General features: G+C 64.4%; 57 protein-coding genes (2 of these 57 running past the window's edge). 25 read left to right on the forward strand and 32 right to left on the reverse strand.

What is annotated here, in order from left to right; all coding sequences use genetic code 11:
* The 8 genes from SZ64_RS12965 to SZ64_RS13000 form a co-directional block, all read left to right on the forward strand.
* On the forward strand, window positions 1-128 hold the 3' portion of the coding sequence (locus tag SZ64_RS12965; RefSeq protein WP_054531213.1) for a phage tail assembly chaperone. It extends 70 nt beyond the left edge of the window; only the last 128 of its 198 coding nucleotides appear in the window; the start codon falls outside the window, past its left edge; the stop codon is at window positions 126-128.
* Entirely contained in the window at window positions 121-696 is a 576-nt protein-coding gene (locus SZ64_RS12970) for a hypothetical protein (RefSeq protein WP_054532246.1), read from the forward strand. Before SZ64_RS12965 ends, SZ64_RS12970 begins: the two co-directional genes overlap by 8 nt.
* A gap of 163 nt (window positions 697-859) precedes the next feature.
* Window positions 860-3,190: a DUF2460 domain-containing protein gene (locus SZ64_RS12975; RefSeq protein WP_054531214.1), complete on the forward strand. Its 2,331-nt coding sequence runs from the start codon at window positions 860-862 to the stop codon at window positions 3,188-3,190.
* Complete coding sequence (locus tag SZ64_RS12980) at window positions 3,187-4,008, forward strand: DUF2163 domain-containing protein (protein ID WP_054531215.1); 822 nt, start codon at window positions 3,187-3,189, stop codon at window positions 4,006-4,008. The genes SZ64_RS12975 and SZ64_RS12980 overlap by 4 nt, the downstream gene beginning before the upstream one ends.
* Complete coding sequence (locus SZ64_RS12985; RefSeq protein WP_054531216.1) at window positions 4,005-4,418, forward strand: NlpC/P60 family protein; 414 nt, start codon at window positions 4,005-4,007, stop codon at window positions 4,416-4,418. The genes SZ64_RS12980 and SZ64_RS12985 overlap by 4 nt, the downstream gene beginning before the upstream one ends.
* Before the next feature lie 10 nt (window positions 4,419-4,428).
* The gene (locus SZ64_RS12990; RefSeq protein ID WP_054531217.1) at window positions 4,429-6,615 is read left to right on the forward strand and encodes a phage tail protein; all 2,187 of its coding nucleotides are present in this window, start codon (window positions 4,429-4,431) and stop codon (window positions 6,613-6,615) included.
* A gap of 15 nt (window positions 6,616-6,630) precedes the next feature.
* A complete protein-coding gene (locus SZ64_RS12995; RefSeq protein ID WP_054531218.1) occupies window positions 6,631-7,089 on the forward strand; it encodes a DUF2793 domain-containing protein in 459 nt (152 codons plus the stop codon).
* 65 nt (window positions 7,090-7,154) lie between these two features.
* Window positions 7,155-7,706, forward strand: a complete 552-nt coding sequence (locus tag SZ64_RS13000) for a superoxide dismutase family protein (RefSeq protein ID WP_054531219.1) — start codon at window positions 7,155-7,157, stop codon at window positions 7,704-7,706.
* Between the two features lie 7 nt (window positions 7,707-7,713).
* On the opposite strand, the gene SZ64_RS13005 is transcribed toward SZ64_RS13000, so the two are convergent.
* The 7 genes from SZ64_RS13005 to SZ64_RS19030 form a co-directional block, all read right to left on the reverse strand.
* Window positions 7,714-9,264 carry an MFS transporter gene (locus tag SZ64_RS13005; protein WP_054531220.1) on the reverse strand — a complete coding sequence of 517 codons (1,551 nt, stop codon included), beginning with the start codon at window positions 9,262-9,264 and terminating at the stop codon, window positions 7,714-7,716.
* A 29-nt stretch (window positions 9,265-9,293) separates the two neighbouring features.
* On the reverse strand, window positions 9,294-10,007 hold the full coding sequence (gene queC, locus SZ64_RS13010; RefSeq protein WP_054531221.1) for a 7-cyano-7-deazaguanine synthase QueC: 714 nt from the start codon (window positions 10,005-10,007) through the stop codon (window positions 9,294-9,296).
* 55 nt (window positions 10,008-10,062) lie between these two features.
* On the reverse strand, window positions 10,063-10,476 hold the full coding sequence (locus SZ64_RS13015; protein WP_054531222.1) for a hypothetical protein: 414 nt from the start codon (window positions 10,474-10,476) through the stop codon (window positions 10,063-10,065).
* An 89-nt stretch (window positions 10,477-10,565) separates the two neighbouring features.
* On the reverse strand, window positions 10,566-11,474 hold the full coding sequence (locus SZ64_RS13020) for an Hsp33 family molecular chaperone HslO (RefSeq protein WP_082384583.1): 909 nt from the start codon (window positions 11,472-11,474) through the stop codon (window positions 10,566-10,568).
* A gap of 10 nt (window positions 11,475-11,484) precedes the next feature.
* Entirely contained in the window at window positions 11,485-12,411 is a 927-nt protein-coding gene (gene argF, locus SZ64_RS13025; RefSeq protein ID WP_054532248.1) for an ornithine carbamoyltransferase, read from the reverse strand.
* 4 nt (window positions 12,412-12,415) lie between these two features.
* A complete protein-coding gene (locus tag SZ64_RS13030; RefSeq protein WP_054531223.1) occupies window positions 12,416-13,612 on the reverse strand; it encodes an aspartate aminotransferase family protein in 1,197 nt (398 codons plus the stop codon).
* Window positions 13,613-13,754: 142 nt separating this feature from the next.
* Window positions 13,755-14,525 (reverse strand): cold-shock protein, encoded by a 771-nt coding sequence (locus SZ64_RS19030; protein ID WP_082384584.1) that lies wholly within the window; start codon window positions 14,523-14,525, stop codon window positions 13,755-13,757.
* A 263-nt stretch (window positions 14,526-14,788) separates the two neighbouring features.
* On the opposite strand from SZ64_RS19030, the gene SZ64_RS13040 reads away from it, so the two are divergent.
* From SZ64_RS13040 to SZ64_RS13055, 4 genes are read left to right on the forward strand one after another with little or no spacing between them, the layout of a single operon-like run.
* Entirely contained in the window at window positions 14,789-15,595 is an 807-nt protein-coding gene (locus SZ64_RS13040; RefSeq protein ID WP_054531225.1) for a TerC family protein, read from the forward strand.
* Window positions 15,592-16,029, forward strand: coding sequence for a TIGR01244 family sulfur transferase (locus tag SZ64_RS13045; protein WP_054531226.1), 438 nt, complete (start codon window positions 15,592-15,594; stop codon window positions 16,027-16,029). The genes SZ64_RS13040 and SZ64_RS13045 overlap by 4 nt, the downstream gene beginning before the upstream one ends.
* Complete coding sequence (locus tag SZ64_RS13050) at window positions 16,026-16,427, forward strand: hypothetical protein (RefSeq protein WP_054531227.1); 402 nt, start codon at window positions 16,026-16,028, stop codon at window positions 16,425-16,427. Before SZ64_RS13045 ends, SZ64_RS13050 begins: the two co-directional genes overlap by 4 nt.
* 3 nt (window positions 16,428-16,430) lie before the next feature.
* Window positions 16,431-17,336, forward strand: coding sequence for a sterol desaturase family protein (locus SZ64_RS13055; RefSeq protein WP_054531228.1), 906 nt, complete (start codon window positions 16,431-16,433; stop codon window positions 17,334-17,336).
* Window positions 17,337-17,437: 101 nt separating this feature from the next.
* Here SZ64_RS13055 and SZ64_RS13060 read toward each other — a convergent pair whose 3' ends face one another.
* The 7 genes from SZ64_RS13060 to SZ64_RS13090 form a co-directional block, all read right to left on the reverse strand.
* Entirely contained in the window at window positions 17,438-19,567 is a 2,130-nt protein-coding gene (locus SZ64_RS13060; RefSeq protein ID WP_162225118.1) for a tetratricopeptide repeat-containing sulfotransferase family protein, read from the reverse strand.
* Between the two features lie 215 nt (window positions 19,568-19,782).
* The gene (locus SZ64_RS13065; protein WP_054531230.1) at window positions 19,783-20,121 is read right to left on the reverse strand and encodes a P-II family nitrogen regulator; all 339 of its coding nucleotides are present in this window, start codon (window positions 20,119-20,121) and stop codon (window positions 19,783-19,785) included.
* Window positions 20,122-20,376: 255 nt separating this feature from the next.
* Complete coding sequence (locus tag SZ64_RS13070; protein ID WP_054531231.1) at window positions 20,377-21,795, reverse strand: ammonium transporter; 1,419 nt, start codon at window positions 21,793-21,795, stop codon at window positions 20,377-20,379.
* 29 nt (window positions 21,796-21,824) lie between these two features.
* Window positions 21,825-22,163 (reverse strand): P-II family nitrogen regulator, encoded by a 339-nt coding sequence (locus tag SZ64_RS13075; RefSeq protein WP_054531232.1) that lies wholly within the window; start codon window positions 22,161-22,163, stop codon window positions 21,825-21,827.
* Between the two features lie 266 nt (window positions 22,164-22,429).
* Complete coding sequence (locus SZ64_RS13080; RefSeq protein ID WP_054531233.1) at window positions 22,430-23,137, reverse strand: endonuclease/exonuclease/phosphatase family protein; 708 nt, start codon at window positions 23,135-23,137, stop codon at window positions 22,430-22,432.
* 5 nt (window positions 23,138-23,142) lie between these two features.
* Window positions 23,143-23,721 carry a pyridoxamine 5'-phosphate oxidase family protein gene (locus SZ64_RS13085; protein ID WP_054531234.1) on the reverse strand — a complete coding sequence of 193 codons (579 nt, stop codon included), beginning with the start codon at window positions 23,719-23,721 and terminating at the stop codon, window positions 23,143-23,145.
* Window positions 23,722-23,828: 107 nt separating this feature from the next.
* Window positions 23,829-25,364 (reverse strand): peptide chain release factor 3, encoded by a 1,536-nt coding sequence (locus SZ64_RS13090; protein WP_054531235.1) that lies wholly within the window; start codon window positions 25,362-25,364, stop codon window positions 23,829-23,831.
* A 109-nt stretch (window positions 25,365-25,473) separates the two neighbouring features.
* Here SZ64_RS13090 and SZ64_RS13095 point away from each other — a divergent pair, with 109 nt between their 5' ends.
* Window positions 25,474-26,121 carry a hypothetical protein gene (locus SZ64_RS13095; RefSeq protein WP_156313642.1) on the forward strand — a complete coding sequence of 216 codons (648 nt, stop codon included), beginning with the start codon at window positions 25,474-25,476 and terminating at the stop codon, window positions 26,119-26,121.
* 1 nt (window position 26,122) lies between these two features.
* Window positions 26,123-26,776 carry a hypothetical protein gene (locus SZ64_RS13100; RefSeq protein WP_054531237.1) on the forward strand — a complete coding sequence of 218 codons (654 nt, stop codon included), beginning with the start codon at window positions 26,123-26,125 and terminating at the stop codon, window positions 26,774-26,776.
* A gap of 48 nt (window positions 26,777-26,824) precedes the next feature.
* Here SZ64_RS13100 and pheT read toward each other — a convergent pair whose 3' ends face one another.
* The 10 genes from pheT to glpX all read right to left on the reverse strand — a co-directional run bounded on the left by pheT (window position 26,825) and on the right by glpX (window position 36,349).
* The gene (gene pheT / locus SZ64_RS13105; RefSeq protein ID WP_054531238.1) at window positions 26,825-29,230 is read right to left on the reverse strand and encodes a phenylalanine--tRNA ligase subunit beta; all 2,406 of its coding nucleotides are present in this window, start codon (window positions 29,228-29,230) and stop codon (window positions 26,825-26,827) included.
* Complete coding sequence (gene pheS, locus SZ64_RS13110; RefSeq protein ID WP_054531239.1) at window positions 29,227-30,327, reverse strand: phenylalanine--tRNA ligase subunit alpha; 1,101 nt, start codon at window positions 30,325-30,327, stop codon at window positions 29,227-29,229. Before pheS ends, pheT begins: the two co-directional genes overlap by 4 nt.
* A 101-nt stretch (window positions 30,328-30,428) precedes the next feature.
* Window positions 30,429-31,343, reverse strand: coding sequence for a helix-turn-helix domain-containing protein (locus tag SZ64_RS13115; RefSeq protein ID WP_054531240.1), 915 nt, complete (start codon window positions 31,341-31,343; stop codon window positions 30,429-30,431).
* Window positions 31,344-31,524: 181 nt separating this feature from the next.
* Window positions 31,525-31,884 carry a 50S ribosomal protein L20 gene (gene rplT / locus SZ64_RS13120; RefSeq protein ID WP_054531241.1) on the reverse strand — a complete coding sequence of 120 codons (360 nt, stop codon included), beginning with the start codon at window positions 31,882-31,884 and terminating at the stop codon, window positions 31,525-31,527.
* A 13-nt stretch (window positions 31,885-31,897) separates the two neighbouring features.
* Entirely contained in the window at window positions 31,898-32,101 is a 204-nt protein-coding gene (rpmI, locus tag SZ64_RS13125) for a 50S ribosomal protein L35 (RefSeq protein WP_054531242.1), read from the reverse strand.
* 234 nt (window positions 32,102-32,335) lie between these two features.
* Window positions 32,336-32,920, reverse strand: a complete 585-nt coding sequence (locus tag SZ64_RS13130; protein WP_054531243.1) for an outer membrane beta-barrel protein — start codon at window positions 32,918-32,920, stop codon at window positions 32,336-32,338.
* A gap of 143 nt (window positions 32,921-33,063) precedes the next feature.
* Window positions 33,064-33,846, reverse strand: a complete 783-nt coding sequence (locus SZ64_RS13135; RefSeq protein WP_054531244.1) for an inositol monophosphatase family protein — start codon at window positions 33,844-33,846, stop codon at window positions 33,064-33,066.
* Window positions 33,843-34,253 (reverse strand): cupin domain-containing protein, encoded by a 411-nt coding sequence (locus tag SZ64_RS13140; protein WP_162225119.1) that lies wholly within the window; start codon window positions 34,251-34,253, stop codon window positions 33,843-33,845. The genes SZ64_RS13135 and SZ64_RS13140 overlap by 4 nt, the downstream gene beginning before the upstream one ends.
* A 25-nt stretch (window positions 34,254-34,278) precedes the next feature.
* Window positions 34,279-35,214, reverse strand: coding sequence for a ribose-phosphate pyrophosphokinase (locus tag SZ64_RS13145; RefSeq protein WP_054531246.1), 936 nt, complete (start codon window positions 35,212-35,214; stop codon window positions 34,279-34,281).
* A 163-nt stretch (window positions 35,215-35,377) separates the two neighbouring features.
* On the reverse strand, window positions 35,378-36,349 hold the full coding sequence (glpX, locus tag SZ64_RS13150; protein WP_054531247.1) for a class II fructose-bisphosphatase: 972 nt from the start codon (window positions 36,347-36,349) through the stop codon (window positions 35,378-35,380).
* Window positions 36,350-36,608: 259 nt separating this feature from the next.
* Here glpX and SZ64_RS13155 point away from each other — a divergent pair, with 259 nt between their 5' ends.
* Window positions 36,609-37,019 carry a hypothetical protein gene (locus SZ64_RS13155; protein WP_241773037.1) on the forward strand — a complete coding sequence of 137 codons (411 nt, stop codon included), beginning with the start codon at window positions 36,609-36,611 and terminating at the stop codon, window positions 37,017-37,019.
* Between the two features lie 55 nt (window positions 37,020-37,074).
* On the opposite strand, the gene SZ64_RS13160 is transcribed toward SZ64_RS13155, so the two are convergent.
* A complete protein-coding gene (locus SZ64_RS13160; protein WP_054531248.1) occupies window positions 37,075-38,385 on the reverse strand; it encodes a homoserine dehydrogenase in 1,311 nt (436 codons plus the stop codon).
* 124 nt (window positions 38,386-38,509) lie between these two features.
* Window positions 38,510-39,289 carry a hypothetical protein gene (locus SZ64_RS13165; RefSeq protein WP_241773038.1) on the reverse strand — a complete coding sequence of 260 codons (780 nt, stop codon included), beginning with the start codon at window positions 39,287-39,289 and terminating at the stop codon, window positions 38,510-38,512.
* 463 nt (window positions 39,290-39,752) lie between these two features.
* On the opposite strand from SZ64_RS13165, the gene SZ64_RS13170 reads away from it, so the two are divergent.
* The 5 genes from SZ64_RS13170 (at window position 39,753) to SZ64_RS13190 (ending at window position 43,041) form a co-directional block, all read left to right on the forward strand.
* Window positions 39,753-40,394, forward strand: coding sequence for an energy transducer TonB (locus SZ64_RS13170; RefSeq protein ID WP_241773039.1), 642 nt, complete (start codon window positions 39,753-39,755; stop codon window positions 40,392-40,394).
* Window positions 40,395-40,484: 90 nt separating this feature from the next.
* The gene (locus tag SZ64_RS13175) at window positions 40,485-41,252 is read left to right on the forward strand and encodes a MotA/TolQ/ExbB proton channel family protein (protein ID WP_054531251.1); all 768 of its coding nucleotides are present in this window, start codon (window positions 40,485-40,487) and stop codon (window positions 41,250-41,252) included.
* 91 nt (window positions 41,253-41,343) lie between these two features.
* Window positions 41,344-41,880 (forward strand): biopolymer transporter ExbD, encoded by a 537-nt coding sequence (locus SZ64_RS13180; protein ID WP_193391525.1) that lies wholly within the window; start codon window positions 41,344-41,346, stop codon window positions 41,878-41,880.
* A gap of 24 nt (window positions 41,881-41,904) precedes the next feature.
* A complete protein-coding gene (locus SZ64_RS13185) occupies window positions 41,905-42,366 on the forward strand; it encodes a biopolymer transporter ExbD (RefSeq protein ID WP_054531252.1) in 462 nt (153 codons plus the stop codon).
* Window positions 42,367-42,603: 237 nt separating this feature from the next.
* On the forward strand, window positions 42,604-43,041 hold the full coding sequence (locus tag SZ64_RS13190) for a biopolymer transporter ExbD (protein ID WP_054531253.1): 438 nt from the start codon (window positions 42,604-42,606) through the stop codon (window positions 43,039-43,041).
* Here the strand turns inward: SZ64_RS13190 and SZ64_RS13195 are convergent.
* Window positions 43,038-45,518 carry a ligase-associated DNA damage response DEXH box helicase gene (locus SZ64_RS13195; protein WP_054531254.1) on the reverse strand — a complete coding sequence of 827 codons (2,481 nt, stop codon included), beginning with the start codon at window positions 45,516-45,518 and terminating at the stop codon, window positions 43,038-43,040. The genes SZ64_RS13190 and SZ64_RS13195 overlap by 4 nt on opposite strands.
* 268 nt (window positions 45,519-45,786) lie before the next feature.
* On the opposite strand from SZ64_RS13195, the gene SZ64_RS13200 reads away from it, so the two are divergent.
* Window positions 45,787-47,052 carry a DUF4010 domain-containing protein gene (locus tag SZ64_RS13200; protein WP_054531255.1) on the forward strand — a complete coding sequence of 422 codons (1,266 nt, stop codon included), beginning with the start codon at window positions 45,787-45,789 and terminating at the stop codon, window positions 47,050-47,052.
* On the opposite strand, the gene SZ64_RS13205 is transcribed toward SZ64_RS13200, so the two are convergent.
* From SZ64_RS13205 to SZ64_RS13225, 5 genes are all read right to left on the reverse strand, one after another.
* Complete coding sequence (locus tag SZ64_RS13205) at window positions 47,049-48,653, reverse strand: hypothetical protein (RefSeq protein WP_054531256.1); 1,605 nt, start codon at window positions 48,651-48,653, stop codon at window positions 47,049-47,051. The genes SZ64_RS13200 and SZ64_RS13205 overlap by 4 nt on opposite strands.
* Window positions 48,650-50,359 (reverse strand): molecular chaperone HscC, encoded by a 1,710-nt coding sequence (locus tag SZ64_RS13210; protein ID WP_054531257.1) that lies wholly within the window; start codon window positions 50,357-50,359, stop codon window positions 48,650-48,652. Before SZ64_RS13210 ends, SZ64_RS13205 begins: the two co-directional genes overlap by 4 nt.
* Window positions 50,360-50,468: 109 nt before the next feature.
* The gene (locus tag SZ64_RS13215) at window positions 50,469-51,872 is read right to left on the reverse strand and encodes a phosphomannomutase/phosphoglucomutase (RefSeq protein ID WP_054531258.1); all 1,404 of its coding nucleotides are present in this window, start codon (window positions 51,870-51,872) and stop codon (window positions 50,469-50,471) included.
* Window positions 51,873-51,881: 9 nt separating this feature from the next.
* Window positions 51,882-52,169 (reverse strand): molecular chaperone DnaJ, encoded by a 288-nt coding sequence (locus tag SZ64_RS13220; RefSeq protein ID WP_054531259.1) that lies wholly within the window; start codon window positions 52,167-52,169, stop codon window positions 51,882-51,884.
* Between the two features lie 4 nt (window positions 52,170-52,173).
* A complete protein-coding gene (locus SZ64_RS13225; RefSeq protein WP_054531260.1) occupies window positions 52,174-52,986 on the reverse strand; it encodes a division plane positioning ATPase MipZ in 813 nt (270 codons plus the stop codon).
* A 307-nt stretch (window positions 52,987-53,293) separates the two neighbouring features.
* On the opposite strand from SZ64_RS13225, the gene SZ64_RS13230 reads away from it, so the two are divergent.
* From SZ64_RS13230 to SZ64_RS13245, 4 genes are all read left to right on the forward strand, one after another.
* Window positions 53,294-54,067, forward strand: coding sequence for a CsgG/HfaB family protein (locus SZ64_RS13230; protein ID WP_054531261.1), 774 nt, complete (start codon window positions 53,294-53,296; stop codon window positions 54,065-54,067).
* Window positions 54,068-54,169: 102 nt separating this feature from the next.
* A complete protein-coding gene (gene panC, locus SZ64_RS13235; RefSeq protein ID WP_054531262.1) occupies window positions 54,170-55,030 on the forward strand; it encodes a pantoate--beta-alanine ligase in 861 nt (286 codons plus the stop codon).
* Window positions 55,027-55,404, forward strand: a complete 378-nt coding sequence (locus SZ64_RS13240; protein WP_054531263.1) for a nuclear transport factor 2 family protein — start codon at window positions 55,027-55,029, stop codon at window positions 55,402-55,404. Before panC ends, SZ64_RS13240 begins: the two co-directional genes overlap by 4 nt.
* A gap of 15 nt (window positions 55,405-55,419) precedes the next feature.
* Window positions 55,420-55,519: the beginning of a DUF3817 domain-containing protein gene (locus SZ64_RS13245; protein ID WP_241773040.1), read on the forward strand. 182 nt of this gene lie beyond the right edge of the window; 100 of the gene's 282 nt are visible here — the first part of the coding sequence; its start codon is at window positions 55,420-55,422; its stop codon lies off the right edge, out of view.

Here is a 55,519-nt window from a genome sequence, read left to right on the forward strand (position 1 = left end):
CGGACACCTTCTGGGCCGCCACGCCCGCCGAACTCGCCGCAATCCTTATGCCCGATGCCGGGGGCGATCCCGCGCCCCTCTCCCGCGCAGACCTCAACCGATTGATGGAGCAAGATGGCCATGGATGATGGAATCGAGAGCCTGCTGGTGGATGTGCGCGCCAATACGCAGGGCTTCGCGCAGGACATGGAGGCGATGCGCTCCACCTTGGACGGCACGCTGGTCGGCGGGTTCGAGCGGGCGGGCAGCGTGCTGGAAAGCGGCCTGACTTCCGCGATCAGGCGAGGCGGGCTGGGCTTCGACGATCTGAAACGCGGGGCCCTGCGCACCATGGACGAGATCGCCGCGCAGGCAGTGCAGAGCGGGCTTGGCTCGATTTTCGGCACAGGAGGAGGCGCCGGGAACGGTGGACTGGGCGGACTGGCAGGAAGCCTTGTCGGCGCGCTCTTCGGCCTGCCGGGAAGGGCGACTGGCGGCCCGGTCAGCCCCGGCAGCGCCTATGTGGTGGGGGAGCGGGGGCCGGAACTTTTCGTCCCCACCAGCGCGGGCCGCGTGGAGGCCCAGCCTGGTGGAAGCCCGCGCGATGTGCGCGTGGCGATCCGGCTCACCACCCCGCGCGGCAGCGACACACCCACGGCCCTGCGCCGTTCTTCCCGTCAGCTGGCCAGCGCCGTCCGGCGGGCGGTGGAGGGGTGAAATCTCCTCCCTGTCCTGCACAGCAGGATGGGGAGGTGGCGCGCGCCGCAGGCGCGTGACGGAGGGGCAATAGCGCAACGCCCCCTCCACCATCGCCTTCGGCGGCGGTCCCCCTCCCCATTCGCCCGAGACGAACGGGGAGGATCTTTAGAAAGGACATGTCATGGCATTCTGGCTCGCCGCCCGGCGAAACGGGCAACAGACGGACTGGCTCCAGCGGTTCGATCCGCGTTTCTGGACCGTCGATTTTCCCCGCCCGATGATGGCCAGCGTCACCACCACGGCGCCCGACGCGCTGCGGATCGACGCCGAATTCTTCCGCAAATCGGACCTTGCCGGGCTGATCTGGGACAGCACGGACCGGATTGACCACCCCTTGCTCGCCTATGAGACGGACGGCGATTATTCGCGCACCACCTTGCGTTTCCGCTGGCGGTCCGGCGGCATCCAGCCGCTCGACGCCGCCAATGGCCCGACCCTGACCATCGAGGGACGCGATACAACGGGCACTCCGCGCGCCTGGTATGTCCGCCTGTGGAACTATGCCAGCGGCACGCCGGAAGATGCGCTGGTGGAACTGCCCTTCTCCGCGCTCGACAGCGGGTGGAGCGTTTCGGCAGGGGCCGATCCGGTCAATCCGGCGGCGATCGACCGCATGTTCATCTCACTCGCCCCGCCCGGCTATGCGCCCGGTTCGGATGATCCGCTACCTGCCCGCGTCGATGGCTGGGCCGAAATGAGCGACATCGCCTGCGAGGGCCATCGCCCCATGCTGCGCATCGGCGATGTGCTGCTGCCCCCGCATGGCACAGGCATCGCGACTGGCTATGACGATTGCTACAACCAGACGCCCGCCCGCGTGCTGCGTTCCGTGCGCGGCCTCGGCTATCGCGGGCGGATCGTCCATTATCTGGGCATGAGCCATCTGTTCCGGCTGGTGCCGGATGGCGCGGCCCTGCTGGCCGATCCAGCGGGCACTCTCTCCGGCCCCGCCGCTGCATGGCATGCGGATTTCTTCCGCCTCTGCGCGGCACAAGGCTATGAGGCGATTGCATCGCTCTCCTACGAAATGCTGGCCCAGCATTGCCCGCCCGCCTGGCAGCAGCGCACCTTCGACGGCATGCCTGCCCGCACGGCATGGAGCCCGCCATCCGCCCTGCTTTCCCCCGCCCATCCCGGCGCGAATGGCTGGTTGCAGGCTGTGGCCGCGCAAGTGGTGGCGTTACAGAAGGTGGCGGGCCTGAAGGTGCTCTTCCAGATCGGGGAGCCGTGGTGGTGGGTCACGCCGGATGGCCGCATCTGCCTCTATGACGATGCGGCCAAAGCGGCATTGGGCGGCCATCCGCCCAATATCCCGGACATGCGCCTGCCGCTGGGCGAGGCGCAAAAGGCCCTGCTGGATGATGCGGGCGCCCTGCTGGCTGCCTCCACCGCTGCCCTGGCCGATTCCGTGCGCGAGGCTGCGGGCGAGGCGGGGGCCGAAGTGCTGTTGCTGGCCTTCACTCCCACCATTCTCGATCCCGCCATGCCGGAACTCTACCGCGCCAATCTGCCCGAGGGCTGGGCCTTCCCGGCCTTCGACCGCTTGCAGGTGGAGGATTACGACTGGCTGACCGCCGGGGCCGATGGCCTGCGCCGCGCGGCCTATGCCCTGCTGGACGAGCGGCTGGGCTATCCGGCTGACCGGCAGGATTATCTCGCGGGCTTCGTCCCCTCGGCGGAGAATTCCGAAGCACAATGGCGGCGGATCGACGTCGGTCTTTCGCAAGCCGCCGCGCGCGGCATTGCCCGCCGCTTCGTCTGGGCGCTGCCGCAGGTCGCGCGCGACGGTTTCACTCTGCTTGCCCCACCGGAAGGAGACGCCATGCAGGCCTTCGACGATGTCCATTATCCGCTGGCCCTTGGCCGCGACGCCGGGGTCAGCCCGGAATTTTCCACCAGCATCACTGTCACCGCATCGGGGCATGAGTGCCGCGCCAGCCATTGGGCCGATGCGCGGCTGCGCTTCGATGTCGGGCCGGGCATTCGTTCCGAAGAGGAACTCGGCACGCTGATCGCCTTTTTTCGCGCCCGGCGCGGCGCGGCGCGCGGCTTCCTGCTGGCCGATCCCTTCGATTGCAGCTCCAACGGGATGACAGGCACGCCCACCATGCTCGACCAGAAGCTCGGCACGGGGGATGGCACCACGGCCAGCTTCCGGCTGGTAAAGCATTATGGCGGGTCGGACGATCCGCAGACCCGCCCGATCACCCGGCCCCGGCCCGAAAGCGTGACCGTCAGCGTAGGCGGCATGCCCGCCAGCGGCTGGACACTGGGCGAAAAGGGCCTGCTCACTTTCGCCGCCGCCCCGCCCGCAGGTGCGGAAATCCGCGCCGGCTTCCTGTTCGATGTGCCGGTGCGCTTCGCGGAAGACCGGCTGGACGTGACCGGCGCCAGCTTTGCCGCAGGCGAAGCCCCCAGCGTGCCACTGATCGAAGTGAGGGAAGCAGCATGAGCCGCGTATTCTTCGCCAGCGAGCTGGAAGGCACCGCGCTTTACTGGCGGATCGAGCGGCGGGATGGGGTGGCGCTGGGCTTCACCGGGCATGACCGCGATCTGTGGTTCGACGGGCTGCTGCACCGCGCCGCGCCCGGAATGCTGCCTTCCGCCATCCGCCGCAATGCCGGGCTGGAAGCGGATAGCGCCGAAGTGGAAGGCGCCCTGTCTCACGATGCCATTTCCGCTGCCGACCTTGCCGCCGGGCGGTTCGACGGGGCGCGCATCATCGTGGGAGTGGTGGATTGGGAAACGCTGGAACGCGCGCTGCTCTATTCCGGCGAACTGGGCACTATCGCGCAGGAGGCGGCGGGCTTCTCCGCCGATCTGCAATCCGCCAAGGCGGCACTGAACATCGACCCGGTGCCCCGCACAAGCCCGACCTGTCGCGCTGTTTTCTGCGGGCCGGGCTGCACGCTGTCATCCGCGCGTTTCACACACGAAGGCGTGCTGGCCGCCATCGATCCCGAAACCAACCGGGTGGCCTTCACCGGTGCCCCCGCGCCGGAAGCCTTGGCAGGCGGCAGCCTGCGCTGGATCGACGGGCCGCAGGTGGGGCTGGCGATGGAGGTGATCGAGGCAGGCGTGGACGGGCTGCTGCTGGACCTCGCCATCGATCCCGCAACGCCCATCGGCTCGCGCGCGCTGCTGCGCGAAGGATGCGACCATACGCTTGCCACTTGCGCCGCGCGCTTCGGCAATGCCGCGAATTTTCAGGGCGAGCCGTTCCTGCCGGGCATGGATCTGCTCGCCCGTTATCCGCTGGCGCCGCAATGAATGCGCAAGGGAGCGCCCTCGCCCGCGCCGCCGCCGGTCTGGCAGGCGTGCCTTTCCGCCTCCACGGGCGCGATCCGGCAAGTGGGCTGGATTGCGTGGGGCTGGTCCATGCCGCGCTGGCCGCCATCGGCCGGGAAGCCCCCGCGCCTTGCCATTACGGCCTGCGCAATCGTGACATTGCCCACGCCCTTTCCTTCTTAACCCGCGCAGGTTTTGCCGAGACGACCACATCGCCGCTTCCCGGCGATCTGCTGCTCACCCAGCCCGGCCCGCTGCAGCACCATCTGCTGATCCACGGCGAAGGCGGCGCGGCAATCCATGCCCATGCCGGATTGCGCCGCGTGGTCATCACGCCGCCACCGCTGCCCTGGCCAGTCCTGCGCCGCTGGCGCCTTTCCCCTCCCGCCTGAGGAACCATCCATGGCTACACTGATCCTTTCCTCCATCGGCACCATGGCCGGTGGGCCGCTGCTCGGCGCATTCGGCGCGCTGGCCGGCCAGCAGATCGACCGCGCCCTGATCGGCAGCCCCCGCCGCGAGGGGCCGCGCCTGAAGGAACTGGCGGTCACCATGTCCACTTATGGCGCGCCCATTCCGCGCCAGCACGGCCGCGTGCGCAGTGCCGGAACGATCATCTGGGCCACCGAGCTTGCCGAGAGCAGCGAAACGAGCGGCGGCAAGGGCGGCCCTTCGCTCACCACCTATTCCTATTCCGCCTCCTTCGCGGTCGCACTGTCCAGCCGCCCGATCAGGGACATCGGCCGCATCTGGGCGGATGGCAATCTGCTGCGCGGCGCAGCGGGCGACCTCAAGGCAGGCGGGGCAATGCGGCTCTACCGCGGATATGGCGACCAGCCGCTCGATCCGCTGATCGCATCCGACATCGGTGCAGCCTGCCCCGCCTTCCGCCACACGGCCTATGTCGTATTCGAGGATTTGCAGCTGGCCGATTTCGGCAATCGCATTCCGGCCCTGACCTTCGAGATCCTCGCCGATGATGGCGAAGTGACACTGGCGCAATTGCTCAAACCGCTGGACGCGCCCTTCACCAGCCACCGCGACCTGACCGGGCTGCGGGGCTACACGCAGGAAGGCGGGCACCTTGCGGACATGCTGGCCATGCTCGACACCGCTTGGCCCATGGCGCTGGAAGTGACGGGCGATGCACTGGCGATCCGCCCGGCGGATGCCCAGCCCGAAGCGCCGCCCCTGCTCCCCCCACCCGCTGCCGCGCCCCATGGCGAGGGATTCGCAAGCGCGAGCGGCATCCGCCACACGCGCGGCGGGGCCGCAGGGCCTGTGCCCGATACCCTGCGCTATTACGATGCAGAGCGGGATTATCTGCCCGGCCTGCAGCGCGCCGATGGCCGCGCCCGGCCGGGGCAAGGGACCGCGATCGACTTGCCCGGCACGCTTTGCGCCAATGATGCCCGCGCGCTGGTGAACGCAGCCGCGCAAAGGCAGGCATGGGCGCGGGAAAGTCTCAACTGGCGGATGGCCCAGCTCGATCCGGCCCTGACGCCCGGCACAGTTGTGCGCGCGCCCGGATTTCCCGGCCACTGGCGGATCGAGAGCTGGGAATGGAGCGAGGAAGGCGTGGCGCTGGAACTGCGCCGCCTGCCGCGCGGTTCCGCCCGCCAGCAACCCGCGGACCCCGGCAAACACCTCTCCCCGCCCGATCTTGCCGTAAGCCCCACTCTGCTCGAATGTTTCGAATTGCCGTGGGACGGCATGGGCACGGGCGACAGGCCGATGATTTATGCCGCGCCCAGTTCCATCGGGGCGGGCTGGCGCGGCGCGGCGCTGCATGCGGAACGCGGCGGAGTGCTGACTTCGCTGGGCGGAAGTGGCGCCCGGCGCTGCATCATCGGCCATGCCATCGCCGCCACGCCGCCATCTGCCGCCGTGCTGCTGGAACGCGGGGCCACAATTGATGTGCTGCTCGCTTCGGAAGATTTCGCGCTCACTTCCGCCACGCCGGAAGCGCTCGCCAATGGGGCGAACCGGGCCTTGCTGGGCGGGGAAGTGATCCAGTTCGCCACGGCCACTGCACTGGGCGCGGGCCGGTGGCGCCTTGCGGGCCTGCTGCGCGGGCGGGGCGGGACGGAGGATGCGGCGCAGGCAGGCCACCCGGCAGGCGCGCCTTTCGTGCTGCTGGACGGCGCGCCGCGCCTGCTCGATCCGGCCAAGGTCGGCCCGTCGCAGGGAACCGCGATCCTCGCGGCAGGCCTTGCCGACCACGAACCGGTGAGTGCCCCCATCGCCAATCCGGGCCTGACCCTGCGCCCGCTCACGCCCGTCCATCCTCGTGCACAGCGACTCGCCGATGGCGGTATTGCCCTCGGCTGGACCCGCCGGGCGCGCGGGGCGTGGGATTGGGCCAATGAAGTCGATGTGCCGCTGGCCGAGCAGGTGGAGGCCTATCGCGTCGGGCTTGGTCCGCCCGATCTGCCTGCCGCCTTCTGGGATGTTTCCAGCCCTTCGCTCACTTTGCCTGCCGCGATCCTTACCCCGCTGGCCGCCGCCTATCCCGCCGCACCGCTCTGGGTGCGGCAGGTGGGCAGTTTCGCCCAGTCGCACCCGCTGCTGCTGACCAATCTTTCCTGACCTGAAGGAGCCACCATGCCCGATCCCATCAGCTTCACATCGACCAGCCCGCGCTTTGCCCTGCCGCTGCTTTTCGCCGGGCAGGCCCAGAAGGAATTTCACGTCAACGAAGCCCATGTGCTGATCGACGCCCTGCTGCACCCCGCCGTGGAGGGGGAGGCGGGCGCGCCGCCTGCCGCGCCCGATCCGGGCGAATGCTGGCTGATCGGCGCGGCCCCTTCCGGGGCATGGGCAGGCCATGCAGGCGAGCTTGCCTGCTGGAGCGCGGGCGCGTGGATCTTCGCCCCGCCTCGCGACGGGATGCGCCTGCTTGACCGCTCGACCGGCCAGACAATGCCCTATCTCGGCGGCTGGAACAGGCCCGCCGCGCCCGCTCTTCCCACTGGCGGGACCACAGTGGATACACAGGCGCGCACCGCCATTGCCGGGCTGATCGCGGCCCTGGTCGATGCGGGAATCTTGCCATCCGCCTGAAGTTTCGGGGGCACTTTACCCTGTTTCTGCGTTAGGAGAGCACAAGCAGCGCAAGGAGTTACGCCATGAACACACCCCGAATCATCGCCCCATTCGCTCTTCTCGCGGCCTTGGGTGCGTGCCAGTCGGCTGGCGAAGCCGGACCCGCCAGCGCCGCAAAGCCGCTCGCACCCATGGGTGCGGCCACGCTCCACCTCGCCGACGGCACGCCTGCGGGCAAGGCGCAGCTTTTCGCCAGCGGCGATCAGATGTCAGTGCAGATTACGCTGCAGGGCATTTCGCCGGGCATCCACGCCGTTCACCTGCACACCACCGGTTCGTGCGAAGCGCCCGGCTTCACTTCCGCCGGTGGCCACCTGAATCCCGGCATGCGTCAGCACGGCATGCAGAATCCGCAGGGCTCGCATCTTGGCGACCTGCCGAATGCAACCATCGCCGCAGATGGCACCGGCTCTATCTCCGCCACTCTGCGCGGCACGAAGGATGAAGTGCTGGCCGACATTTACGACGCGGACGGCACGGCCGTGGTGGTCCATGCCGGGCCGGACGACAATATGTCGGACCCGGCAGGCAATGCCGGCGGCCGCATCGCCTGCGGCGTGATCGCAGCACACTGATCGCCGCTTAGGCGGCCAGCTTTTCCCCTGCTGCCCGGGCCCGCTCCATGATTGTGGCGGCGGCCCGGGGGGCAGTGCGGATGGCAATGGCCAGCGCCACCAGCCCGAACGGGGCCGAGATCAGCGTGGATTTCACGCCAAAGGCCAGGTCGCCCGTCGTTTCCGAAACGAAGCCAGCCATGAACGGGCCAAGGCCGAGGCCGCATAGGGTGGTGCCGAGGAAGAATATCCCCGTCGCCGTGCCGCGCATGCGGGGCAGCACCAGCGACTGGCTGGCCGCACCCGCCGCCCCCAGCGCCGATGCAGTAACGAACTGCACTGCGAAGGCGAGGATGTAGAACAGTGTGGGATTGCCGGTGCTGTAGCCCACCAGCATGATCGGCACCGGCATGATCAGGGCGATTGCCAGCACCATGATTCGCCCTGCCGGGAAGCGTGCCTGCAGCATATCCGCCAGCCGCCCGCCGAACACTACGCCAAGGAACCCGCCCAGGGCCGCCGGGGCGCCGATCAGCAGGCCGAGCGATGCCTTGTCCACATCGAACACCCGTTCCGCATAGGGCGCTGCCCAATAGGACACAGTGTAGCCCACGAAACAGTCGGCACCATAGGCGATGACGATACCCATGAAAGCGGGCGATCCCCAGGTCAGCGCGAAGAGCGGCCGGTCCCGGTCATAGAGCGCACAGGCCCAGCTGAAGACGGCATAATAGCCAAGGCCGAGGAACAGGAACTGCGCCGGACTGGCGGTAAGGTACGCAAGCAGCCAGAAAATTCCGCCGATCACCGCTGCACCGGCAAGATTGATCGCCAGCGCCTTCGGACCGCGCCGCGTCGCGTCGATCAGGGTCAGCGGCGGAATGAGCTGGACGAGCTGTTCCATGAACACCCGCCACGGATGAGGATCGCCCTGGGTCGGGATACCGTCGATGGCACCGCGCACCGGTTCGCGCAGAGTCAGCACCCACAGGGCCAGCACCACGCCCGGCAGGCCCACGCCGATAAAGGCCGCCTGCCAGCCGACAAGGCCCATCGGCCCGCCTTGCGGATAGGCGCCGTTCCACGCCTCCACGATCGCGCCGCCGATCAGCAGCGACAAGCCGCTGCCGATGAACAGGCCCGCCGAATAGATGCCCAGGGCCGTGCCGCGCATCCGGGCGGGAAACCAGTCTGCGATCAAGGAATAGGCACATGGGGTAGCGGTAGCCTCGCCCACGCCCACGCCGATACGGGCCAGCGCCAGAGTGGTGCCATTGCGCGCGAAGCCGGAAAGAGTGGTCATCAATGACCATAGACTGAGGCCAAGGCTCAGCAGGCGCACACGGTGCCAGCCGTCCGCCAGCCGCCCCAACGGTACACCGAACAGGGCATAAAAGATCGCGAAGGCAGTGCCGTAGAGAAAGCCCAGATCGGCGTCCGACAGTCCCAGATCGGCCTTGATGTCATTCGCAAGAATGGAAAGGATTTGCCGGTCGATGAAATTGAGCATGTAGACCAGCACCAGCACGCCCAGTGCATACCACCCATAGTTGCCGGCCGGTTTTTCCGCCTCGGTCATCCCGCTCTCCTCCCCCCGTCGTTTCTGCTTTAGACCGGCGGGGCTCCGGCTGCATATTGCGTGTTGTCGGTCAGCCCGGCATCGGCAAAGCCCTTGCGGCGCAGGCGGCAGCTGTCGCAGGCTCCGCAGGCCTCGCCCGCAGGCGTGGGATCGTAGCAGGACCAGCTCATTGCCGGATCGAGGCCCAGCCTTATGCATTCGCGCGCAATGTCGGCCTTGCCCATGAATTGCAGCGGCGCCTGAACCGTGAAAGGCTCGCCCTCCACCCCGGCCTTGGTACCCAGGCGGGCGGTTTCGGTGAAACTGGCGATGAATTCCGGGCGGCAATCGGGATAGCCCGAATAATCGAGCGCGTTGACCCCGATGAACAGATCGCGCGCGCCGCTGGCTTCCGCCATGGCAAGCGTGAGCGAAAGGAAAACGAGATTGCGTGCGGGCACATAGGTGACCGGAATTTCCTCACCCACGCCATCCTTGGGCACTTCGATCTTGTCGCTGGTCAGCGCCGATCCGCCGAAGCGGCTGAGATCGAGGGGTAGCACCACGTGGCGGCGCACTTCCAGATGACGAGCGATCCGGCTGGCCGCCTCGATCTCACGCCGGTGGCGCTGGTTGTAATCGATGGTCAGCGCATAAAGCGTGTAACCGGCCTCCCGCGCGAGTGCGGCGGAGACCATGGAATCGAGCCCGCCCGAAAGCAGCACGACCGCGGATTTGTCCGAAACTTTGGAAAGGGCGCCCATGTGGCGGGGCTAGCCCGCCTGTATCGCAGTGGCAAGCGCGCGCTCTGCCCCCGGATCAGCAGGGGCCGACATGGCGTGCTTCAGCCATGAAGTTGAAGGGCGATTTGCCTTCCACGCCCTGCGTGCTGATCTGGATCAGCTGCGGGCTTTCCTTGCGGATCGTCGTCTGGCCATAGCCATTATTGGGACAGGAATAATGCACCGTCACTTCACTGGCTCCGTCATTCACGACGAAGCGGCTGCAGCCCGGCTGCTTGTGGCGGATCTGGATGAAGTCACGCCCATTATGCACGCAGATGCGTTTGCGCGCGGAATCACCGCGAATGCGCAATTCCCACGATCCGCTGCGCAGCCCGTCCAGCATGGCAAGCTCCGGCCCCTGCGCGGCGGCAGGCGCAATCGCGATTCCCAGCAGGATACCGGCAATCGCCGCAATCCGGCGCATCCCGGCGAATCCTTTCTTCTGCATCGAATGAAAACTCCGCCCCCGCATTGTTGCAGGCCTTGTAACACGACGAAGCTGAACGGCAAATTGCCCTGTATGGACGACGAACCGTGTTACAATTCGATCTTGAACAGCCTGGAACAGAAAGCGCAATCGACCACGATGGCGCCTTCTTCATTGCGCATTTCAGCCCGCTCCGCCTCGGGGAAGCGCGAAAGGACGCTCTCATAATGGGCCACGGTGCAGCGGCAGCCGCGCGTCAGGCGGGCGCCCTTTTCCACGCGCACTTCGCGCTCTTCATGGAACAGACGCCATACAAGCGCCTCCAGCGAGAGCGACGGATCGGTCAGTTCGTCATGCCGCGTGCTGCCCGCCATCACGGCCACATGTTCCCATTCGGGATGGTCGAGCTGCACATGCAGGCGCTCGCGCCCTTCCTCGCCTTCGGGCAGATGCTGCACCAGCAGTCCGCCCGCCACGCAATTCTCGCCATTGGTGCGAACCGCCGCGCGAATCAGCGTGGGAACCTGTTCGGACTGGGCGAAATAGCTCTCGCAGGCCTGGGCCAGAGAACCGCCTTCCAGCGGAACAATGCCCTGATAACGCTGCCCATTTGCGGCGAGATCGAAGGTGATAGCCAGATAGCCTTCGCCGAACAGCGCGCCGAGGGAGGGGTTCCCGCCCAGCGATGCCACGCCCGCCTCATCGAACTGGACGTAGCCGCGCAGTTCGCCCCCGCGATAATCGCACACCAGCAGCGAGACGATCCCGCCCTGGGCCTGCGCCTGCATGGTGATCTGGCTGCCGTCTTCCTTCAGCAGCGAGCCAAGCAGGGCAGCAAGGACCAGTGCCTCAGCCAGCAGGCACTTGATCGCAGGAGGATATGAATGGGCCGAAAGGACTTCTTCCACCACCGGACCAAGGCGCACTACCCGGCCGCGGGCATCGCGGTCGGGTAGTGTGAAGGTCAGCAGCCGGTCAAAACCGGTTTCATCTTCGAGAATGGGTACAACGTCAGTCAAGAATATGCCTTCAGAGTTTTCCGAATGCCCAGAGCAGCACGGATTTCTGCCCGTGAATGCGGTTCTCGGCCTCGTCGAACACCACGGACTGGGAGCTTTCGAACACGCCCTCGCTCACTTCCTCGCCCACATGGGCGGGCAGGCAGTGCAGGAAGATCGCATCGGCAGCCGCCTTGGCCATCAGTGCCTCGTTCACCTGGAACGGGGCCATGGCGGCCAGCTTCTCCTCGGCATGGGCCTGGCCCATCGAAACCCAGGTATCGGTGACGACGACATCCGCCCCCGCCGCAGCCGTGGCCGGATCGTTGGTCAGCGTCACCACCGCGCCGCCCGCACGGGCCATATCGACGAATTCGGGATCGGGTTCATAGCCGGAGGGCGTGCCCACGCGGACATTGAACTTCATCAGTCCCGCAGCCTCGAGGATCGAGTGAAGCACGTTGTTGCCATCGCCCAGCCAGGCAACTTCAAGGCCGGGCAGCGGCTTGCCATGTTCCACCACGGTCAGCAGATCGGCAACGATCTGGCAGGGATGCGACCGATCGGTCAGGCCGTTGATCACCGGCACGCTGGCATGGCGCGCCAGTTCGTCGATCTTGGCGTGATCGTCCGTACGGATCATGATCGCATCGCACATGCGGCTGAGCACGCGAGCTGTATCGGCCAGCGATTCCCCGCGCCCCAGCTGGGTTGTGCCTGCATCCAGGATCAGGGCGCTGCCGCCAAGCTGGCGCATGGCAATGTCGAAGCTCACCCGGGTACGGGTGGAGTTCTTCTCGAAGATCATCGCCAGCACATGGCCCGCGAGGGGAGCGTCCGAATCGGATGCCCCCTTCGGCAGGGCCAAGCGCGCAGCCTTGCGCTCCATCGCGTCATTGATCATCGCCGCGATCGCATCGCCTCCCGCATCGGAGAGGTCGAGGAAATGCCGGATCATCGGATCAGTCATCGCTAAGCGGCGCATAACTCCGCGCCCCCTCGCTCAGCCGTTCCATGCATTCGGCGATGTGGCTTTCGTCGATCACCAGCGGAGGCAGCACGCGGAACACATTCTCGCCGGCGGCGACGGTCAGCAGCCCGTGATTGTCGCGCAGATGCGCCACGAAATCGCGCGAGACCGCCGGTTCCTTCAGCTTGATACCCAGCATCAGGCCCTTGCCGCGGATTTCCTCGAACAAATGATCGTGATTGGGCATCAACTGCTCGAAGGCGGAGCGCATACGCTCGCCCATGGCGGTGACGTGATCGAAGAAGCCCGGCTCCAGCATCACATCAAGGATCGCCATGCCCGCCGCCATGGCCAGCGGATTGCCGCCATAGGTGGAACCATGCGTGCCGAACACCATGCCCTTGGCCGCTTCTTCCGTTGCAAGGCATGCGCCGAGCGGGAAACCGCCACCAATGCCTTTGGCCACCGTCATGATGTCGGGCGTGATGCCGTAATGTTCATGGGCGAAGAACTTGCCGGTCCGGCCATAGCCGCACTGGATCTCGTCCAGGATCAGCAGCATGCCGTGTTCGTCGCAGGCCTTGCGCAGGCCCGTAATGAATTCGGGCGTGCCCGCCGTCATCCCGCCTTCGCCCTGCACGGTTTCCACCATGAAGCCGGCCGTGTCTTCATCGACCAGCGCCAGCGCGGCTTCCAGATCGTTGAACGGCGCATAGGCGAAGCCCGGCACCAGCGGTTCGAAACCGTCGCGCATCTTGGGCTGGTTGGTGGCAGAGATCGCACCCATCGTCCGCCCATGGAAGGCGTTGTTGAAGGTGATGATCTTGGTGCGATTCGGCTGGCCGTTGACGTAGAAATAGCGGCGCGCGGTCTTGATCGCGCATTCCACCGCTTCCGCACCGGAATTGGTGAAGAACACCGTATCGGCAAAGCAATTATCGACAATGCGCTGCGCCAGCGCTTCGCCCTGCGGCGAGCCGTAGAGATTGCTGACATGCATCAGCGTGGCGGCCTGTTCCTGGATCGCCTTGGTCAGGTGGGGATGACCGTGACCAAGCGCGTTCACGGCAATCCCGGCCGCGAAGTCCAGATATCGTTCGCCGCGCTCCCCAATGAGGTAGCAACCCTCGCCGCGCACCGGGCGTACGTCGCACCGGGGGTAGACGGGCATGAGCGGAGTGATCGACATCGTGGAACTCCCTTGGACTGTTGAGTGGTATTATCCGTGAGGTTTATTGGAACGACAAATGGCGGCCCCGGAGGGCCGCCATTCGCTACCGTTTAGGCTTTTGCGGAAGCCCGGTCAAACTGCCGGGCGAAACGCGGGCTGGTCAGCCCTGAACGGGCACAAGGTTGACCGCCGAGTACTTGCCTCGTCGATCGACTTCGAGTTCGAACTCCAGCTTGTCGCCTTCGTTGAGCTGCGACAGGCCGGACCGTTCAACCGCGCTGATGTGCACGAACGCATCGGGTTCGCCATCGTCGCGAGTGATGAAACCGAAGCCCTTCATGGAGTTGAAGAACTTGACCGTGCCGGTCGCCTTTTCGCCAGTGCGCTGACGCTGCGGGGCCGCAGCAGCGCGCTGCTGGACGGGAACCACGTCACCGACGATCTGGAGATCGGCAGCCGAAATCTTGCCGCCGCGATCGACGAGGTTGAAAGCCAGTTCCTGACCTTCAGCGAGACCTTCGAGGCCCGCACGTTCAACCTGGCTGATGTGGACGAAAACGTCCTCGCCGCCGCCTTCCTGCTGAATGAAGCCGAAGCCCTTGCCAGCATTGAAGAACTTAACGATGCCCTTGCCGGCACCTACAACCTGGGCAGGCATGCCGCCACCACCGCCGCCGCCACGGGGACCGCCGAAGCCGCCACCGCCGCCGCCACGGGGGCCGCCAAAACCGCCGCCACCGCCGCCACGGGGACCACCACCGAATCGATCACCGCCGCCGAAGCGGTCACCGCCACCGAAGCGGTCGCCACCGCCGAAACGATCGGAATCACCGAACCGCGGACCGCCATCCATGAAGGGATCAAAGCCGTCTTCGCCGATGCCATCCCTTTTGTCGCGTCCCCGGCCGCGACGACCTCTGTCAAAACCCATGAAACCTAACGTACCTTCACTTCGCCACATATGTCTCGCGGATGCGATACACCCGGCCGCGCGGACGAAACGCGCCGGATGCGAGGGCGGACACCCCTCTCCCGCCCTACAAACATCCACCACCTATAACCCAGATTCGTTTTCTGTGCGAACGTTTTAAGCGATTCGATCTTGACTGCGATATTACAGCCGCTTGTGCCGCCCCGAGGCGCCATCAGATGCGCTTGCAAGCGACGTTCCGCTTCGGCACAAGGCGGGCCGTTATGGACATTATATCCCTGCTTTCCGATCCCACGGCCTGGGCTGCGCTGGTCACTCTGGTCGTGCTCGAAATTGTGCTTGGGATCGACAATCTCGTCTTCATCGCAATTCTCTCAAACAAGTTGCCGGAGCATCAGCAGGCCAAGGCCCGCCGAATCGGCCTGATGCTGGCACTGGTCATGCGCATTGCGCTGCTGATGCTGATCGGCTGGATCGTCACCTTGCAGACCCCGCTGTTCGATCTGGGGATCACAGGCGCGCCGGGCGAACATGGCGAACCAAGCTTCGAGACGGCATTTTCCGGCCGTGACCTGATTCTGGTCGCCGGTGGCCTGTTCCTGCTGTGGAAGGCCACCAAGGAAATCCATCACAACATGGACCCTGAAGTGGAAAGCGGTGAGTTGCTCGATCAGGACAAGGGCGTGGCCCAGATCGCCTTTGGCGCGGCCATTGCCCAGATCATCGCGCTCGATCTCGTTTTCTCGATCGATTCGATCCTCACTGCCGTTGGCATGACGGACCATGTGCCGATCATGGTCACTGCCGTGGTCATCACAGTGGGCCTGATGCTGATCGCCGCCAATCCGCTGGCCGCCTTCATCGAGAAGAACCCCACTCTGGTCATGCTCGCGCTCGCCTTCCTGGTGATGATCGGGCTCGTACTGATCGCGGACGGCTTTGGCTTCCACGTGCCCAAGGGCTATGTCTATGCGGCCATGGGCTTCTCGGTGGGTGTCGAACTGCTGAACATGGTGAAGCGCAACCGCCGCAACAAAACGCAGGCTGGCGTAGGGGAGAAGGCCGCATGAGCGATTTCCGCAAGCTTGGCGACGGCGTCTATGCCAGCCCGCAGATCGGCGTGGCCGACATTGCGGAGGCCGCAAAGCTTGGCGTCACTCTGGTGATCAACAACCGCCCCGAAGGCGAATCGGAAGACCAGACCTCCGGCGAGGACATCGCTGCAGCCGCCAATGCGGCGGGAATGGACTACATCGCCATTCCGGTCACGATGCAGACCCTGTCGCAAGATGATGTTTTCGCCATGGCGCAGGCGCTGGGCGAAGCGCATGGCCCGATCCTGGCCTATTGCCGCAGCGGCACACGCTCCACCCTGCTCTGGTCGCTGGCCGAAGCCATGCGCGGCCGCGCGCCGGCCGAGATCGCCAGCGCGGCAGCCGAAGCCGGTTATGACGTTTCGCCGGTGCGTGCTGCGATGGACGCCCTCTACGCCGCGCGGGGATGACCGGGCAGCTGCTCGTCTTCGCGGGCTCGCTTGCCGGGGTCGCATTTCTCGTACTTGTATCCCGTTGGCTGGGCCTGGGCCGTGGCGCGCGTATCGCGGATGAAGCCCAAGCCTGCGATCTGGCAGACAATGCATTGTGCGGATTCAGTGCCGAACATGTGACGCTGGCCGTCGACGGGCGAGCGGCCCTGCTGTGCGATTCGCAAGGCCGGATCATGGTGCTGGTGCCGCATGGCGCGCTGTTCGTGGCTCGCCTGCTTGACCGAACTGCGCGCGCACTGCGCAATGGAACGCAGTTGACGGTGACAGGCTCCGATCCCACTTTCCCGCCGACAATACTGGATCTCGGCCTCGAAGCCGAGGCGTGGGAAAGGCGCATAAACGCGCCGGAGGGGTGAGCGGTGCCGGATTTCGATCCCGTCAATTACGCGATTCCAGCTTTCATCCTGCTGGTCCTTGCCGAAATGATCTGGGCACGGCTGCGCGCACCGCAAGCCTATGAACCGCGCGACACGGCCATGTCGCTGGCCTTCGGGCTGGGCAGCACTGTTGCGGGTGCCCTCACTGCATCGCTGGTGCTGGCCATGCTGGTGAAGCTTTACGAGTTCCGCCTGCTGGAGATCGGCTGGCAATGGTGGGCGTGGGCGGCCTGCTTCGTGCTGGACGATTTCGCCTATTACTGGTCCCACCGCTTCGGCCACCGTGTGCGCTGGTTCTGGGCCAGCCACGTGAACCATCATTCCAGCCAGCATTACAACCTGTCCACTGCCCTGCGGCAGACCTGGACCGGCTTCATCGCCATCACCTTCATCTTCCGCCTGCCGCTGGCGCTGATCGGCTTCCACCCGGCCATGATCCTGTTCTGCGGCGGGCTGAACCTGATCTACCAGTTCTGGATCCACACCGAGGCCATCGGGAAGATGCCGCGCTGGTTCGAGGCCGTGATGAACACGCCTTCGCATCACCGGGTCCACCATGCGACCAATCCTCTCTATCTTGACCGCAACTATGCCGGCACTTTCATCGTGTGGGACAAGCTGTTCGGCACTTATCAGCCGGAGCGGGACGATCTGCGCATCCACTATGGCATCGTGAAGCAGTTGGGCAGCTTCAACCTGCTATGGTCGGTATTCCACGAATGGATCGGCATTGCGCGGGACATGTGGCACGCACCCTGGCGGCACAAACTGTCCTACCTGCTGCGAGAGCCGGGCTGGAGCCACGACGGCAGCCGGGAAACTTCCGACACGATCCGCGCGCGCTGGCTGGAACAGGCCGCCGCGCGGCAGCAGCACTCAGGCGACTGACCCCGCGCCGTGTAGCCAAGGCGCCCTGACATGACGCGAGGGCACCAACGAAAAGGGGGAGCCGAAGCTCCCCCCTCCCGATGTTCTGGTGAATGGCCGGTTCAGGCCTTCTCGATCGCGTCGATCAGCGGCTGCAGGCCATCGCCATATTTCTTCCAGCGCTGCACCGCAGTCTTGTAGATCGGCTTGCGCACCTGGGCGACGCTGGCGGTCTTCACCGGGCGGCTGGACTTGTGGAACTCCAGCATCTTGTCGTCCCATTCCAGGCCCAGGAATTCGATGATCCCGCGCGCTTCCTTCTCGGTGTCGGCCACGACGTTTTCGTATTCGACAACCTTGAGAACACCTTCGGGCAACACCGATTCCCAATACTTCATCAGCGCGTCGTACTGGCGGTAATAACGGCCCAGCTCGCCCATGTCGTAGCTGTGCGGCATGTCGTCCTTGAACAGCTTGGTGAAGGCGGACAGGCAGCAATCCACCGGGTCGCGGCGAGTGTTGATGAACTTCGCATTCGGGAACAGCAGGTGCAGCATGCCCAGGAAGAAGTAGTTCGTCAGCAGCTTGTCCGTCACGATCCGGGCATCGCCGGCGTTCTTGAACATGGCCTGCTCATAGCCATCGGCCACCAGCTTGTAGTGGTTGGGCTTCAGTTCGGAGACCATCTGCGGGAAACGCGAGAGCGAAGGGAATCGATCGCGCAGCTTGTGCAGCATCTGGCTGAAATACTTCACTTCGCCCGCGCCATAGACGGCATCGTTGCTGGCGAGGATCTGTTCGACCAGGGTCGAGCCGGAACGCGGCATGCCCACGATGAACAGCAGGCGATCCGTCTGGTTGCCCGCATAGGGCCGGTTCTGGAAGATCTCGGGCGGGAAGGCCTCCTTGATCTCTTCGAAGAACTTGAAGGTTTCCTCCTCACTGTAATTGAGGAGCTTGCGCTTGATCTTGCCGCCTTCGATGTAGTTTTCGAGCGCCTTTTCCGGCTGGCCGTTATCGTCCAGCGCCTTGGCATAGGCGTAATAGAGCGGCAGCCGAAGTTCGACCGGGCGGTTCTTCATCCGCTCGACCACTTCGGTCAGGTTCTCGTAAAGCTCGGTCTCCTTGGAATAGTCGACCAGATCGTTGAGATTGGCATAGGCGCCGATCAGGTTGGGGTTGAGCTTGAGCCCGCTCAGGATCTTTTCGCGCGCATCGTCCAGCCGGCCGACCGATTTCAGGGCGACGCCGTAATAGCTCAGCGTTTCGGCATTGTTGGGCTGCAGCTTGTCGGCCTTTTCCAGCAGGGCCACTGCCTCGTCATAGCGATCGGTTTCGTGCAGCACGCTGCCAAGCACGGTCAGCGCCTCGCCATGTTCGGGCCGCTGGCGCAGCACAAGGCGCAGTGCCTGTTCCGCAGCGGTGAAGTTGGCGCGGCGAGACTGGATACGCGCGGTGAGGATCAGCGCGCGCACATCGTTCGGTGCCAGCTTGAGCGCTTCGCCCAGCAGGCGCAGCGCATCAATGTCGCGCTTTTCGGCGAAATAGAGGCTGGCAAGGTTGGTGTGGGCTTCAACGTAGCGCGGGTTCTGCTGGATCGCCTTGCGCAGGGCGTGTTCGGCCTGCTCATTCTTGCCCATGTCGCGCAACATGGTGCCAAGGTTGTTGTAGGCTTCCGGATAGCGTTCCCGATAGGCCAGCGCGTTCTGATAGGCTTCGATAGCCTCGTCATTCTTGCCCATGCAACGCAGCGCATTGCCGAGATTGTTGTAGACTTCGGGGAAGTCCGCCTGCAGTTCCAGCGCCTTGCGATAGCAGGCGGCGGCTTCGGCATAATTGCGCCCGTCGAACCGCGCGATGCCCAGATTATTGTGGGCCTGCGCGTTCTTCGGATCGATTTCGATCGCTTCCTGCAGGCTGACGATGGCATCGGCCAGATAGCCTTGCTGGCGCTGCACCTCGCCCAGGTTGGAGCGGAACCGGGCAACCTTGGGCTGCAGCTTGACCGCGCGCTTCAGGCTGGCAATGCCTTCCTTGGGCTTGCCAAGCGCCGTCAGCGTGACGCCGAGGATCGAGTGGACATCCGCCAGCTTGGGCTTGGACTGGAGGATCTGGCGGCACATGTTTTCCGCCTGCTTGTAGCGCTTGCTGCCGTAAAGCTGACCGGCGATCGCGACAGCGTCGTCCTCGGTCATCCTCATCGATCCCTTCTGGATCTTCTTGATCATCTCATCGAGACGGCGGTCGGTCATGGACTGCTGCATGGGCGTTCTTTCGTCGTTTCCTGTTCTTGCGCCCGCATGCCGCTATTTCCGCGGTTCATTGGGCGCGCCGGGTAGGACATCAGTTCGATCCTGTCACTACACTACCCGCGCGAAAAGCAAGACAGCGCGGCAGGAGGCAGGCCTGGCCGGGAGAAACCGCATTGTTGCGCTCCGGCCAGTGCATTGTTCGATCGGCCAGCGCCTTAAAGCGCGGTTTCGCCGGTTTCCCCCGTGCGGATGCGCAGGGCGGAACCAAGATCGAGGACGAAAATCTTGCCGTCCCCGATGCTGCCCGTGGCAGCGGCCTGCTGGATCGCTTCCACCGCGCGTTCCACCAGCGAATCCGGCAGCGCGACTTCCACTTTCACCTTGGGCACCATGTTGGTGGCATATTCGGCCCCGCGATAGATTTCGGTCTGGCCCTTCTGGCGACCGAACCCCTTCACTTCGCTGGCCATCATCCCGGCCACACCGATCGCACTGAGCGCTTCGCGCACATCGTCGAGCTTGTGCGGCTTGATGATCGCGATGACATATTTCATCTCAATCCAACTCCTTCACCGCCGGTCGTACCGGCTACTCCCCCAACAAAGCAGCAACACCGGCCCGCGTCCAGTGAAGCGCGTCACAATATGAACGCCTGCGCGCATTGTGGCAGCGGAAAAGCGCCGTTCGGGCACAAAAAAGGGGCCGGAGCGGCTGGCTCCGGCCCTTGTTCAGTTTGCGTTCGCAGGAGGAACGTCGTGAGGCGGGATCGGGGGAGGAGAGGAGGAGCCCCGATCCCGCCAAGCTTGCGATTAGTTGTAGGCGCGTTCGCCGTGTTCGCCGATGTCGAGACCTTCGACTTCGACTTCCGGCGAGACCCGCAGGCCGACCACCATCTTGACGATGAAGCCAGCGATCAGGGTGCCGATGGCAGCCCAGGCAATGGCAACCGCAACCGCGATGATCTGGGTGATGACCTGCGAGGACATCACGAAGTCGTCGCCGCCGGGGCCACCAAGGGCGGGCGAGTAGACAACGCCGGTGCCGATGGCGCCAACGATACCGCCGATGCCGTGGATGCCGAAGGCGTCCAGCGAGTCATCGTAGCCCAGAGCCGGCTTCAGCTTGGCAACCGCGAAGTAGCAGACCACCGAAGCGACCACGCCGAGGACCAGGGCGCCCATCGGACCCGAGTTACCGGCAGCCGGGGTGACGGCGACGAGGCCGGCGATCACACCCGAGCAGAAGCCCAGCGAGGAAGCCTTGTGGCCAGCCAGCTTTTCAACAACCATCCAGGCCAGGGCCGCAGCAGCGGTGGCGATGAAGGTGTTCATCATCGCGAGACCGGCAGTGCCGTCGGCTTCGAGTTCCGAACCGGCGTTGAAGCCGAACCAACCCACCCACAGCAGGCCCGTGCCGACCATGGTCAGCGTCAGGCTGTGCGGCGGCATCGGCTCAGCCGGGTAGCCCTTGCGCTTGCCGAGCAGGTAGGCGAGCACCAGGCCCGACACACCGGCATTGATGTGCACAACGGTACCGCCGGCGAAGTCCAGGGCGCCCATTTCGAACAGCAGACCGCCGCCGGCCCACACCATGTGAGCGATCGGGAAATACACGATCGTCAGCCAGATGGCGGTGAACAGCAGGGTCGCGCCGAACTTCATGCGCTCGGCCGTCGCACCCAGAACCAGCGCGGCAGTGATCGCAGCGAAGGTCATCTGGAAGCAGACGAACACATATTCGCTGATCACTTCGTCAGAGAAGGTGGCAGCGGTCGTGTCAGGCGTGACAGAGGAAAGGAACAGGCTGCCCGAGCTGATGAACTGGCCCAGGAAACCTTCCGGCGGGGTCGGACCGAAAGCGGTCGAATAGCCCCAGAGAACCCAGATCACCATCGCCAGGGCGGCAGTGGCGCCGATCTGGGTCATGGTGGAGAGCATGTTCTTGGAACGGGTCAGACCGCCGTAGAACAGCGCGAGGCCGGGAAGGATCATCAGCAGGACGAGGACCGTGGAGGTCATCATCCAGGCGTTGTTGCCGGCGTTGGGAACGGCAGCAGCCGCTTCGGTAGCGGCTTCGGCGACCGGGGCCGGCACAGCGGCGACGGCGGCATCCGTTGCGGCCGCGGCAGCATCGGCCACCGCTTCGGTGGCTTCCTGCGCCCAGGCGGCAGTAGCGGCGAACATGGACACGCCAAGCGCGCCAGCGCCGCAAACAAGTTTGCGGATCATAGTATTACCCCTCAAGTGATGCGCCCGGATCACAGCGCGGTATCCCCGGATTCGCCGGTGCGAATGCGCGTTGCGGAAGCGAGATCCAGCACGAAGATCTTGCCGTCACCGATGCTTTCGGTGCTGGCGGTCTGCTGGATGGTTTCGACAACCTGAGCGGCAATCGCGTCGGTTGCGGCGATCTCGATCTTCACCTTGGGCAGCATATTCGTGGAATATTCCGCACCGCGATAGATCTCGGTCTGGCCCTTCTGCCGTCCGAAGCCCTTGACCTCGGAAACGGTCATACCTGCGACGCCGATGGCGCCGAGGGCTTCACGCACCTCGTCGAGCTTGAACGGTTTGATGATGGCGATGATGAATTTCATCTCAAACCCCTGTCTGCTTACCGGCGACACTCCCCGGCTGAGGAGGGGGCTGCAAGCAGCGTGCCAAATGCGGGATTCCGGGAATTAATGACTGATTTACGATTCTTTCCCGCAGCTTAAGCCGATGGGCACGCCCGAATCTTGTGCAGTTGCCTGTTTTTTAGGCAGTCATTCGCTACGCTGGCAGTCAATGATGGGGACATCTTCGTGCAAGTGCGCGGCAGGCCCGAAGGCAAGCGCCCGCATGCTGCCAATGCCTGAAAATCCTATTTCCCGGCCCCGCCCAGCCGCGCCACCGCCCAGATCGGCAGGTGGTCCGATGCCGCCGTGGCCAATGCGCTGTGGTGGACGCCGTGGTCCAGCACGTCCCAGCCTTGCGAAAAGACGATGCGGTCCAGCGGGGCGAGCGGCTGGCGGCTGGGGAAGCTGCGCCCCGGGGCGAGCGGTTGCCAGCCTTGGCCGAATTCGCGGATGCTGCCCCCGCGCAGGGACCATTCGTTGAAATCGCCCAGCATCACGGCGGGGCAATCTTCCTCGCAGGCGGCCAGATCGCCCGTTACCGCGCGAATCTGGTCACGGCGGCGAATGCCCGAAAGGTCCAGATGCATGCCCACCACGCGCAACCGGCGCCCTTCATGCGCAAGTTCCGCCCGCACCGCCCCGCGCGGCTCCAGCGTGGGCAGGTGCACCGCATGGGTGCCCAGCACTTCGAAATGGCGGCGCACCAGCACGGCATTGCCGTGCCAGCCCATGCTGTCGGGCCGCATGGCGAGATGGGCGATGGCATAGCCCTGTTCCTCCACCAGCGCGCGCGGCAGAACGGAGGCCCGGCGGCCGAAGCGGCGGTCAACTTCCTGTAGCGCGACGATGTCCGCATTCACTTCATGCAGCACGGACAGGATGCGATCCGGGTCGCGGCGCCCATCCGTGCCCACGGCCTTGTGGATGTTGTAACTGGCGAAGCGGATTTCCAAGCGGGTCAGTCCTGCGGGATGGTCGAAGGATCGCCCGCGATATAGCGGTCGGTCGTGCGCACTGGCAGGCCGTCGATACTGGTGCGGCGGGTCTTGTGCTTGCCTGCCCATTCCACCGGATCGGCCTTGGCATGGACCTTGAGCAGGGTCGGCCGTTCCCGCTCCAGGTTCATGATCGGCACGCCATAGCCGCAACTGGTCTGGACGCTTTCCACTTCGATGTCGAAAATCTGCCGTGTGCCGGGCATCAGGGTGAAATGGGCGGCGAGTTCCTCCCAGTCCCGGTCCCACGGCACCACCGGGCGACCCTGCCCATAAATGCGCAGGATCAGCGCGGGCTGCTGGAAATTGCAGAACATCAGCGTGATGCGTCCATCTTCCAGCAGATGGGCATTGGTCTCGTTCCCCGAGCCGCCAAGGTCGAGATAGGCCACGCGGCTGGGCGAAAGGATGCGGAAGGCATCGTAGCCCTTGGGGCTGAGATTGATCCGCCCGTCCTTTGCCGCCGTGGCGACGAAGAACATCGGTTGCCGCTCTATCATCGCGGCATGGGCGGGGGTGAGCGCTTCGAAGAACTCTGCCATGGGGCGAGTGGTAAGCAGTCACCCGCGGGGCGGCAAGCGGGGACCGGAGTAGTTTCCCTTGTGCCGCCCGAAGCTGGTTGAATCGCACGGCAGGCCGCTGGGCAGCCTTACCGCTCCTTGGTCGCGCCGAACTTCAGCTCGGGATTCTTTTCCTGCTGATAATTCACATCCCACACGGATTTGGCGAGGAACACCATGTCGCCATCGCGGTCGCGCGCCAGGTTGGAGCGGTTGAACTGTTCAAACCCCCTCAGTGCCTCGTCGGTGCCTTTCAGCCACCGTGCGGTGTCGAAAGGCGAGGGTTCGAGCCGTGCCTCGACCTTGTATTCCGCCTCCAGCCGGGAAACGAGCACATCGAGCTGAAGCTGGCCGACCACGCCGACAATCCACTGGCTGCCGATCTCGGGATAGAACACCTGGATCACGCCTTCTTCCGAAAGATCGTCCAGCGCCTTGCGCAGCTGCTTGGTCTTGGTCGGGTCTTTCAAGGCGATGCGGCGCAGGATTTCCGGCGCGAAGTTCGGCAGGCCGGTGAAGCGCACATCGTTCTTTTCCGACAGCGTATCGCCCACGCGCAGGGTGCCGTGATTGGGAATGCCGATGATGTCCCCCGCCTCGGCCGTGTCGGCAATCTCGCGATCCTGCGCGAAGAACAGGATGGGCGAATGGACGGCAATCGGCTTGCCAAGGCCCGACGGGGTGAGCTTCATGCCCCGCTTGAAAGTGCCGGATACCATGCGCATGAAGGCGATCCGGTCACGGTGCTGCGGGTCCATATTGGCCTGCACCTTGAAGATGAACCCGGTCACTTCGTCCTTGTCGGGCGCAATCGTGCCACCTTCCGCCGGTTGCGGGCGCGGCGGCGGAGCGAAGCGGGCAATGGCGTCGATCAGTTCGGCAACGCCGAAATTCTTCAAGGCCGATCCGAAATAGACCGGGGTAAGGTCGCCATTGCGATAGGCCTCGAGGTCGAATTCGGGATAGATTCCGCGCGCCAGTTCCATTTCCTCCGCCACGTCTTCCGGCAGGGAAGGATCGGCATCCCGCTTGCCCAGAAATTCGCGGCTGTCCCCTTCCGGGCGGCTGGCGGTGTTGGTGGCGAAATCGAAAATCCCTTCGAACAGCCCGCCCATGCCGATGGGCCATGCCTGCGGGGATACGTCCAGCGCCAGCATGTCTGCCACTTCGTCCAGCAGTTCGAAACAGGGGCGCCCTTCGCGGTCCACCTTGTTGATGAAGGTGATGATCGGCACGCTGCGCAAACGGCAGACCTCGAACAGCTTGCGCGTCTGCGGTTCGATACCCTTGGCCGCGTCGATCACCATGATAGCGGAATCGACCGCCGTCAGCGTGCGATAGGTATCTTCGGAAAAGTCCTCGTGCCCCGGCGTGTCCAGCAGGTTGAAGGTGATCCCGTCCTTCTCGAAGGTCATCACCGAGCTGGTGACCGAGATGCCGCGCTGCTGTTCGATCTTCATCCAGTCCGACCGGGCGCGCCGGGCCGCACCGCGTGCCTTGACCTCGCCCGCAAGGTGGATCGCGCCGCCCTGCAGCAGCAGCTTTTCCGTCAGCGTCGTCTTACCGGCGTCCGGGTGGGAAATGATCGCGAAAGTGCGGCGGTTGGATGGGGTCGCTTGAGCCATGGCCGCGCGGTTAGCCGCAGGGCGCGCCCGCGTCCATATTTCCCGTAAGCAGCCCGATTACGCCGGGTTAACGCACGAGCGGTAAAGCCCGGCGTGAAAAGGGGACATCATGCGCAGACTGGCATTCTCAATCGCGATGGCATCCATGCTGGCGGGCTGCGGCGGAGCGGAACCCGGCGTCTATGCAGTGCCGCTGGCCGAGGCTTTGCAGCGGCTGAAGAAGGCGGATGTGGATGGATTCCGCTCTGCCCGCCAATGCGGCATCCTGATCCACTTCGCTGCCGACAGCCCGAAGGACGATGCGATCACCTGGCGTGTTTCCAGCAGCGGGCGCGAAGTTCTGCGCTTCACCGTGCGGCTGACTGCGGAAGGCGAGGGCACCCGCGCCCAGATCGAAGTCCCGGCCGAGGCCAAGGGCGGCGAGATGTATGACGGCAGCCAGTTTTACCCCCGCCCTGCCGTGCACCAGCCGCTGCGCCCGGCAGTGCAGGAACTGATCGACGCGGCGATGGAAAAGCGCCCTTACGATGTGATGCGCATTCCAGACGGCCAGCGCAGCAGTGCCAATGACGGCCCCTGCAAGGTGCAGCGCGCCGGGCTGGAAAGCGGTAGCGCCCGCTTCGGGATCGACGACAAGCCGGGTTATGATTCGCGCCGGTCGCAGCAGTTGCGCGAGGCGGAAAATACGCGCGCCAATCAGGAAGGCTATGACCGATCCTACGGTCAGCCAATGGACGATACGCAGGGGAACTGGTGAGATGAAACGCGCGATCATCACGCTGGCAACGGCAATCCTGCTGGCGGCCTGCGGCCTGTTCCCTTCAGGCAAAAGCTATCCGCTGGCGATCCGCGATGTGCGCCAGACCTTGCTGGCCACCCAGCCGCCGATGGAATTCTTCCCTGCCGAAGCCGCCAGTGCCCTGGTGAAGCGCGAAAGCGACACAAGGATCAGCTGGTTTCTGGTCGACCGGCAGGGAAGCGGTCTGCTGACCTTCGTGGCCGAGCTTACAGAAGTGGGGCCGCAGGAAACCCGCATTGCGATCACTATCGAACCGCCCGCCGGCGGCCGCCACGATCAGGTGGCGAAGGGGCTGGAAGAAAATCCCACCGTCGTGGACTTTTACCGTTCCGCCATGGCGGAACAACTCGGCTCCAAGCTGGAGAAGCGTGATTTCGACATGGCCGCAATCCAGGGCAAGATGATGATGGCCGCCTTTGCCACCATGCCCAAGATGCAGGAGAATCTCGACAAGGCCGTGGAGCAGGAACATGCCCGCAATCGAGAAAATATAGACAAGGCCTATCGCGAAGAAGCGCAGGGCAGCCCCGCCTATCGCCGGGAAGACCCCTATTCCTCGCGCGAACCGGCCTATGGCGAACCGATGGACCCGGCGACTGGATCGGCGTGGTAGCGGCAGGCGGCGGCCTGAAAGGCCGCCGGCCCTGACATCCCCGCGGGATCAGCCCCGCAGTTCCGCCCCCATCTTCACAGCCGCAGCGACGACGCGTTCGGCAATCGCCTTCAGCTCTTCGTCGGTATAGCTCTTCTCGCCCGGCTGGAGGATGACTTCCACCGCCAGGGACTTCTTGCCTTCCGGCACGCCTGCGCCGCGGAAATCGTCGAAGATGCGGGCATCGACGATATTCGCCTTGTCCGCGCCCTTCACGGCTCGCAGCAGATCGCCGGCGGGCTTGGCCGCATCCATCAGGAAGGCGAAGTCGCGCGTCACAGCCTGCAAGGCGGGCGGCGAATAGGCCGTGCGGGCAAAGCTGGCGCCGCCCTTCTTCTCCGGAATGGCTTCGAGATAGATTTCCGCGGCCATCACCGGGCCATCCACGTCGAAAGCTGCCAGCGTCCTGGGGTGCAGCGCGCCGAAGCGGGCCAGAACCACCTTAGGGCCAAGGCGCAGGGTTGCGGACTGGCCGGGATGGAACTGGCTGCCCGCCTCGCCCATCACCTGCAGCTTGTCCACCGGCGCGCCAGCTTCCGCCAGCAGGGCCAGCACTTCGCCCTTGGCATCGAATGCATCGAACAGCTGGGCCTTGCCCGTGCTCCAGCCGCTGGGAACCTTTTCGCCCGCCAGCACCACGCCGAGCGTCAGGCGCTCGTCGCTCGTCCCGCCTTCGCCGCGCAGATAGCGGCGGCCGATCTCGAACAGGCGAACGCCCTTGGCGCCGCGATCGAGATTACGTTTGGCGGCAGACAACAGGCCGGGGATCAGCGCCGGGCGCATGGCCTTCATGTCTTCGCTGATCGGATTGTCGAGAATCCACAGGCCTCCATTCCCGTCCGCGAAATGCTCCGCATCGGGCACGGGCAGGAAGCTCCAGGTCACGGCTTCGTTCAGCCCGCGCGCGGCAGCGGCGCGGCGCAGGCGGCGCTCCAGCTTCTGGGCCGGCGTCGCGGTCGGCTGGGCGACCCCATCCACACGCGGCAGGGCGACGCTGCCAACCTTGTCGATGCCATGGATGCGGACCACTTCCTCGACGATGTCGGGCGCGCCTTCCACATCGTGGCGGCGCAGCGGGACCGTGACGTTCCAATCGGCCGAAACGCCGAAATCCAGCGCGGCGAGGATCGCCTTCTGCTCTGCTTCCGGAACGGCAACCCCGCCCAGCTGCTCGGCCAGAGCCGGATCGTAGCTGACGACCTTCTGCTGGCTCGGCGGGCTGCCCGCGCGGACCACTTCGGAGGCTTCGCCGCCGCAGATCTGCAGGATCAGCGACGTCAGCAGTTGCAGCCCGTCGTCCAAGAACGCCGGGTCCACCCCGCGTTCGAACCGGGTGCGGGCATCGGAAGCAAGGCCCAGACGGCGGCCGGTCATGCCGATCCGCTCAGGCTCGAAATAGGCGATTTCGAGCAGCACATCTTTAGTGCCTTCGGAAACGCCCGAATGTTCGCCGCCCATGATCCCGGCAATGTCGTGTACCCCGGCATCGTCGGCGATCACGGTCATATCCGCGTCGAGCGTATAGGTCTTCTCGTTCAGCGCGAGGACCTGTTCGCCCTCCTTCGCCCGCCGCGCCACGACCGCGCCGTTGAGCTTGGCCAGATCATAAGCATGGGCCGGGCGGCCAAAGCCGAGCATCAGGAAATTGGTGATGTCCACCAGCGCGCTGATCGGGCGCTGGCCCGCACTGCGCAGGGCAGCCTGCAGCCATTCGGGTGACGGGCCGTTTGTCACGCTGCGGATCACTCGGCCATAAAAGGCCGGGCAGCCTTCCGGATCGTCGGTGCGGATGTCCACCGGGCAGGGGAAGCTGCCTGCGGTCTTTTCGATGGTGAGCGGCTTCAGCGTGCCTAGGCCCGCTGCGGCAAGATCGCGCGCGACGCCGTAGACGCCCATGCAGTCCGGCCGGTTGGGCGTGATCGCCACGTCGAATACCGGGCCTTCGCCGCGATAATCGGCAAAGCTGGTGCCGATGGGCGCGCCTTCGGGCAGTTCGATGATGCCGTCATGATCGTCGCCCAGTTCCAGCTCCCGGGTGGAACACATCATGCCGTTGGATTCGACGCCGCGGATCGCGCTCTTGCGCAGCACCATGCCGTTGGCTGGTACGCTGGCGCCGGGGGTGCCGAGCACGCCGACAAGGCCCGCACGGGCATTGGGCGCGCCGCAGACAACCTGCAGCGGATCGCCCCCCTTTGCCACCTGGCCCGTATCGACGGTGAGCACCTGCAGCTTGTCCGCATCGGGGTGCGGCTTTGCCGTCAGCACCTTGGCCACAATGAAGCCCGCCAGCCTCTCGGCCGGGTCTTCGATGCCTTCAACTTCGATCCCGATGGCGTTGAGCTTGGCCGAAATGGCCGCCGCATCCGCATCGGTATCCAGATATTCCTTCAACCAGGAGAGAGAGAACTTCATGCGCGTGCTCCCACACCGGCGGAAAGGGTCGGCTGATCGAAGGCGGAGAAGCCGTAATGCTTCAGCCAGCGCACATCGCCGTCAAAGAAGGCGCGCAGATCGTCCATGCCGTATTTCAGCATGGCGAGGCGATCCACGCCCACGCCGAAGGCGAAGCCCTGCCACTGGTCGGGATCGTGCCCCGACATTTCGATCACCTTGCGATTGACCATGCCGCTGCCCAGCAGTTCCATCCAACCGTGGCCCGCCTCGTCGCCGCTGCCGCCGAGCACGCGGCGTCCGTTTTCGATAGCGAAGCCCACGTCCACTTCCACCGAAGGTTCGGTGAAGGGGAAGTAGGAGGGGCGCAGACGCAGCACGATGTCGTCACGCTCGAAGAAGGCCTTGAGGAAGGTCTCCAGCGTCCACTTGAGGTGGCCCAGGTGAATGCCCTTGTCGATCACCAGACCTTCCACCTGATGGAACATCGGCGTGTGAGTGGCGTCGGAATCCGAACGATAGACGCGGCCCGGCGCGATGATGCGCACGGGGGTGCCTTCGGCCATCATGGTGCGGACCTGAACCGGGCTGGTATGCGTGCGCAGCAGCATCCGGCCGCCCTTGGGCGCAGAATCCGGGAAGTAGAACGTATCGTGCATCGCGCGCGCCGGGTGGCTTTCCGGCATGTTGAGCGCGGTGAAATTGTACCAGTCGTCCTCGATCTCAGGCCCGGTCGCGACGGCAAAACCCATGTCGGCGAAGATTTCCGCCAGTTCGTCCATCACCTGGCTAACCGGGTGCACAGAGCCCTTGGGCGCGTCAGGCGCGGGCAGGGAAAGGTCCAGCGTTTCTGCCGCGAGCTGGGCTTCCAGCGCGGCGCCTTCCAGCGCCTCCTTGCGAGTGGCAAGGGCGGTCTGCACCTTTTCGCGCAGGGCGTGGATCTTCGGACCCTGCGTCTGGCGTTCTTCGGGCGACATGCCGCCCAGCGTCTTCAGCAGGCCCGAAATGCTGCCCTGCTTGCCCAGATATTCGACCCGCAGCGCTTCAAGCGCAGCGAGATCTTCCGCCGCGTCGATCCGCGCCAGTGCGGCGCCTTCGAGAGTATCCACTTCGCCCATTCCCGTCCGGTCCTGCGATTGCGAGACGCCTCTAGGGCGCCCGCCCGGTGCTGGCAATGGTGGAGAGGCCTTGGAAAGCCCGGTGCGGGCTGGCTGGAATGTCAGCCTTCAGCGCAACCGCTGGCAGGTGAGACCTGAACGCCCAGCGACTGGTCGGGCCGGTCGAGCGTTTGCGCCGCAGCGCCCCACACCTTCGCCCGGTGCTTCATGAAGGCCCCGAGGATGGGATGTTCCCGCGTGGCATATTCGCCGGGACTCATCCCCATGAACGAGCGGAATTCCCGCACGAACTGTGCCTGATCGTGATAATGCGCATCCATCGCCTCGCTCCAGTTCGTGGCATTTTCCAGCATGAACTGGGCAAGGCTGCGCATGAAGCGCTGGCGGCGCAGCAGCAGCTTGGGCGAGAAGCCGAAATAGCGGTGGCACAGCCGCTCCAGCGTTCGACGCCCAAGTCCGGTGTGGTCGGCAAAGTCAGCGACGGTGGCAACGGCGGAATCGACCATCGCCGCATGGGTGGCAATGATCCGCTCCTGATCGGGCACTTCGCGGTCCATGGCGCGGAAGCAGGCGATGATCTGCTCCAGCTCTTCCTGCTCTTCCGTGCCTTCCCGGCACAATTCTTCGGTCAGATCGCGGAAATTGGCGAAGGCCGGATGCTGTTCCCCGTCCACTACCCGATTTGCCAGATCGGTAGCAGGACCGTGGCAGAATTTCGCCCAGCCCAGCGGAAACAGGCCGACACCCCACATGCGGGTGGTGCCAAGCTCGAAATGGGCGGGCAGCGAACTGGGGCCGGTCGCGGTAAGCCGCGCGCCGCGGAGCATATCCCCGCCAATCATCCCGGCATCCGGCCGGTCACCCTTGAAGAAGCGCAGATTGGCCCATTCGGGCTGCAGCAGATCGTTTACCCGCTCGCCGTCGGCAACAACGAAGCTGGCGCTGTAGAAGGACGAAAAACAGCCCTGAAGGTCAGCCGGCGCCGGGTAAAAGCGCACGTCGATCTGGCACTCCATTACGACCCCCAAGTTGCGACCCGCCGGTTTGGCGCCTGTTCCCTGCCCGCTGTTTACACGAAAACGGGCGTGAAACGGAATATGACCGTTTCACGCCCGTATCTTTACTGGCCGTCTACGCTTCCAGAAGGAAGCTGGCTAACGGCTTGTTCATACCAACCGAAATCCGGCTGGCCATGCTTCAGGCCGGAAGGGCCTTCTTCGCCTGAGCGATGATCGCGGTGAAGGCAGCGCCTTCGTTCATCGCCAGATCGGCCATCACCTTGCGGTCCAGCTCGATGCCGGCCAGCTTGGCGCCGTGGATGAACTGCGAATAGGTCAGGCCTTCTGCGCGAACAGCTGCATTGATGCGCTGGATCCACAGGGCACGGAAGTTGCGCTTCTTAACCTTACGGTCGCGATAAGCGTACTGGCCGGCCTTTTCGACTGCCTGACGGGCAACGCGGATGGTGTTCTTGCGGCGGCCGCGATAGCCCTTGGCCGCGTCCAGAATCCGCTTGTGCTTTGCGCGCGTGGTAACGCCGCGTTTAATACGGGACATTGGCTAGTACTCCTCAGTTCAGCCCGTAGGGCGCCCACTTCTTGATCACCTTCGCATCTGCGTCGGAGATCACGTCGGTCCCGCGGTTCTGGCGGATATACTTGCCGTTATGGCTGATAAGGCGGTGGCGCTTGCCGGCAACGCCGTGCTTCACCTTGCCGGTTGCGGTGAGCTTGAAGCGCTTCTTCACACCGCTCTTGGTCTTCAGTTTGGGCATTTTCGTCTCCTTGTTCGAGACACATCGGTCAGCCCTGGCAGCCCTTTCAGCCAGGCGGACCCAGAATCACTTTTACGCGATCACGTGTCTTTGAAGGGCGCGCCTTTAGCGTGATGGCCCCAAAATGCAAGTTCCAGATTGGGGCAGGCCCTGCCACACCCGCCGTCATGCCCCCCGGCCATGCGGCTGCGGCGATGCCTGCCCCTGTTTCAACGCTGCCTTGTCGGCATCCGCTCAGAAGCGGACGCCGGCCGAAATGCCGGCATGACGGCGCTGGAAATTGATGCCGAAAATGTCGCCATTGTCGGCATAACCCAATTCGATGCGGCCGTAGAAATTGCGACCAAAGCCCTGTTCGTAACCGATCGCGCCTTCCACACCGTCGCCGCGTTCGGATACGGTAACGCCGACCACGGTCGCTTCGAGCCCGAGGCTGGCGTAGCCGACCTTGGCATAGATCATGCCGCTTTCACCAACATTGACGCCGGCATGCAGGCCGAATGCGTAATTGTCGGTGGCGCTCACGCAATCCGCACCGCTGCAATTCTCGACCGTGGAGACTTCGTAATTGCCGTAAGGCCCCACGACGACCGTATCGCTCACCGCGATGTCGAAACCCACTTCGCCACCATAGGCCATGGCCGTGCCCAGCTTGTAGACGTCGTTTTCCTCAGCGATGCTGCTGACGGTCGGCGTTTCAAGCGTGGCACGCGCTTCAAGGCGGAAGCCGGCCTTGTCGTTCCCATTGCCTTCTTCCTGCGCGAAGGCAGGTTGGGCCAGACCGCAGGAAAGAACTGCCGCCAGGAAAAGATACTTCATGAAAACCCCCTGTAACACGCCTCCGTCTTGCGAAGGCGTCGTCCCGATAGAGGGCTGCCTGATGGCGGCAACTGGGGATGCGTCCAATCCGGTTTGACCCGGCGAGAGGGGACTTGTCCGCCCCGCCTCCCGGCGAGTGCAGGCTAGTGAGTGCAGGCCAGCGCCTCTACCACGTCTTCCAGCCTTGCCGGATCGCCCAGAGCGAGCACGTGACCTTCCGATCCGGAGTGGAGTGGATCGCCGTTCCAGTCGCACATTGTCCCGCCCGCGCCTTCGACCACCGGGACAAGCGCGGCATAATCATGCAGTTTCAGCCCGGCTTCGCAAACGATGTCGAGATGGCCAGAGGCAAGCATCGCGTAATTGTAGCAGTCCCCGCCCATCACCATCCGGCGATGCGCGGTCTTGGCGGCCAGCGCCATGAAATGCTCGCCTTCGTGGTCGTTGAAATATTGCGGGCCGGTTGTGGCCAGCGTCGCCTGCGCCAGGTCGCGACAGGTGCGAGTATGCGCCGCTTTGCCGTTGAAGGTGGTCTGGCGCCCGGCCGCACCCAGCCAGCGTTCGCCGAGGATCGGCTGGTCGATCACGCCCAGCACCGGGAAGCCGTCCACCAGCAGGGCGATCAGCGTGCCGAAGATCGGGCGCCCGGCCAGAAAGGCCGTAGTCCCGTCAATCGGATCGAGCACCCACTGGCGGCCGGAGGTGCCCAGGCTGATGCCATATTCCTCGCCATGCACCCCGTCGGCCGGAACTTCCGCTTCGAGAATACGGCGCATGACCTGTTCCGCCTCGCGATCGGCCAGCGATACGGGCGTGGCATCTTCCTTGGCCTCGCTATGCACTTCCTCGCGGAAATGCGGGCGGATCGCGGCGCGGGCCGCATCGGCAAGGCGGAGCGCCAGGGCGATTTCAGTATCGAGCTTCATTCTGGGACTGCCTCACGCAAGGGATGGCCGTCGACCGCGACCCAGGAAGAAACCGCGCGCACGCCTTCCGGGCCGGCTTTGCCCCAATGCACTGTGCCCGGCGCGATCCGGATCGCCTGCCCGGCAGAAAGCGTCACATCCGCCTCCCCCTCGCGCGAGACGGTGGCCGAACCGCCAATGACGTAGAGAAACTCCTCGCCCAAATGGCGATGGCGCGGAATGGTGCCGCCAGCCGCCATCACCAGATCGCCCACGATCAGCGAATGGCCAGGTGCGGCCTCTATCGGCGCTTCCAGCACCTGATTGGAACCGGCTGGCGGCTGATAGACCGGAATGCCTGCATCCTCTGCCGCACAGGCAGCCGATGCGAGGGCAAGCGGCCCTGCGATTGCAGCCGTGGCCGCCACTATCCTGCACAGGCAGGCGGGCATGTCAGTCAAACAGGCTGGAAACCGAACTTTCATCGGCAATACGGCGCACAGCTTCACCGATCAGCGGAGCAATCGGCAGGATGCGGATGCTCTGCGATTCCTGCGCCGCGTCGGTCGGCAGGATGGTGTCGGTGATGACCAGTTCCTTCAGCGCGGAATTGTTCACCCGTGCCACGGCTCCACCCGAGAGCACCCCATGGGTGATATAGGCCGCCACGCTCTTCGCCCCGGCATCGAGCAGCGCCTGCGCCGCGTTGCAAAGGGTGCCGCCGGAATCGACGATGTCGTCGATCAGGATGCAGGCGCGGCCCTTCACGTCACCGATGATGTTCATCACTTCGGATTCGCCCGGCCGCTCACGGCGCTTGTCGACGATGGCCAGCGGCGCATTGTCGAGCCGTTTGGCCAGTGCGCGCGCGCGCACCACACCGCCCACGTCGGGCGAGACGACCATCAGATCCGCATCGCCGTAACGGGCCTGAATATCGGCCGCCATCACGGGCGCGGCATAGAGGTTATCGGTGGGAATATCGAAGAAGCCCTGGATCTGCCCGGCATGGAGATCCACCGAAAGGACGCGGCTCGCACCGGCCTGGGTGATGAGATTCGCCACCAGCTTGGCCGAAATCGGCGTGCGTGGGCCGGGCTTCCGATCCTGGCGGGCATAACCGAAATAGGGCACCACCGCTGTGATCCGCTTGGCCGATGCACGCTTGAGCGCATCGATGCAGATCAGCAGCTCCATCAGATTGTCGTTCGCCGGATAAGACGTCGACTGCAGGACGAACACGTCTTCGCCGCGCACATTGTCGTAAATCTCTACGAAGATTTCCTCATCCGCGAAACGACGGACCGAGGCATCGGTCAACGGCATTTCGAGATAGGCCGCGATTGAACGCGCGAGCGGCAGGTTCGAATTGCCGGCCATGATCTTCATCGCTTGGGGGCCCCTGTTCTCGCGGCGGGAATCACTGCGCCCGGCTCTAGCCAAGCGTCACACGATTGCAACCTGCAGCAGGGCTGTGCTGTTGAAAGCCTGCGCCCCGTTGCCGGAAATCCCCGCAAGGCCGTGCGCTTCCCGTCATGCGCCGCCTTGCCGATCACGCAGTACGATGCTCGCCCCGCACCCACCGGACCGTGCCGGAACTGGCGCGCATCACTACGCTTTCAGTGGTCATCTTGCCGCCCTTGAGACGTTTCACACCGCTGAGCAGCGAACCGTCGGTCACGCCGGTGGCGGCGAAGATGCAATCTCCCTTGGCCAGATCGCGCAATTTGTAGATCCGGTCGAGATCTTCGATGCCCCATTTGCGCGCGCGCGAACGTTCTGCCTCGTTGCGGAAAATCAGGCGGCCATTGAACTGTCCGCCCACGCAGCGCAGGGCGGCAGCGGCCAACACGCCTTCAGGCGCGCCGCCGGAACCCATATAGATGTCGATGGTAGTGTCAGGATCGGTCACTGCGATCACGCCCGCCACATCGCCATCGGGGATCAGCTGAATACCGCAGCCAAGCCCGCGCAATTCCTCGATCAGATCCGCATGGCGCGGCCGGTCAAGCACGCAGGCGATGATCTCGTGCGGCTTCACGCCCTTGGCGGCAGCCAGCGCCTCGATATTCTGTGTGGGTGTCTTCTCGAGGCTGACGAGGTCTTCGGGATAGCCCGGACCGATGGCCAGCTTTTCCATATAGACGTCAGGCGCGTTGAGCAGGCAGCCCTCTTCCGCCGCCGCCAGCACGGCCAGCGCATTCGGCCCGGCCTTGGCGGTGATCGTGGTGCCTTCCAGCGGATCGAGCGCGATGTCGATCCGGGGGCCCTTGCCGGGCGCTCCACCGACCTTCTCGCCAATATAGAGCATCGGCGCCTCGTCGCGCTCACCCTCGCCGATCACCACGGTGCCGTCGATATAGAGATCGTCGAACGCCTTGCGCATCGCTTCGACCGCGGCGTGATCTGCCGCTTTCTCGTCTCCCCGGCCCACGAGCTGCGAGGCGGCGATGGCAGCGGCTTCCGTGACCCGTACCATCTCGAGGACGAGCACGCGGTCGAGCACCTGGCTGGCTTTGGGCATCGAAACTCCCTTCACTTCGGAGCCCCCGATAGGCGAGCGGCCCGGGGCTTGTCGAGTGCGTGCTCTTGCCTGCCATTGCGTATCCACGGTGACAGGTGCCAGGCAATTGCCAAGTTGCCGCAGCCGCGCCATTCAGGCGGGATCAAGCTGCACCGTCCGAAGAGCCTTGCCGCAAGGCTTCCCGGGCGGAAGGGCCTGATCGGAAAATCTTGGCGGGGAAATACCGGCGATGTTGAGACAATGCGCATTGTTGTGCCTGATGGCCGCGCTGCCGCTGTCGCCGCTGGCCGCGCAGCGCAGCAATGTCTCAGCGGAAGAGGCGGTCCAGAACGCCAAGGAAATGTACGGCCCGCCGCCGCCCAGGCGCAATTGTTCCAAACCCGCCGAACAGCAAAGCGATAGCGAGATCGTAGTCTGCGCCCGCAAGGTGGACGATTCCCAGTTCCGGGTGAAATCCACCAGCGAACTGGACCCAAATTCCAAAGACGCCACGAATGACGGCCTGCCCCGCGCGCCGGACGTGGCGGGCGACGGTATCTTCAAGGGCAAGGGCATCTCGCTCGGCGGGACGCCCGATCCGGCCTATATGATCGACTTCAAGCTGCTGCCTGACGCGCCCGAAGGTTCCGATGCGGACAAGATCGCGAAGGGCGAGAAGAAAGCAGACTGATCAGTGGACGCAGTGCCGGGCGCGCTGTGCGCACGGCCACACCTGACCTGACCAATCAATTATCCAGCAATTGCAGCACTAGCGGCGGTTCGGTCAGGCTCGGCGAGCCTTCGAGCAGTTCCAGCGCCCGGTCGACATTGGCTTCCGGCCCTTCATGGGTGACGATGGAAACCATCACTTCACCGCCTTCGTCCTGACGACCCTTCTGGATCAGGCTTTCGATGGAAACGCCCGCATCGCGCATGGCGGTGGCGATTTCGGCCAGCACGCCCGGACGGTCGGCCACCATGAAGCGCAGATAGTCGCGCGCCACGCGGTGCCCGGCATCGGCACGCGGCATCGGCGCCAGCTCGCCCGAGGGAACGGAGAAAGGCGCGCCCACATCGCCGCGCGCAATGTCGATGATGTCGGCAACCACCGCACTGGCAGTCGGCCCGTCACCCGCACCGGCACCCTGGAACAGCAGGCGGCCGGCGAAATTGCCTTCCACCACTACCGCGTTGGTCGGCCCGTTCACCCGCGCGAGCGGATGATCGACCGGAACCAGATAGGGGCAAACCCGCTGGAACAAGGTTTCCTCGCCATTGGCACCGGCTTCCGTGTCGGCAATGCCGATCAGGCGGATGACGAAACCAAGCGCGGCGGCCTGTTCGATGTCGGCTGCGCGCAGGCGCGAAATGCCTTCGGTTTCCACGGAGGGAAAATCGATCTTCGCACCGAAAGCGATTGCCGCAAGGATCGACAGCTTGTGCGAAGCATCGATGCCTTCGATGTCGAAGGTCGGGTCGGCTTCCGCATAGCCCAGTTCCTGCGCTTCCTTCAGCACATCGCCAAAGTCGCGCCCGGTCGCCTCCATCGTGGAGAGGATGTAATTACAGGTGCCGTTGAGGATGCCGTAAACGCGCTCGATCGTGTTGGCCGCCGCGCCTTCGCGCAGGCCCTTGATCACCGGCACGCCGCCGGCAACCGCAGCTTCGAACTTCAGCGCCACATCCGCCTTTTCAGCCAGCTCCGCCAGCGCCAGGCCATGATGCGCGATCATCGCCTTGTTCGCGGTGACCAGCGATTTGCCCGCGCCCAGCGCATTGCGCGCCAGAGTGAGCGCCGGGCCATCGGACCCGCCAACCAGTTCCACCACCACATCCACGTCCGCGCGAGCGGCCATGGCGGTCATGTCATCTTCCCACGCGAAGCGCGACAGGTCGACGCCACGATCCTTCGTGCGATCGCGCGCGCTGACCGCCACGATTTCCACCGGACGGCCTGCACGCCGCGCGATCACATCGCCATTGGCTTCGATCAGGCGGATAACGCCAGCGCCCACCGTGCCCAGGCCGGCAAGTGCAATGCGGAGCGGATCAGCCATAATACTTCCTCGTTTGGCGCAAGTCAGGCGGCGCCGGAAAGGCACCAAGCAATATCGCCGCGCGCGTTAGTGCAGCCGGGGCGGAAAGGCCAGCCCCGGCTTGCCCCGCTGACGGATCGGGCAATCAGCGGGGGTTGGGGAATACGGGCGGGCCGCCCCTTGTTCGTGAACAACGCCCCAGTTTTTCGAGGACATAGCGATAGTCCCCCGCTGCCAGCGCCCGCGATTGCCCATCGCGCGAAAGGATCGCGTCATAGGGCAGTTCGGGCGGCAGGAAACACGCCAGGCGATACCATTCCAGCGAGCCTTCCTGCGGTGGCTGGGCCGACTGATCGACCAGCTCGGTCCACGAAACGCCCCACTCCGGTTCCATATTCGGCCGCCGCACGACATTGAGTGAAACGGGCGCGCCGTTCTTGGTCACAAGGAAAACCTGGGTTTCCGATTCGCCGGAAAGGTTCCCCTGCACGGCAAGTGCCTCGCCCACGCCCGTCACGATGGGGGGCGCATCGGACGATGCCAACTGGCCCAGCACTTCGCGAATGCGCGCTTCGAGCACCGGTTCGGTTGGGAATTGGGAATCGACGTCGATCAGTTGCAGATCACCCGGGACACCCGGCACCGGAAAAGCGAAGATCAGGAAGCTCTGCTTCTTGAGCTTGGGCGCCTTTCCTTTTGCGTCCAGCGGCACGTCGACCAGATAGCGCAGCGATTCGCCAATGGCGGAACGGCCCGAAATTAGTGCTTCTGTATCTGCCTGCACCAGCAGCCTGACAGTGCCCGGACGCAGGCCCGGAGACTGCTCCGGCCCAAGCGGCCGCTGCGTGCGAATCCGTGCCTTGACCACCATCGTGGCGCTGTCCGCAAGGTCCACGATATCCGCGTAAGTCAGCGGCGAAACCATTGGTGTCGCTGGCTGATCTGCGGCTGCAGCCGGTTGCCCTGCCAAAAGCGACAATGCAGCCGCCGCTGAGGCGATCAACTTGCCGGAAGCGCGAATTTCTCTGCTTTTCATGCGGTTCCCTTGCCGGACATTGACCCCGCTATCTGGGGAGCGCCTTTCCCATAGACAGCCCCACTCAAGCCCGGAAGTGCTGAATTGGCGGTTAACCGATAAAGCGATTGCTCCACCCTGCCATCGTCGCTAAACACCCCCCGGAAACCGGGGCGGGACAAGAAAAACAAGAGCTCCGGGGCAGGGCCCTGCCGGGTCGTTCGGAATCCCCGGTGGGCACCGGCTTGGCCGACAGGGTGGACAATTGTTGGCGTTACCTGTCAGGGTGCGATTCCCCTTGGCTGGTACAAGCCCGGCTTGCCGGGCGACGGAAATGGAGTGATGCGATTGAATGGCCTACGCTGATCAAACAATGAGCGGCAACAAGATTGTCGCTATCATCATTGTGGGGCTGGTTCACTTGCTGGTCGGGTATGCTCTTGTGACTGGTCTCGCCTATTCGGCGACCAAGAAGATCATCGAGCGCGTTACGACGGTCGATATCGACGAGCCCGAACCGGAAAAGACTGAAGAACCGCCGCCGCCCCCGCCGGATGAGGCACCGCCGCCGCCAATCGTGGCGCCGCCTCCTCCGATCAATGTCAATGTCGCTCCGCCGCCGGTTACCGTGGTGGATCGTCCTCCGCCGCCGGCACCGGTGATCCCGATTGCGCGTCCTGCGCCGCCGGCACCTCCGGCGCCTCCGCCAGCGGTGTCGAAGGCCAAGGCTGCACAAGCCAAGGGCCAGCAGCGTTGGCAGCAGCGGATCATGGACAGCTATCCCCCCCGCGCCATCCGTTCGAACACGGAAGGTACTGTGGGCGTGTCTGTGACCGTTGACGCGGAAGGCAAGGTTTCGGCCTGCCGTGTCTCGAGCTCGAGCGGCTCGGACATCCTGGACGAGGCAGCTTGCGACGGTATGCAGCGTTATGCGCGCTTCGACCCGGCGCTTGACGATGCCGGCCACCCGACGACGGGCAGCTGGTCCACGCGCATTGTCTACAAGCTGAACTGATTTGGGGGCGCAGCCGCGAGTGGCCATGGGGCCGCTCCGGCAGGGCGCCCGGTTTGATCCATCGCGATTTTTTTAGAGAGGACTACCCGCATGCTTATCGAATTTCTGGCTGCAGCCGCTGAAGCGGCTCCCAAGAACCACTTCGGCTTTTGGGAAGCGCTCCAACAGGGCGGTGTTATCGCCTACTCCATCTTCACCGTGCTCGTGATCATGTCTGTGGGCTCGTTCTACATCCTGATCACCAAGCTGCTCGAACAGCGCAAGATCTTCAGCGAACTGAAGGACGTGCGCACCAAGTTCTGGCAGGCCCCGTCGATCAAGGACGGCGCTGCCAAGCTGAACAAGAACGGCGCATGGCGCCAGCTGGTCGAAGACGGCCTCGCCGCTGAAGAACAGCACAACAAGATGACCGACTCGCTGGAAGCCCACGACTGGCTCCACGGTTCGCTCGCCCGTTCGGAAGCTGCGATCAATTCGAAGCTCGCCAGCGGCCTTCCCTTCCTCGCCACCGTCGGTGCTACCGCTCCGTTCGTCGGTCTGCTCGGTACCGTTATCGGTATTTACCGCGCGCTGATCGCCATCGGTCTCGCCGGTTCGGCCTCGATCGACAAGGTCGCCGGTCCGGTCGGTGAAGCCCTGATCATGACCGCCATCGGTCTGCTCGTGGCCGTTCCCGCCGTGCTTGCCTACAACTGGCTGCAGGCTCGCAACAAGCGCATCGGCGAACTGATGAGCGGTTTCTCGACCGACATCCTCGCCAACATCACGTCCAAGGGCGCGGTGAAGCCGTCGGTCGCTCCGGTCAAGGCTGCTCCGGCCAAGCCGGCTGCTCCTGCCGCTGCCGCTCCGAAGGCCTAAGGGCACCGGATCCGATTGAGTGGGGCGGGCTCCGGCATGCGGGCCGCCCGCCCCGCCCTTCCAAGGCGCAGATTGAGAGTAGGATAGTACCATGGCCATTTCGACAGGCGGTGGCGGCGACGAAAGGCCGATGTCGGACATCAACACCACGCCCCTTGTGGACGTGATGCTGGTGCTCCTGATCATCTTCCTCATCGCGGTCCCGGTCGCCATGCAGACGATCGAGAAGCTTCAGATTCCGGTTTTCGAATCGGTCGAATCTAAAGACAAGGTCGAGAACCTGCTGCTGACCGTGAGCACCACCGATGCTGCCGGCCGCAGCGCTGGCGATCCCGGCTTCGAAGGCGCCCAGCGCGCCGGCGAATGCCGCGTCTACTTCAACAACATCACTCCGGTCACCTCCCAGGAACTGTACGACCAGGCATTTGAACGTCTGGATTCGATCGTGCAGCGCGAAGGCGGCATCGAAGCGATCCGCAACGATCCGGAAAAGATCCCGCAGGTTCACATCCGTGGCGACATCAATGCGCCCTGGCGCTGTGTGGCCGGCGCGATCTACAACGTCCAGGCGGCCGGTTACCCGACCGTCGGCTTCATCTCCAACCCTGTCGATCCGAACGCGGGTTGAGAGAAAGCGCAGGAGTAATTTCCCATGGCAATGTCAGGCGGCAAAGATGATGGCTCGCCGATGATGGAAATGAACACGACGCCGTTGATCGACGTCATGCTCGTGCTCCTCATCATGCTCATCTTTACGATCCCTGTGGCGACTCATTCGGTCGATATCGACCTGCCGAGCCCCACTCCTCCGACGGACACGCCTCCGGTCGACCCGATCAAGAACAAGATCGTGCTGACCCCGAACAATGAAATCCTCTGGAACGGTCAGCCGATCAGCCAGGCGGGTCTCATTTCGAACCTGAAGGAATCGCTGACCTACACGGTTGAGCCTGAACTTCAGTTCGAACCGGAAGCGATGGCCAGCTACGATCTTTCGGCCAAGGTGCTGAACCTGATCAAGGCGTCGAAGGTCACGAAGTTCGGCTTCGTCGGTAACGAGAAGTATCGCGTATTCGGCAAGGCCGAAGGTGGCGCTGCCGCAGTCGCGAACTGAACCGAACAAGCGCCACGGCGCTGAAATGATAGAGGGGCGGGTCAAACCGCCCCTTTTTCTTTGCCCGGAAGACTCAGGCCGGAATGCGCTCCAGCCAGCCTGCACCCCAAACTCCGCTCGACATACCGAGGAGACATGCTCCCGCCACTTCCAGCCTCTCCGTACATCTGCGCATTGCCTATTGAATGTGATGGTATATCCTACCTTCTAGTTCATGCTGATACGGGAGAGGTACACATGGCTTTTGCAAGTCCGAGAGAAGCGGTGCTGCCTCTGGGCGAAATGAACACCACACCGCTGATTGACGTGATGCTGGTGCTGCTGGTGATGCTGATCTTCACCATCCCCGTCGCCACCAATTCACTGGATGTCGATCTGCCCGCACCCACTGACAAGCCCGTCACCCTCCAACCCAACCCCATAAAGAACAAGATCGCCCTGACTCCGGACGGATCGATTCTGTGGAACGGAACCCAGACCGACCGGGCAGGCCTGCGCGCCAGCCTCAAGGCGGCAAGGGAACTCTATCCCGAGCCGGAACTGCAATATGAACCCGATGCCCAGGCCAGTTATGACCTTGCCGCAAGGGTTCTGAGCGACATCAAGGCGTCGGGTGCGACCAAGTTCGGCTTTGTCGGCAATGACCGCTATCGCAGCTTCGAGAAGCAGAACTAGGCCCCCAGTCCCACTTCATCCGGATCGAGGGGATCGCCCGGCGCATCCCCTCGCATCGCTTCGTCGGCCAGATGTTCCGCCTCCATCAGCAGTGCATCATCGACCGAACCCTGCGGCAGGCTTTCTCGCCCGATCATCACCATCACCGGAACCGCCATGGGACTGACCCGATCAAGCTCAACATGGACAAGCTCGTGCTGCGCCCGCTCCAGCACCCCTGCCAGCCGTCCGACATCTGTCAGGCGGGACCGCGCATCGGCCCAGGCCGCTTCGATCAGCACATGGTCAGGCTCGTACTTTCGCAGCACATCGTAGATCAGGTCGGTCGAGAAGGTTACCTGCTTGCCCGTCTTCCGCTTGCCGGGGTGCTGCCGTTCCACCAGTCCGGAAATCACCGCCACTTCACGGAAGGCCCGGCGTAGCAAATAGGATTCCTGCACCCAGTCCACGAATTCATGCGCCAGAATGTCCGGCGAAAGCAGCGGCGCATGGTCCCTCACCGGTTTCAAGCCCCAGACGCCCAGTGAATAATCATTGGCCACGAAGCCGCCCGGCTGAAGCCCCCGCTCTTCCATGCGCCGGGTAATCAGCATCCCTAGCGACTGGTTCGCGTTCCACCCTTCGAACGTATAATAGACCGAGTAGTGCAGCTTCTCATGCGGGAAGCTTTCTACCAGCAACTTGCCCGGGCCGGGCATCTCGCTGCGCCAGTCCTGCATTTCCAGCCATTCACGTACATCGTCGGGGAAGCGCGCCCAACCGGTACGATCAGCCAGCATGGCCTGCACGCGATCCGCCAGATGCGTGGTGAGCGGCATGCGCTGGCCCATATAGGAAGGGATCGCCGCAGCCTTCTTCGCGGCGCGCACGATCAGTTCCATATCCTTGAGCTGTTCCACCTCCAGCGCCATGCCCGCGAAAGTGAAAGTATCCCCGGCAGACAGCGTGGACGCGAAATATTCCTCCACCCGCCCCAATGAGCGGCCATTGCGGAACCGCACGTCGAGCATTTCGGCATCGACGATGATGCCCGCATTCATCCGGTGCCGCTGGGCATGTTCAGGATGAGTCAGCCGCCACATTCCCTTCGGATCGCGCACGATCCGGCGGAACTTGTCATAGGCTTCCAGCGCATAGCCGCCCGTTGCCACGAAATGCAGCACGCGGCGCCATTCCTCCTCCCCCAGCCAGGCATAGGATGCGCTGGAGCGGACTTCCCTCAGCAGTTCCCCCTCGTCGAAAGGCCCGGCACAGGCGCAGGCCATCACATGCTGGGCCAGCACGTCCAGCCCGCCCGCCCGGAAGGCGTCGCCATCGCGCTGGCCCTGATCGACGGCATCCTTCGCCGCCATGGCCTCCAGAAATTCGAAGCGATTGCCCGGCACGAGGATCGCCCGACTGGAAAGGTCCAGCCGGTGATTGGCCCGCCCGATACGCTGCAACAGACGCGACGAGCCTTTGGGCGCGCCCATCTGGATCACACAATCCACATCGCCCCAGTCCACGCCCAGATCGAGGCTGGCGGTGCAAACCAGCGCACGCAGATCGCCCCGCGCCATTGCCCCTTCCACCTTGCGCCGGGCCTCTTTGGAGAGCGACCCGTGGTGGATGCCGATGGGCAGGTTGGCATCATTCGCCTCCCACAGCTTCTGGAAAATAAACTCGGCGAGGAAACGCGTGTTGGTGAAGACCAGCGTGGTGCGATTGCGGGCAATGATGTCGATCAGTTGCGGCACGGCCCACACAGCCGCATGGCCGCCCCAGGGCACGCGTTCTTCCTCGGGCAGCAGGATCTCCACCTCGGGCGGCGCGCCTGCTTCTCCTTGCACCAGTTCCACGCTGTCCAGATCGCCCCAGGGGGCAAGCCAGCCCTTGAAGGCATCCGGGTCCGCAAGCGTGGCGGATAGCGCCACGCGCTGCATTTCCGGGGCAATCGCCTGCAGCCGGGCGAGGCACAGCGCCAGCAAGTCGCCGCGCTTGCCGGTGGCGAAGGCATGCACTTCATCCACCACCACGCGCTTCACCGTGCGGAACAGTTCAAAGCTGTCCTCATAGCTGAGCAGCAGCGAGAGCGATTCCGGCGTGGTCAGCAGCACATGCGGCGGACGGCTGCGCTGGCGCTTCTTCCTGTCGGTCGGCGTATCGCCGCTGCGCGTCTCGATCTTGAGCGGCAGGCCCATCTCCTCCACCGGGGTGAGGAGATTGCGCTGCACGTCATGCGCCAGCGCCTTGAGCGGCGAGACGTAGAGCGTGTGCAACCCTTCCGGCACCGGGGCACCCGCCAGTGCGGAGGGCGCGAAATCGGCCAGAGTGGGCAGGAAGCCCGCCAGTGTCTTGCCCGCGCCCGTATCGGCCACCAGCAAGGCATGCTTGCCGCTGCGCGCCGCGCGGAACATGCCGAGCTGGTGATCGCGCACCCGCCAGCCGCGCCCGGCAAACCAAGATTCGATCTCCGGCGGGAGTGTGATGTCACTCATCAGGCGGGCTGTTTTCGGCCGAAGTTGACAAGGTTGACACTGTCCTGAGCAAAAATTCCGCCCCTCCCCCGAAAAGCGGATGCCACCCGCAAGGCAGGCGTGAACCGAAGGGGAAAATGGCGGCAGGGCATTGGAACATTTGGAGCACAAAAGCGGCGTGTAGGAAAGGGTGGCCAGCGTACACGGGCGATGCCCCGTGGCGAAACGCGCTTGCCGAAAGGCGCGGCCTGTCCGATGGATCGGGCAGGATGCAGAAACGCGGCGCATAATGACGGGCAGTCTCGATCTTTCCCACTTCATCGGGGTCGGCCTGGCGCTGGCGCTGGGCTTGCTGGTGGGCATCCAGCGTGGCTGGACCTTCCGCAACCTGCCCGATGGCGCGCGCTTTGCGGGCATACGCACCTATGGCCTGCTGGGCCTGGCCGGCGGCATGGCGGGTGTGCTCTACACCCATGCCGAAGGCCCTGCGCTGATCCTGCTGGCTGCTGCGGCCGTGCTGGTGGTTGTAGGCTATCGCCGATCCAGCAGCGGCACTCAGGTGAGCGGCACGGCCAGCATGGTGGGGCTGATCACCATTGCCAGCGGCTTCATGGCAGGCATGGGCGAGCGGCTCCTGGGCACCACTATCGCCGTGGCCATGGTAGCGCTGCTATCGCTGCGAGGGCGGCTGCACAGCTGGATCAACCACCTTGAAGAGCGCGAAGTCATGGCCATCGCGCGTTTCGCGGTGATCGCCATGGTGATCCTGCCGCTGCTGCCGGATCGCGGCTTCGGCCCATACGATGCGTGGAACCCCCGCCAGCTCTGGGCTGTGGTGGTGATGGTTTCCGGCTTTTCCTTCTGCGGTTATTTCGCGGCCAAATGGCTGGGCGCTTCACGCGGACATATCGCCACAGCGGCGGCGGGCGCGGTCGTGTCTTCCACAGCGGTTACGGCGGGCATGGCCAAGCGCATGCGCGAAGGGGCGGCCAGCCCGGCTGTGCTTTCCGCCGCGATCAGCGCGGCTTCCGTGGTGATGTATCTGCGCGTGGCCGTGCTGGTGGGCCTACTGGCACCCTTTGCCCTGCCCCATCTGGCCGTGCTGATTGCCCCCGGGGCGCTGGTCAGCCTGGCCGCCGCCGCATGGTCGATCCGCACCGCCACGCGGGCGCCGCAGGATGCCCCCGGCGAAGTGGGCGTGCGCAATCCCTTCGATCTAGGGCCGGCCCTGCTGCTGACCGTGCTGGTCATGGCGCTGACCGTGGTGGCCCATTGGGTGCTGGAAACCTTCGGCGATCAGGGGCTGGCGCTGGTGTTGGCCGTATCGGGCATCGTGGATGTCGATTCCGCCATCATCACCATGGGCAATTTGCCGCCCGGCACGCTGGAGCCGCTGGTGGCAGGCACCGTGCTGGCCATTCCGGTGACGCTGAACACCATCTTCAAGGGCGTGGTCGCCATCGGCATTGCCGGATGGAGCAAGGGCAAGCTGGGCGCACTGCCGCTGTTCGCCAGCGCGCTGGCCACAGGCCTGGCCTGGCTGGTGATCCGCTAAAGAACCCGCAGCAGGTCGCCGGGAACCTTGGCAGGCTGGCGCAGCACTTCGCCCATCAGCGCCAGATGGAAGGTACATTGGACATCGTACGATCCCTTGTGCTTCAGCGCGTCCTGCACTTCCTTGTCGCTCAGCCCGCTTGCGCGCTGGGCCGCGTCGATCACGGCGCCAGGCACAGAGGCAGACATTCCGGGCTGGCTCTGGAACCCGCTTTCCAGCTTGCGCGATTCAAGCAGTTTCACCGCCAGGGCGCGCTCCCTCTCGCGCAGTTCGGGCGGCGGCACGATGCTGGGGAACAGGCGCCCTTCCTGCAGCATGGCCATGCAGGCCTGGCTGCCACTTTTCTCTTTTGCCAAAGTGGCAAGCTCCAGCTTCAGCTGGTCGATCTGCACCAGTTCCTCGAAACCGGCTGCGCGCGACGCGCTGACCAGGCCTTCCCGTAAAGTGATCGCCAGCTCGTCGGCGGCGATTTCCTGATCGATCTCATCATCAACGCCGCGCACTTTCTGGGTGATGAGCTGCGCAATTGTGGGCGATCGTTCCGCCACCACTTCAAAGACAGTGTCCGGGCCGAACAGTTCATGGACAATGAAATTGCGCGCATCTTCGGCCGAAACGGTCTGGTTCATGGTCACGGGCGGAGCATCGAAAGGGGAGCTGTCCGTATCCTGCGAGATGCTCGCGAAGACCCTTGCGAGCATGAACAGGCCGATCATGATCGGCACCATCATGCCCCAGGCATCGCTGCGCGATTTACGTTCCCAGGAACGGACACGATCGGCGTCGAGGAACGCCTCGATCTCCGGAAAATGCTCGCGCACACCGGCAAGCAGCTTGGAAACATCGGCCGAACGCGCCGCTGAGCGTTCATACCATTTCTTCTCGCCCGGCCGTGAAAGCTCGGCCCAGGCCTTGTGCGCCCAATGGCCTTCTGCCTGCACCTTTTCGTGGAAGCGCATGCCCCGCAGCCGCGCGTTCAGGAAGGCCTGCGCCGGCCCTTCGCCCAGCATGCCGGCCTGCCGTTCCCACTCGAAAGCCTCGGCCGCCTCGATCACCAGCGGGGCAGAACGCGGCCAGGCGGATGCGAGCCGATCCGCCAGCCAGAAATCTATCGACCGCTGCAGGCTGACATCGCCTTCCAGCGCGGTGGCGACGATCTGCCGCAACAGGCCCTGTGCCGCTTCATATTCCTCGTATGTGAAGCCCTGGTCGCTTTGCTCACCGCCGGGAAAGAGCAAGTGCTGCAACAGCATGTCCGGACCCGGCTCTGCAGCCTGCGGAGGTTCCGGCTCCGCGGCAAAGGGGCCTGCATCGCCATGATGCCCCCACGCGCCGCTATAAGGCCCCTGAACGTCTTCCTCGGCCATGGCAAAGCCAAGGCCCCACTCGTCCTCCTCTTCCTCCTCCAGCGGCTCCAGAGGGGCAGACATGGACTTGGCCAGATACAGGGCATGGTCGCGCGCATCGCGCAATCGCTCATAGGCCGCCGCATCCTGATCCACATCCATCGCGCGCAGTTTGTCTGCATATGCGCGGCGGATTGCCTTGAGATCGTCTGTGGGATCGATCCCCAGTACCTTCCAGGGGCCGTGGCGGCTCATAAGGGGGAGTGGGCTTCCAGCCGGTCAAGATTGGCGCGCAGTTCTTCGCGGGCCATGCTGATCTCGCGCGGATCCTGCCGTTGCAGGGCCGAATCGAAATGCATGATCCAGTGCCCGATCTCCTCGCGAGCAAGGCCGGTAAATCCTTCATAGCAGCGCTGCGCCCGCGCCATCAGGGTGACGTTTTCCGCATCCTCGCGCGGGTGGAACTTCAGTTTCGCCAGCGACTGGCGCCGTTTCTCGAATTCCTTTGCGTCCTGCCGGTCTTCCTCGTCCACGATCACCAGATTGCGGGTGATCCCGGAATCGGGCACCGAAACGTCCACTTCCAGCAGGCCGCTGCTGTCATAGCTGAAGCGCACTTCCACCGCGACTTCCCCGCGCGGGCGGCGGGGCACGGGCACCTCGAGCTGGCCCAGCTTCACATTGTCCTTCACCAGCCGGGCTTCGCCCTGATAAATGCCCAGCTGCACCTTTTCCTGATTGTCGGAGACAGTGGAATAGATGTGCTGGCGGCTGACCGGCACAGGCACGTTGCGTTCGATGATCGGGGAGAACAGGCCCTGATGCATCTGGCCGAAGCGGTCCACTTCCGCCACATCGACGCCCAGCGTGAAGGGCGCCACATCGGTGATGCGGATTTCCTCCAGCCCGGCATCGCGCGCCAGCAGCCCGGCCTGAACCGCCGCGCCCAGTGCCACTGCATGGTCCGGGTGGACGGAGGAATCCGGGAAGCGCCCGAACATGCGGGTCAGCGCGCGCCGCACGGCGGGCATGCGCGTGGCCCCGCCGACCAGGACGATCTCGCTCAGTTCCGCCGCGTCGATGGCGCAATCGCGCAGGGCGCGGATCACCGGATCGCGCAGACGCTTCAGCAGCGGTTCGGCAGCTTGTTCAAACTCATCGGCCGCGATCCGCGCGCTGTAGATCACATCCCCGATCGTGACCGAGAATTCGGCTTCCTGCGCAGTTGAGAGCGCCCGGCGGGTGCGTTCCGCCGCCACGGTCAGCAAGGCCTCGCGCCTGTCTGCCGGAAGGCTTTCCAGCACCTGTTCCGCATCCAGACGCGGGCGCGCCAGCGTCACCAGCGCATGGTTGAAATCGTCCCCACCCAGCCGGTTGTCTCCAGCCGAGGCGCGCACTTCCACGATGCCCTCGAACATCTCCACGACCGAAACGTCGAAAGTGCCACCGCCAAGGTCGAACACCAGAAACGGTTCGCGGTCGCCGCGATCCTGCAGGCCGAAGGCCAGCGCGGCCGCCGTCGGCTCGTTGATCAGGCGGCGGACCTTCAGCCCCGCCAACTCGCCCGCGCGGCGGGTGGCCTTGCGCTGCTTGTCGTTGAAATAGGCCGGCACGGTAATCACTGCCTCTGTCGGCACTTCGCCAAAGGCATGGGCGACATCGTCGCGCAGAGAGGTGAGCACCAGCGAGGACAGGTCTTCCGCCCGGTAATCGTGCTTCTTGCCCAGGCGCACGGTGCGATCCGTGCCCATCATGCGCTTGAAGCTGGTGACGGTTTCCGCCGGGTGCGTGGGCAGCCGTTCCAGCGCCGCGCGGCCGACATAGGCCATGCCGTCACGGTCAATCGAGACGGCAGACGGCGTCAGGAATTCGCCCAGCGCATTGGGCACCAGTTCCGCCCCGCCTTCGCGCCAGACAGCCACCGCACTATTCGTTGTCCCGAGATCAATACCGATCAGCACGCCATGCCCCCTTCGCGCCCTGCATGACGCCATGAGTAGCGCGACATGGCTGCCACGCAAGCACGGTTTGCGGTTGTTTCGAGCTATTTAGGCCCGAATCGGGTCAGGATCAGTGTCCGGCCTGCGGCCCGCGTTCGAGGCCGGAAAGCTCCAGCTGCTCGTCGATCTGGGCGACAAGGCGCGCCAGCCCTTCCTCGCTGCCGCTTTCGGCGCGGGCCACCAGCACGTCCTGCGTGTTGGAGGCCCGCAGCAGCCACCAGCCATCGGGCGTGGAGACACGCACCCCGTCGGTTGCGTCCACATCCGCGCCGCTGGCGGCAAGCCGGTCCTTCACTTCCCCGATGGCACCGAACTTGCGGCTCTCATCCACCTGGAAGCGCAATTCGGGCGTGTTGATCATGTCGGGCATGGCCGAACGCAACTGCGTGACCGACTGCCCCAGCCGGGCGGAAGCAGCAATCAGCCGCACCCCGGCATAGAGGGCATCGTCAAACCCGTAATAGCCATGGGCGAAGAAGATGTGGCCGCTCATCTCGCCTGCCAGCGGGGCGCCCGTTTCCTTCATTTTGGATTTGATCAGGCTGTGGCCGGTCTTCCACATCAGTGGCTTGCCGCCGCATTGCGCCACTTTGTCGAACAGAGCGCGGCTGGCCTTTACGTCGGCGATGATCGTGGCGCCGGGCACGTCGCGCAGCAGATCCTCGGCATAGATCATCAGCAGCTGATCGCCCCAGATTACCCGGCTCTGCCCGTCCACCGCGCCGATCCGATCCCCATCGCCATCGAAGGCGATACCGAAATCGAGGTTCTTTTCCGCCACCAGTGCCTGAAGGTCCGCCAGATTTTCCGGCATGGTGGGATCGGGATGATGATTGGGAAACGTCCCGTCCACTTCGGTGTAGAGCAGGTGATGCTCGCCCGGCAGACGCGCGGCGAGCGCTTCCAGCGCAGGGCCCGCCGCACCGTTGCCGGCATCCCAGCCCACCCGCAGCGATGCAAGGGCTTCCGGGTCGATCCCGTCGAGGCCCTGCAGCATCCGCCCGACATAGGCATCCAGCACATCGCGGCTCTCGACCGTGCCGGCGCCGTCCATCCACACGCCTTCCGCCGCGATCTTGCCCAGCAGTTGGATATCGTGGCCGAAGAACGGACGGCCCTGAAAGACCATCTTGAAGCCGTTATAATTGGGGGGATTGTGGCTGCCGGTTATCTGGATTCCGCCATCCACATCCTCTGCCGAGGCTTCCGCGTAATAGAGCATCGGCGTAGGCCCCATGCCGATCCGCACCACGTCGCAGCCACTGGCAGTCAGGCCCTCCACCAGTGCCTCTTCCAGCATGGGCGAGCTGGTCCGCCCATCGTAGCCGACCGCGACCTTCTTCCCGCCCGCATCACGCAACAGCGTGGCGAAAGCGCGCCCGATGGCGCGCGCATCGGCCGCGCCCAGCGTCTCGCCGATAATGCCGCGAATATCGTATTCCCGCAGAACGGTGGGATGGAACCGGTGGCTCATGGAAAGTCCTCAGTTGCCGTCAGGCAGTTCGTCGAGCAGCAGGTCGCGCGCGGCATTGGCTTCATGCACCTGCTCGTTCGTGCCGCCGCGATCAGGATGGACCATCGCGATCAGGCGGCGATGGGCGTCGATGATCTCTTCACGCCGGGCATCCGCCCGCACGGCCAGCAGCTTGCGTGCGCGGAACACTGCCTGGCTGCGAGTGGAAGGCCCCTTCAGGAAATCCCACGGCCAGCGACCGGTCAGCGCCTTGCAGAGCGCGATCCCGATCACGGCGAAAAGGATCAGGCGCGACATGGGATCAGACCCTTTCCACGCCCCGCGCCTTCTTGGCGCTGAAAGGCAGGTTCAGCCCGGCGATCAATGTGCGCAGTTCCTGCCGGGCGACAAGATGGCTGGTCCCCAGCTCGCCCAGATGCCCCTTGTCGAGCAGGGTGAGGCCGGAAGGGAACAATTCGCGATAGATCACACGTTCCGAAAGGCCCTGTGCGATGCGGAAGCCGACGCGCTTGGAAAGTTCGTTCAGCGCATCGTCGATACGCTTCTGGTTGCGTGCTTCCTGCTTCTGCGTGCGGTTGCGCACCACCACCCAGTCCATCTCACGGCGCTGGTCGCGGATCGTGGCCATGGCGCGCTTCTTGCGCGTTTCCCAGATCAGCTCGGCATAGAAGCTCAGCCGCTTGACCTTGAAGTTTTCCGCATCGACCTGGCCGATCAGGTCGAAATCGACAAAGCTGTCATTCAGCGGGGTCACCAGCGTATCCGCGCCGGTGGCGACGTGGCGGGCAAACACATCGTCGCGGCCGGGCGTATCGAAGATCAGGAAATCGCAGCCCTCGCCGGTTTCTTGCGCCAGCAGATCCAGTTCTTCCACCGTTTCGCCAGTGAATACCCCAAAGCGGGCATTGGGCAGGCTGATGCCGCGGCGCTTTTCCGTATCGGCGCGATTTTCAAGATAGCGGAACAGGGTGCGCTGGCGCGGATCGAGATCCAGCGCGGCGACCTTCGCACCCTGATAGGCCAGCGCGATCGCCACATGCACGGCAGTGGTGGACTTGCCGGTGCCTCCCTTTTCGTTGGCAAAAACGATACGGTGAGGGGCGTTGGCAGGCACGGTCTGGCTGGTCTCTCGCTATTGCTGGCAATGGCCCATGGCCAGCGGCCGGGCACTCACAGGCTATTATCCAACGCAAAGTTGCGAGGCAATTGCACTATCCCCAATCTTGGCCTCTTCGTTCGCTCCGGTGCGGTTCGGATTGCACTATTGCGGGGCAAAAAGCGCGGTAAACCGCGAAAGTAACTGCCTATGTATCTTTCCGTTGCCGGTCAGGCGCGCTAAGGTGCCTGCCATTCCGGGAAAGGATGACGGGACGCCACCCAGGAACCTCGACATTGATAGTCAAGTTTTAGGGAGCGATTCCATGAGGAAGTTGATCGCCGGCGTCATGGCGTCGGCACTTGTGCTGGGTATGGCCCCGGCTCCGGCCTTCGCGAAGGAAAAGGACAAGTCCTCCGCGCGCAAGGATCAGGAAAAGGGCACCAATGAAATTCCGCGCTGCACCCGCAAGCTGGGTACGCTGGCCATCGTCGAGCCTGACGATCAGTGGTGGCGCGAATATAATCTGGGCAGCCCGGAAGCGATCATCCGCATCTTCGTGCAGCGTTCCGGCTGCTTCACGCTGGTGAACCGCGGCGGCGCGATGCAGAGCCGCAACATGGAACGGGCACTGGCCGATTCCGGCGAACTGCAGGAAGGCTCCAACCTCGGCAAGGGCCAGGTGAAAGCGGCAGATTACTTCCTCCAGCCCGACATCATCTCCACCAACAACAATTCCGGCGGCGGCAAGGTGCTGGGCGGCCTTGGCGGCCTGTTCGGCGGCACGGTCGGCGCGATTGCCGGCGGCATTTCGGTGAAGAAGGGCGAAGCAAACGTCACCCTTTCGCTGGTCGATGCCCGCACCACGGAAGAAGTGGCACTTGAAGAAGGCTATTTCCGCAAGAAGGATCTCAGCTGGGGCGCAGGCGGCGGCCTGTTCTCGGGCGGCGTGTTCGGCGGCGCCGGTGCCGGTGGCTACCAGAACACCGAGATCGGCCAGATCATCGTGCTTGCCTATCTGGATGCCTATACCAAGCTGATCGACCAGCTTGGCGGCCTGCCTGAAGATGCCTCGGCCGCCGCGCCGGAAGCCCAGTAAGCTTCAAGGCACTGGTGACATACAGGGGGCGGGCCGCAAGGTTCCGCCCCCTTTGCTTTTGGCGTCTTGCTTTCAGAGCATTTGCACCCGATGTGACCGCCCATGAAAGCCGTCTCCACGATAGGCGACCTGCGGGATGCAGTCGCACAGCTCCGCAATGCCGGCCCGGTCGCGCTGGTGCCCACCATGGGTGCACTGCATGATGGGCACCTCACTCTGGTGCGCCGCGCGCGGGAGCTGGCGCCGTCGGTCGTGGTGTCGATCTTCGTCAATCCCACCCAGTTCGGCCCGAACGAGGATTTGGGCGCCTATCCCCGCCAGCTGGAGGAAGATGCCCGCCTGCTTGAAGCGGAAGGCGTGGCACTACTCTGGGCACCCTCCGTGGACGAAATGTATCCTTCCGGTTTTGCTACGACCATTTCGGTCAGCGGAGTGAGCGAGGGCCTGTGCGGCGCCGCGCGGCCCGGCCATTTCGATGGGGTCGCAACCGTGGTGGCAAAACTGTTCAACCAGGTGCAGCCCGACATTGCCCTGTTTGGCGAGAAGGACTGGCAACAGCTGGCCGTAATCCGGCGCATGGCGAGCGATCTCGATCTTACGCTGCCTCAGCTTGGCAATATCGTGGGGGTTCCCACCGTGCGCGAGGCCGACGGGCTCGCCCTGAGCAGCCGCAACCGATACCTCTCGGGCGAGGAACGCGCCGCCGCCGCCGCGCTGCCCCGCGCGATGAAGGCCGCGATCACCCGGATCGAACAGGGCGCGGATGTACCCGCCACACTTGCCGCGCTGGAGACGGAACTGGTCGAAGCCGGTTTCACCTCCGTCGACTATGCCACCCTTGCCGATGCAGCGAGGCTTGAGCCGCTGGCCGCCTTGGGCAATGCTGCGGCACGGCTTCTGGTCGCCGCGCGGATTGGTGGCACGCGGCTGATCGACAATATGCCGGTGGGGGAGGCAGTGTGACCGAAGAGGATTTCCGCAGCTATGTCGCCGCGTTCAACGCGAGTGATTTCGACGGGTTCGGCCATTTCTATGCCGACGACGTAATCTTCGAACTGGGCGGCATGAAGCGGATCGACGGGCGCGAGGCCATTCTGGACTTCTACCGCGAGGTGAAGGCCCGCATCACCGAGATCGTCACGCCGCTGGACGTGATCGTCACCCCCACGCGCATCGCCATGCATTGCCGCACCACCTTCGAGACGTTCAGGGACTGGCCGGATTGCGAAATCTGGCCGACCCGCGCCGGGGACAAGCGCGTGGTGGAAACCATCGCCATGTATGAAGTGGACGGCGATCATTTCACCCATATTCGCGGTGCGCGTTTCAAGCCTTAAGGAAAGGCCATTCCCTTGCTTCGATTGTTCCGCATGGTCGCGCTGGCCGAAGGCGTCAGCACGCTGCTGCTGTTCCTGGTGGCGATGCCGCTGAAATATATGTTCGACCAGCCCG

The sequence above is a fragment of the Erythrobacter sp. SG61-1L genome (genome assembly GCF_001305965.1).
GTDB lineage: Bacteria > Pseudomonadota > Alphaproteobacteria > Sphingomonadales > Sphingomonadaceae > Andeanibacterium.

Coding starts and splice junctions, on each gene's coding strand:
- SZ64_RS13085 (WP_054531234.1), bottom strand. CDS start 23,721: ATGGCAGAGTTCTTCGAAGCGCTCACCCCCGCCCATGCCGCGATGATA.
- pheT (WP_054531238.1), bottom strand. CDS start 29,230: ATGAAGTTCTCTCTCTCCTGGTTGAAGGAATATCTGGATACCGATGCG.
- SZ64_RS13175 (WP_054531251.1), top strand. CDS start 40,485: ATGCTTATCGAATTTCTGGCTGCAGCCGCTGAAGCGGCTCCCAAGAAC.
- SZ64_RS12975 (WP_054531214.1), top strand. CDS start 860: ATGGCATTCTGGCTCGCCGCCCGGCGAAACGGGCAACAGACGGACTGG.
- SZ64_RS13160 (WP_054531248.1), bottom strand. CDS start 38,385: ATGGCTGATCCGCTCCGCATTGCACTTGCCGGCCTGGGCACGGTGGGC.
- panC (WP_054531262.1), top strand. CDS start 54,170: ATGAAAGCCGTCTCCACGATAGGCGACCTGCGGGATGCAGTCGCACAG.
- SZ64_RS13075 (WP_054531232.1), bottom strand. CDS start 22,163: ATGAAATTCATCATCGCCATCATCAAACCGTTCAAGCTCGACGAGGTG.
- argF (WP_054532248.1), bottom strand. CDS start 12,411: ATGATCCGGCATTTCCTCGACCTCTCCGATGCGGGAGGCGATGCGATC.
- SZ64_RS13015 (WP_054531222.1), bottom strand. CDS start 10,476: ATGCAGAAGAAAGGATTCGCCGGGATGCGCCGGATTGCGGCGATTGCC.
- queC (WP_054531221.1), bottom strand. CDS start 10,007: ATGGGCGCCCTTTCCAAAGTTTCGGACAAATCCGCGGTCGTGCTGCTT.
- SZ64_RS12985 (WP_054531216.1), top strand. CDS start 4,005: ATGAATGCGCAAGGGAGCGCCCTCGCCCGCGCCGCCGCCGGTCTGGCA.
- SZ64_RS13050 (WP_054531227.1), top strand. CDS start 16,026: ATGACCGGGCAGCTGCTCGTCTTCGCGGGCTCGCTTGCCGGGGTCGCA.
- SZ64_RS13060 (WP_162225118.1), bottom strand. CDS start 19,567: ATGACCGACCGCCGTCTCGATGAGATGATCAAGAAGATCCAGAAGGGA.
- SZ64_RS13220 (WP_054531259.1), bottom strand. CDS start 52,169: ATGTCGCGCCTGATCCTTTTCGCCGTGATCGGGATCGCGCTCTGCAAG.
- SZ64_RS13070 (WP_054531231.1), bottom strand. CDS start 21,795: ATGATCCGCAAACTTGTTTGCGGCGCTGGCGCGCTTGGCGTGTCCATG.
- glpX (WP_054531247.1), bottom strand. CDS start 36,349: ATGCCCAAAGCCAGCCAGGTGCTCGACCGCGTGCTCGTCCTCGAGATG.
- SZ64_RS13145 (WP_054531246.1), bottom strand. CDS start 35,214: ATGAAGATCATGGCCGGCAATTCGAACCTGCCGCTCGCGCGTTCAATC.
- SZ64_RS13115 (WP_054531240.1), bottom strand. CDS start 31,343: ATGGAGTGCCAGATCGACGTGCGCTTTTACCCGGCGCCGGCTGACCTT.
- rpmI (WP_054531242.1), bottom strand. CDS start 32,101: ATGCCCAAACTGAAGACCAAGAGCGGTGTGAAGAAGCGCTTCAAGCTC.
- SZ64_RS13215 (WP_054531258.1), bottom strand. CDS start 51,872: ATGAGCCACCGGTTCCATCCCACCGTTCTGCGGGAATACGATATTCGC.
- rplT (WP_054531241.1), bottom strand. CDS start 31,884: ATGTCCCGTATTAAACGCGGCGTTACCACGCGCGCAAAGCACAAGCGG.
- SZ64_RS13155 (WP_241773037.1), top strand. CDS start 36,609: ATGGCCGCGCTGCCGCTGTCGCCGCTGGCCGCGCAGCGCAGCAATGTC.
- SZ64_RS12980 (WP_054531215.1), top strand. CDS start 3,187: ATGAGCCGCGTATTCTTCGCCAGCGAGCTGGAAGGCACCGCGCTTTAC.
- SZ64_RS13205 (WP_054531256.1), bottom strand. CDS start 48,653: ATGAGCCGCCACGGCCCCTGGAAGGTACTGGGGATCGATCCCACAGAC.
- SZ64_RS13180 (WP_193391525.1), top strand. CDS start 41,344: ATGGCCATTTCGACAGGCGGTGGCGGCGACGAAAGGCCGATGTCGGAC.
- SZ64_RS13130 (WP_054531243.1), bottom strand. CDS start 32,920: ATGAAGTATCTTTTCCTGGCGGCAGTTCTTTCCTGCGGTCTGGCCCAA.
- SZ64_RS13200 (WP_054531255.1), top strand. CDS start 45,787: ATGACGGGCAGTCTCGATCTTTCCCACTTCATCGGGGTCGGCCTGGCG.
- SZ64_RS13230 (WP_054531261.1), top strand. CDS start 53,294: ATGAGGAAGTTGATCGCCGGCGTCATGGCGTCGGCACTTGTGCTGGGT.
- SZ64_RS13065 (WP_054531230.1), bottom strand. CDS start 20,121: ATGAAATATGTCATCGCGATCATCAAGCCGCACAAGCTCGACGATGTG.
- SZ64_RS13190 (WP_054531253.1), top strand. CDS start 42,604: ATGGCTTTTGCAAGTCCGAGAGAAGCGGTGCTGCCTCTGGGCGAAATG.
- SZ64_RS13170 (WP_241773039.1), top strand. CDS start 39,753: ATGAGCGGCAACAAGATTGTCGCTATCATCATTGTGGGGCTGGTTCAC.
- pheS (WP_054531239.1), bottom strand. CDS start 30,327: ATGGGCGAAGTGGATACTCTCGAAGGCGCCGCACTGGCGCGGATCGAC.
- SZ64_RS13135 (WP_054531244.1), bottom strand. CDS start 33,846: ATGAAGCTCGATACTGAAATCGCCCTGGCGCTCCGCCTTGCCGATGCG.
- SZ64_RS13000 (WP_054531219.1), top strand. CDS start 7,155: ATGAACACACCCCGAATCATCGCCCCATTCGCTCTTCTCGCGGCCTTG.
- SZ64_RS13005 (WP_054531220.1), bottom strand. CDS start 9,264: ATGACCGAGGCGGAAAAACCGGCCGGCAACTATGGGTGGTATGCACTG.
- SZ64_RS13040 (WP_054531225.1), top strand. CDS start 14,789: ATGGACATTATATCCCTGCTTTCCGATCCCACGGCCTGGGCTGCGCTG.
- SZ64_RS13185 (WP_054531252.1), top strand. CDS start 41,905: ATGGCAATGTCAGGCGGCAAAGATGATGGCTCGCCGATGATGGAAATG.
- SZ64_RS13090 (WP_054531235.1), bottom strand. CDS start 25,364: ATGGCTCAAGCGACCCCATCCAACCGCCGCACTTTCGCGATCATTTCC.
- SZ64_RS13165 (WP_241773038.1), bottom strand. CDS start 39,289: ATGGTTTCGCCGCTGACTTACGCGGATATCGTGGACCTTGCGGACAGC.
- SZ64_RS13030 (WP_054531223.1), bottom strand. CDS start 13,612: ATGTCGATCACTCCGCTCATGCCCGTCTACCCCCGGTGCGACGTACGC.
- SZ64_RS12990 (WP_054531217.1), top strand. CDS start 4,429: ATGGCTACACTGATCCTTTCCTCCATCGGCACCATGGCCGGTGGGCCG.
- SZ64_RS13095 (WP_156313642.1), top strand. CDS start 25,474: ATGCGCAGACTGGCATTCTCAATCGCGATGGCATCCATGCTGGCGGGC.
- SZ64_RS13045 (WP_054531226.1), top strand. CDS start 15,592: ATGAGCGATTTCCGCAAGCTTGGCGACGGCGTCTATGCCAGCCCGCAG.
- SZ64_RS12970 (WP_054532246.1), top strand. CDS start 121: ATGGATGATGGAATCGAGAGCCTGCTGGTGGATGTGCGCGCCAATACG.
- SZ64_RS19030 (WP_082384584.1), bottom strand. CDS start 14,525: ATGGGTTTTGACAGAGGTCGTCGCGGCCGGGGACGCGACAAAAGGGAT.
- SZ64_RS13195 (WP_054531254.1), bottom strand. CDS start 45,518: ATGAGTGACATCACACTCCCGCCGGAGATCGAATCTTGGTTTGCCGGG.
- SZ64_RS13100 (WP_054531237.1), top strand. CDS start 26,123: ATGAAACGCGCGATCATCACGCTGGCAACGGCAATCCTGCTGGCGGCC.
- SZ64_RS12995 (WP_054531218.1), top strand. CDS start 6,631: ATGCCCGATCCCATCAGCTTCACATCGACCAGCCCGCGCTTTGCCCTG.